At 67.3% G+C, this 57,207-nt stretch carries 47 protein-coding genes (2 of these 47 only partly in view); 17 read left to right on the top strand and 30 right to left on the bottom strand.

Annotated features, from left to right (window positions below):
• The 5 genes from CXY91_RS20620 to CXY91_RS20600 form a co-directional block, all read right to left on the bottom strand.
• On the bottom strand, nt 1–566 hold the beginning of the coding sequence (locus CXY91_RS20620; protein ID WP_100963061.1) for a porin. Its footprint begins 829 nt before the window's first position; the window shows 566 of its 1,395 coding nt (coding positions 1–566); it begins with the start codon at nt 564–566; the stop codon falls past the left edge of the window.
• Between the two features lie 550 nt (nt 567–1,116).
• The gene (locus CXY91_RS20615) at nt 1,117–5,439 is read right to left on the bottom strand and encodes a translocation/assembly module TamB domain-containing protein (protein WP_100963060.1); all 4,323 of its coding nucleotides are present in this window, start codon (nt 5,437–5,439) and stop codon (nt 1,117–1,119) included.
• A complete protein-coding gene (locus CXY91_RS20610; RefSeq protein WP_349236601.1) occupies nt 5,439–7,409 on the bottom strand; it encodes an autotransporter assembly complex protein TamA in 1,971 nt (656 codons plus the stop codon). The genes CXY91_RS20615 and CXY91_RS20610 overlap by 1 nt, the downstream gene beginning before the upstream one ends.
• A 211-nt stretch (nt 7,410–7,620) precedes the next feature.
• The gene (locus CXY91_RS20605; protein WP_091830193.1) at nt 7,621–8,388 is read right to left on the bottom strand and encodes a fumarylacetoacetate hydrolase family protein; all 768 of its coding nucleotides are present in this window, start codon (nt 8,386–8,388) and stop codon (nt 7,621–7,623) included.
• A 100-nt stretch (nt 8,389–8,488) separates the two neighbouring features.
• Nucleotides 8,489–9,373 (bottom strand): DMT family transporter, encoded by an 885-nt coding sequence (locus CXY91_RS20600; protein WP_100963058.1) that lies wholly within the window; start codon nt 9,371–9,373, stop codon nt 8,489–8,491.
• A gap of 164 nt (nt 9,374–9,537) precedes the next feature.
• Between CXY91_RS20600 and CXY91_RS20595 the strand changes: the two genes are divergently transcribed.
• On the top strand, nt 9,538–10,395 hold the full coding sequence (locus CXY91_RS20595) for a YihY/virulence factor BrkB family protein (protein WP_091830197.1): 858 nt from the start codon (nt 9,538–9,540) through the stop codon (nt 10,393–10,395).
• A 22-nt stretch (nt 10,396–10,417) separates the two neighbouring features.
• Here CXY91_RS20595 and CXY91_RS20590 read toward each other — a convergent pair whose 3' ends face one another.
• On the bottom strand, nt 10,418–11,311 hold the full coding sequence (locus CXY91_RS20590; protein ID WP_158673516.1) for a LytTR family DNA-binding domain-containing protein: 894 nt from the start codon (nt 11,309–11,311) through the stop codon (nt 10,418–10,420).
• A 58-nt stretch (nt 11,312–11,369) separates the two neighbouring features.
• On the opposite strand from CXY91_RS20590, the gene CXY91_RS20585 reads away from it, so the two are divergent.
• On the top strand, nt 11,370–12,605 hold the full coding sequence (locus tag CXY91_RS20585; protein WP_100963056.1) for an acyltransferase family protein: 1,236 nt from the start codon (nt 11,370–11,372) through the stop codon (nt 12,603–12,605).
• Here CXY91_RS20585 and ccrA read toward each other — a convergent pair.
• On the bottom strand, nt 12,572–13,846 hold the full coding sequence (ccrA, locus tag CXY91_RS20580) for a crotonyl-CoA carboxylase/reductase (protein WP_091830204.1): 1,275 nt from the start codon (nt 13,844–13,846) through the stop codon (nt 12,572–12,574). The genes CXY91_RS20585 and ccrA overlap by 34 nt on opposite strands.
• Before the next feature lie 175 nt (nt 13,847–14,021).
• Here ccrA and CXY91_RS20575 point away from each other — a divergent pair, with 175 nt between their 5' ends.
• The gene (locus tag CXY91_RS20575) at nt 14,022–14,384 is read left to right on the top strand and encodes a DUF4180 domain-containing protein (RefSeq protein WP_091830206.1); all 363 of its coding nucleotides are present in this window, start codon (nt 14,022–14,024) and stop codon (nt 14,382–14,384) included.
• Nucleotides 14,385–14,390: 6 nt separating this feature from the next.
• Here CXY91_RS20575 and ubiG read toward each other — a convergent pair whose 3' ends face one another.
• The gene (gene ubiG, locus CXY91_RS20570; RefSeq protein ID WP_100963055.1) at nt 14,391–15,143 is read right to left on the bottom strand and encodes a bifunctional 2-polyprenyl-6-hydroxyphenol methylase/3-demethylubiquinol 3-O-methyltransferase UbiG; all 753 of its coding nucleotides are present in this window, start codon (nt 15,141–15,143) and stop codon (nt 14,391–14,393) included.
• Between the two features lie 149 nt (nt 15,144–15,292).
• Here ubiG and CXY91_RS20565 point away from each other — a divergent pair, with 149 nt between their 5' ends.
• Nucleotides 15,293–16,531, top strand: a complete 1,239-nt coding sequence (locus CXY91_RS20565) for an aspartate kinase (RefSeq protein WP_100963054.1) — start codon at nt 15,293–15,295, stop codon at nt 16,529–16,531.
• A gap of 2 nt (nt 16,532–16,533) precedes the next feature.
• Here the strand turns inward: CXY91_RS20565 and CXY91_RS20560 are convergent, their stop codons facing one another.
• Nucleotides 16,534–17,004, bottom strand: a complete 471-nt coding sequence (locus tag CXY91_RS20560; RefSeq protein ID WP_158673515.1) for a hypothetical protein — start codon at nt 17,002–17,004, stop codon at nt 16,534–16,536.
• Between the two features lie 195 nt (nt 17,005–17,199).
• On the opposite strand from CXY91_RS20560, the gene CXY91_RS20555 reads away from it, so the two are divergent.
• The gene (locus tag CXY91_RS20555) at nt 17,200–17,574 is read left to right on the top strand and encodes a hypothetical protein (protein WP_100963052.1); all 375 of its coding nucleotides are present in this window, start codon (nt 17,200–17,202) and stop codon (nt 17,572–17,574) included.
• Nucleotides 17,575–17,627: 53 nt separating this feature from the next.
• On the opposite strand, the gene CXY91_RS20550 is transcribed toward CXY91_RS20555, so the two are convergent.
• The 3 genes from CXY91_RS20550 to CXY91_RS30305 form a co-directional block, all read right to left on the bottom strand.
• Complete coding sequence (locus tag CXY91_RS20550) at nt 17,628–19,217, bottom strand: CYTH and CHAD domain-containing protein (RefSeq protein WP_248307578.1); 1,590 nt, start codon at nt 19,215–19,217, stop codon at nt 17,628–17,630.
• Nucleotides 19,218–19,332: 115 nt separating this feature from the next.
• On the bottom strand, nt 19,333–20,127 hold the full coding sequence (locus CXY91_RS20545) for a phytanoyl-CoA dioxygenase family protein (protein ID WP_100963050.1): 795 nt from the start codon (nt 20,125–20,127) through the stop codon (nt 19,333–19,335).
• Between the two features lie 129 nt (nt 20,128–20,256).
• On the bottom strand, nt 20,257–20,436 hold the full coding sequence (locus CXY91_RS30305; protein WP_158673514.1) for a hypothetical protein: 180 nt from the start codon (nt 20,434–20,436) through the stop codon (nt 20,257–20,259).
• On the opposite strand from CXY91_RS30305, the gene CXY91_RS20540 reads away from it, so the two are divergent.
• The 5 genes from CXY91_RS20540 to CXY91_RS20520 all read left to right on the top strand — a co-directional run bounded on the left by CXY91_RS20540 (nt 20,423) and on the right by CXY91_RS20520 (nt 26,091).
• Nucleotides 20,423–21,163, top strand: a complete 741-nt coding sequence (locus CXY91_RS20540) for a metallophosphoesterase family protein (RefSeq protein WP_100963049.1) — start codon at nt 20,423–20,425, stop codon at nt 21,161–21,163. The genes CXY91_RS30305 and CXY91_RS20540 overlap by 14 nt on opposite strands.
• 9 nt (nt 21,164–21,172) lie before the next feature.
• A complete protein-coding gene (locus CXY91_RS20535; protein ID WP_100963048.1) occupies nt 21,173–22,591 on the top strand; it encodes a bifunctional serine/threonine-protein kinase/universal stress protein in 1,419 nt (472 codons plus the stop codon).
• 291 nt (nt 22,592–22,882) lie between these two features.
• Nucleotides 22,883–23,782, top strand: a complete 900-nt coding sequence (locus tag CXY91_RS20530; protein WP_100963047.1) for an AraC family transcriptional regulator — start codon at nt 22,883–22,885, stop codon at nt 23,780–23,782.
• Nucleotides 23,783–23,915: 133 nt separating this feature from the next.
• On the top strand, nt 23,916–25,199 hold the full coding sequence (locus CXY91_RS20525) for an MFS transporter (protein ID WP_248307572.1): 1,284 nt from the start codon (nt 23,916–23,918) through the stop codon (nt 25,197–25,199).
• Nucleotides 25,192–26,091, top strand: a complete 900-nt coding sequence (locus CXY91_RS20520; protein ID WP_100963046.1) for an amidohydrolase family protein — start codon at nt 25,192–25,194, stop codon at nt 26,089–26,091. The genes CXY91_RS20525 and CXY91_RS20520 overlap by 8 nt, the downstream gene beginning before the upstream one ends.
• Before the next feature lie 499 nt (nt 26,092–26,590).
• On the opposite strand, the gene CXY91_RS20515 is transcribed toward CXY91_RS20520, so the two are convergent.
• Entirely contained in the window at nt 26,591–27,421 is an 831-nt protein-coding gene (locus CXY91_RS20515) for a DUF3108 domain-containing protein (protein ID WP_158673513.1), read from the bottom strand.
• A 346-nt stretch (nt 27,422–27,767) separates the two neighbouring features.
• Nucleotides 27,768–28,868, bottom strand: coding sequence for an ATP-grasp domain-containing protein (locus CXY91_RS30300; protein ID WP_158673512.1), 1,101 nt, complete (start codon nt 28,866–28,868; stop codon nt 27,768–27,770).
• A 235-nt stretch (nt 28,869–29,103) separates the two neighbouring features.
• Between CXY91_RS30300 and CXY91_RS20505 the strand changes: the two genes are divergently transcribed.
• The 3 genes from CXY91_RS20505 (at nt 29,104) to CXY91_RS20495 (ending at nt 32,570) form a co-directional block, all read left to right on the top strand.
• Entirely contained in the window at nt 29,104–30,375 is a 1,272-nt protein-coding gene (locus tag CXY91_RS20505) for a GNAT family N-acetyltransferase (RefSeq protein WP_158673511.1), read from the top strand.
• 447 nt (nt 30,376–30,822) lie between these two features.
• Nucleotides 30,823–31,485, top strand: coding sequence for a hypothetical protein (locus tag CXY91_RS20500; RefSeq protein WP_100963042.1), 663 nt, complete (start codon nt 30,823–30,825; stop codon nt 31,483–31,485).
• Nucleotides 31,485–32,570 (top strand): helix-turn-helix domain-containing protein, encoded by a 1,086-nt coding sequence (locus CXY91_RS20495; RefSeq protein WP_100963041.1) that lies wholly within the window; start codon nt 31,485–31,487, stop codon nt 32,568–32,570. The genes CXY91_RS20500 and CXY91_RS20495 overlap by 1 nt, the downstream gene beginning before the upstream one ends.
• Nucleotides 32,571–32,676: 106 nt before the next feature.
• Here CXY91_RS20495 and CXY91_RS20490 read toward each other — a convergent pair whose 3' ends face one another.
• The 3 genes from CXY91_RS20490 to CXY91_RS20480 form a co-directional block, all read right to left on the bottom strand.
• A complete protein-coding gene (locus CXY91_RS20490; protein ID WP_100963040.1) occupies nt 32,677–35,859 on the bottom strand; it encodes an efflux RND transporter permease subunit in 3,183 nt (1,060 codons plus the stop codon).
• An 81-nt stretch (nt 35,860–35,940) separates the two neighbouring features.
• A complete protein-coding gene (locus tag CXY91_RS20485) occupies nt 35,941–37,158 on the bottom strand; it encodes an efflux RND transporter periplasmic adaptor subunit (protein ID WP_091830238.1) in 1,218 nt (405 codons plus the stop codon).
• Between the two features lie 50 nt (nt 37,159–37,208).
• Nucleotides 37,209–38,045 (bottom strand): alpha/beta hydrolase fold domain-containing protein, encoded by an 837-nt coding sequence (locus CXY91_RS20480; protein ID WP_100963039.1) that lies wholly within the window; start codon nt 38,043–38,045, stop codon nt 37,209–37,211.
• A gap of 128 nt (nt 38,046–38,173) precedes the next feature.
• Between CXY91_RS20480 and CXY91_RS20475 the strand changes: the two genes are divergently transcribed.
• Nucleotides 38,174–39,154 carry a LysR family transcriptional regulator gene (locus tag CXY91_RS20475; protein ID WP_100963038.1) on the top strand — a complete coding sequence of 327 codons (981 nt, stop codon included), beginning with the start codon at nt 38,174–38,176 and terminating at the stop codon, nt 39,152–39,154.
• A 106-nt stretch (nt 39,155–39,260) separates the two neighbouring features.
• Entirely contained in the window at nt 39,261–40,547 is a 1,287-nt protein-coding gene (locus CXY91_RS20470; protein ID WP_100963037.1) for an amidase, read from the top strand.
• Between the two features lie 9 nt (nt 40,548–40,556).
• On the opposite strand, the gene pyrC is transcribed toward CXY91_RS20470, so the two are convergent.
• Entirely contained in the window at nt 40,557–41,651 is a 1,095-nt protein-coding gene (pyrC, locus tag CXY91_RS20465; RefSeq protein WP_100963036.1) for a dihydroorotase, read from the bottom strand.
• Between the two features lie 402 nt (nt 41,652–42,053).
• Here pyrC and CXY91_RS20460 point away from each other — a divergent pair, with 402 nt between their 5' ends.
• Nucleotides 42,054–42,764 carry an orotate phosphoribosyltransferase gene (locus tag CXY91_RS20460; protein WP_091830248.1) on the top strand — a complete coding sequence of 237 codons (711 nt, stop codon included), beginning with the start codon at nt 42,054–42,056 and terminating at the stop codon, nt 42,762–42,764.
• A 31-nt stretch (nt 42,765–42,795) separates the two neighbouring features.
• Here CXY91_RS20460 and CXY91_RS20455 read toward each other — a convergent pair whose 3' ends face one another.
• The 10 genes from CXY91_RS20455 to CXY91_RS20410 all read right to left on the bottom strand — a co-directional run bounded on the left by CXY91_RS20455 (nt 42,796) and on the right by CXY91_RS20410 (nt 54,446).
• Entirely contained in the window at nt 42,796–43,869 is a 1,074-nt protein-coding gene (locus CXY91_RS20455) for an ABC transporter substrate-binding protein (RefSeq protein WP_100963035.1), read from the bottom strand.
• Between the two features lie 92 nt (nt 43,870–43,961).
• Entirely contained in the window at nt 43,962–44,750 is a 789-nt protein-coding gene (locus CXY91_RS20450) for an enoyl-CoA hydratase/isomerase family protein (RefSeq protein ID WP_100963034.1), read from the bottom strand.
• A 32-nt stretch (nt 44,751–44,782) separates the two neighbouring features.
• Nucleotides 44,783–46,015 (bottom strand): phenylacetate--CoA ligase family protein, encoded by a 1,233-nt coding sequence (locus CXY91_RS20445; RefSeq protein WP_100963033.1) that lies wholly within the window; start codon nt 46,013–46,015, stop codon nt 44,783–44,785.
• Between the two features lie 7 nt (nt 46,016–46,022).
• A complete protein-coding gene (locus CXY91_RS20440) occupies nt 46,023–46,814 on the bottom strand; it encodes an ABC transporter ATP-binding protein (protein ID WP_100963032.1) in 792 nt (263 codons plus the stop codon).
• A gap of 52 nt (nt 46,815–46,866) precedes the next feature.
• Nucleotides 46,867–48,129: an ABC transporter substrate-binding protein gene (locus tag CXY91_RS20435; RefSeq protein ID WP_158673510.1), complete on the bottom strand. Its 1,263-nt coding sequence runs from the start codon at nt 48,127–48,129 to the stop codon at nt 46,867–46,869.
• Between the two features lie 37 nt (nt 48,130–48,166).
• On the bottom strand, nt 48,167–49,240 hold the full coding sequence (locus CXY91_RS20430) for a branched-chain amino acid ABC transporter permease (RefSeq protein WP_100963031.1): 1,074 nt from the start codon (nt 49,238–49,240) through the stop codon (nt 48,167–48,169).
• Between the two features lie 4 nt (nt 49,241–49,244).
• Nucleotides 49,245–50,132, bottom strand: a complete 888-nt coding sequence (locus CXY91_RS20425; protein WP_100963030.1) for a branched-chain amino acid ABC transporter permease — start codon at nt 50,130–50,132, stop codon at nt 49,245–49,247.
• Between the two features lie 229 nt (nt 50,133–50,361).
• Entirely contained in the window at nt 50,362–52,314 is a 1,953-nt protein-coding gene (locus CXY91_RS20420; RefSeq protein ID WP_100963029.1) for an AMP-dependent synthetase/ligase, read from the bottom strand.
• A complete protein-coding gene (locus CXY91_RS20415) occupies nt 52,311–53,150 on the bottom strand; it encodes an ABC transporter ATP-binding protein (RefSeq protein WP_100963028.1) in 840 nt (279 codons plus the stop codon). The genes CXY91_RS20420 and CXY91_RS20415 overlap by 4 nt, the downstream gene beginning before the upstream one ends.
• 333 nt (nt 53,151–53,483) lie before the next feature.
• The gene (locus CXY91_RS20410) at nt 53,484–54,446 is read right to left on the bottom strand and encodes an NAD(P)H-dependent flavin oxidoreductase (protein WP_100963027.1); all 963 of its coding nucleotides are present in this window, start codon (nt 54,444–54,446) and stop codon (nt 53,484–53,486) included.
• Between the two features lie 325 nt (nt 54,447–54,771).
• Here CXY91_RS20410 and CXY91_RS20405 point away from each other — a divergent pair, with 325 nt between their 5' ends.
• A complete protein-coding gene (locus CXY91_RS20405; protein WP_100963026.1) occupies nt 54,772–55,506 on the top strand; it encodes a TetR/AcrR family transcriptional regulator in 735 nt (244 codons plus the stop codon).
• 9 nt (nt 55,507–55,515) lie between these two features.
• Here the strand turns inward: CXY91_RS20405 and CXY91_RS20400 are convergent, their stop codons facing one another.
• Entirely contained in the window at nt 55,516–56,394 is an 879-nt protein-coding gene (locus tag CXY91_RS20400) for an SDR family oxidoreductase (RefSeq protein ID WP_100963025.1), read from the bottom strand.
• On the bottom strand, nt 56,387–57,207 hold the 3' portion of the coding sequence (locus CXY91_RS20395) for an acyl-CoA dehydrogenase family protein (RefSeq protein WP_100963024.1). 433 nt of this gene lie beyond the right edge of the window; only the last 821 of its 1,254 coding nucleotides appear in the window; the start codon falls outside the window, past its right edge — the gene reads right to left on this strand; the stop codon is at nt 56,387–56,389. Before CXY91_RS20395 ends, CXY91_RS20400 begins: the two co-directional genes overlap by 8 nt.

Genomic DNA, 57,207 nt, shown 5'->3' with positions numbered 1-57,207 from the left:
GTGTAAGCCAACAGGTTGAGGCGCGAGTCAGCCGTACGGATCGTCGAGAAGCCGAAGTCGTTCGCATAGAAGTCGAAGAACGACTGAGCGCGACCAGCGGTGATCGGGCCGAACTGGACGAAGGCCAGATCGAGGTTCGAGGCAGTGCCCGGGCCGGCGGCGCCGTTACGAGCCTGACCGGGGGCGATGATGCCCTGGTTGCCACCGATGGTGCCGGCATAGAAGCCCGAGCTGACCGTCAGCTCGTAGCGGAAGAACGTACGCAGCGTGCCGTAGGCAGTCGCGGTGCGAGCGTCGACGTTCAGGCGACCGCGCGAGCGGGTGCCGTAAGCGTCCTGGGCGTCGCCGTAGCGGGTGCCGACCGTGTATTCAGCACGGACACGACCACCGACGCGCAGGCAGGTGTCGGTGCCCGGGATGTAGAAGAAGCCCGCGCCGTAGGCGGAGCAAACGCGAACGTATTCGACCGGAGCGGCCTTCCGCGAAGGAAGGTCGGCGGCCTGAGCCCCGGCAACCGCGGCGATGCCGGCGGCGGAACCGAGGAGGAGGCTCTTTACGAGCTTCATTTGATAACCTCCAAAAGAGTTTCGAGACCCTCGGGCGTCGGCGTGTTCCTATCCGGTGGCCCCAGGAGACCTGTCCGGCGAACCCGCCTATCCCGGTCTTTCGCCCGCGTCCCCGAACCGTTCGGAGGCGAAGACGAAAAACAGCGACCGGGAACGTCCCGCCGCACAGTCACCATTACGAATGCCCGGCCGCCAATCAACCACGATCACGCCACAGTCCCCGCCGAGGACCCGCTTTACCCCCCGGTGTTGCAGCCGGGCCACGCTTTGACCGGCAAACTTAAGAGGGCGTTAACCGAACCGGGCCGTTTGCGAGCTTCCTGGCCCGCCTGGCGGCGAATCTCATGGGTCATGGCCTGCGCCTGAGTCGCCCGACGGCGCCACGCAGCAGGCGAATCTCGCCGTCCTTCCAAAGCAGGCCAAAGGCGCGAGCTCGGGCCACGGCACCTTTTCATGCCACCATCGTGTTCATGGGTTCCGGGCTCAAGCGCTGCGCGCTGCCCCCGAATGACGGAGGAGGCCTCGGCGGGCGGCGGAGCGAATGCGGGGCTCAGTATTCCCACTCGGCCCCGACGCCGACAGCAGCGCTGCCGTCGGCATTGGTCTCGGCCTGGAGCTTCAGGCGCCGGGTCACGTCGATGCCGACCGAGACGCCGCTGTCCTCGGGCTTGGCGCCAGCCTTCACCCCGAGGGTGATGTTGTCGGAGATCGCGCGGGAGACGCCGACCGTCGGGCCGCCCGGCCCCACCTGCACATCGAGATTGTCGACGCCGAGCGAGCGACGGATGCGTTCGAAGACATCGTCGCCTCCGGCGCCGGAGAATTGCGCGGCAGTCTGCGCGAGCTGAAGCGCCTGGAAAGGCGAGAGCGAGCCGGAGGCGCGAGCGAAGAGCAGGCGCGACAACACCTCGTCAGGCGGCAGCTCGGGCGAGGAGGTGAAGGTGAACTCCGGCGCCGAAGCCTCGCCGGAGACAATGATCCGCGCGGTGACATCGGCGGCTCTGGTCTCGGCGACGAAGTCGAGCGTGGGCATGACGTCGCCGGAGAAGGTGACGCGGCCCTTGCTGAAGTCGAGGCGCTGGCTGGCGAGGTTGAGTCGTCCGCGCCGGAGATCGAAGCCGCCGATCAGGGCCGGCGCGCCGGAGGTGCCGCCGACGCGCAGGTCGCCGCCGAGCTCGGCATCGATGCCGCGGCCGCGGATGAAGACGCGCCCCGGAGCCGAGACGGTGATGTCGAGCACGGCGTCGAAGGCCGGCGCGCGCGCGCCCTTGCGATTCGCCACAGCGCGGGCCTTGCGCTCGGCGGCGAGGCGGGCCGCTGCCTGGCCCTTGGCATTGACATGGCGGATGCCGTCGATCGGCCGCGAGCTCGACGGCAGGCGATCGGGCACCGCGACCTCGATGGTGACGACATCGATGCGTCCGCCGATGCGTGGCCGCTGCGCCAGCGGGCCGGCAAGGTCGAGATTGAGATCGGCGACCGCCCGGACCAGCCCGCTGTCGACGAGCTGGGCGCGCCGGCCCTCGATGCGGATCGTGCCGGGGAAACCGGCCGCGGGATCGAGCTTGACGTTGCCGCGGGCCGAGAGCGTGCCGCCGCCGGGTGTCTGCGCCGCGAAACGCTCGATGACCAGATCGGGCCCGTTGGCCGCGACGCGCGCCTCGAGCCCGGTCAGCTTCACGCCCTGGAGCGCATCGCTGAAGCTGCCGCCGGAGAGTGTCGCGCCGCCGGACAAACGCGGTGCGGCGAGTGTGCCGCCGGCACGCAGGTCGAGCGCGAGCTGGCCGGTCAAGCGTCGGCCGTCGGCTGCGAGCTGGGCGTTGGCGAGCTGAGCGTCGGCTTTTCCCTGTATGGAGAGGTCGAGCGCGCCGTCACCGCCGAGCGGCGCCCTGCCCTTGGCGGTCAGGCTGACGAAGCGGCCGGCATTCAGGCTGGCGTCGAGGCTGGTGTGGCGGCCATCGAGCGCGCCCTGCCCCGAAATCTCGATCGGCGGCAAGCCGGCGGAGCGCGTCTGCGGCGCGACGAGGCGGGCGATGCGGACCCGCCAGGGGCCGGTCGGCGCCTCGGGCGTGCCCTTGATCGTCGCTTCCGCATCGAGCGTGCCGGAGAGATCGAGCGTCGGCGACGCCAGGCGCGCGGCCGAGAGCGGCACGTTCTGCGCGGCAAAGCGCAGGTCGAGCGCCTTGCCCACCTCGCCGTCGAGGGCGATCCGGCCGCCGTCGAGCGCGATGGAAAGATCGCGGATGGAAACACCGCCGTCGATCGCGGTGAAGCTCGCCGGCTTGGCCAGCGCGATCCTGCGGCCGTCGCGGGTCGCAGTGAAACTGGCGAGATCGAAGCGCAGGGGATCGGCGACCGAGAGCCGCCCCTTCGAGGCGAGCGAGAAGCCGCGTGCGGTGGCATCGAGGCTGATGTCGCTGGCATCGGCCCCGCCCTTGGAGACGAGGCGGATCGCGCTTACCGGCTCGCCGGCGATGACGGCGCGATCGATCTGGACGGCGCCGTTGATCAAGGGCTTACGCAGCGCGTCGACAATGGCGATGTCGGCGTCGAGCCGATCGAGCGAAACGCTAGGTGCAACAAGCTTCTGCGCGCTGGCCTTGAGATCCAGATTCTGGCCGCCGGTCGGGCGCGCCAGCTTCACATCGGCCTCGATCCGGCCGCCCAGCTTGGCGAGCGCCAGAGCCGAAAGATCGTCGAGATTGCGTGCCGCGAGCTTGAGGTTGCCCTCGGCCAGATTGGAGGCGTCAAGATCGAGCGCGCCGTTCAAGGTGACCGAGCCGATGGCGATATCGAGCTGCGGCACCGCCCACCCACCCGGATCGCGCTTGGCGAAGCGCAACACACCTGTCGCCGGCCTGCCATCGACTTCGCCGGAGAGCCTGGCATCTCCAGAGAGAGCGCCTTGCAGATCGCGCAGCGTGGCGTCGAGCGCCAGGCGCGGCACCGGCCGGCCGAGCGCGGTAGCGTTGCTGATACCGGCTTTCAGCGTTGCGTCGAGCTTGTCGAGCGGGCCGGTCAGCGTCGCATCGAACGCGCCCTGCCCCGACAGTTTAAGATCGGCGCGGCGCAGATCGGGAATGGCGATGTTGGCCTTCAGGCTCGAGCCTTGCGCGCCGAGTGCGCCGTCGGCCGTCGCCGCGACATGGGTGCCGGCGATGCGCAGTCCGTTGACGACGAGGCCGCTGCTGGCGGGCACCCGGATCTCGCCACCGAGGGTAAGCTTGCCGGCGAGCAGCCGGTCGAGCGCCTCCTGGCCGAGCGTCAGCGATTCGGCGCCGCCATCGAGCTTGACCGCATAGAGGCGCTTCTTCGGCTCGGCATCGACATCGGCGCTGACGGCGGCGGAGCCCTTGAGCGTGCGGCCAGCGAGCGTGCTGAGGCGCGACAGATCCGGCAGGCGCGCCTGCACCTTGCCGAGGATGCGGGCCGGATCGAGGCGGCCGGCATAGCCGAGCTCCGCCCCGCCGAAGGCAAGCTTCAGCGTCTCGAACTCGCCGCCACCGCCCTCAGAAGCCGTGCCGCGCAAGGTGAAGCGCAGGCGATCGCCAATGAAGCGCGCCAGGCCGGGATCGGTAAGGGCGACGCCGGAGGCTTCCCCGTCGGAGACGAGCACGGTGCGTGTCGCCGGATCATTCAGCGCGCCGGTCGGCGTCGCGGTGAAGGTGAAATCGAGCTTGCCGAGCTTGCCCATGGGAACGCTCGCGCCCTCCGCCTGTAGGCTGGCGTTGATGCGCGGCCCGGCGGCCGGCCCGCGGATCGTCGCATCGAAGGCGAGCTTGGCGATCTCGGCGCCGGAGGCGACGGTGCGCCCTTCGGCATTGGGACGGGCAGCGGCGGTGATCTTGAAGTCGAGGTTCTTGTCGGCGCCATAGAGGCCGTTCACGTCGAGCCGGGCCAGCGCCGAGACCAGAGCCATCTGGTCGACGGAGACGGCACCGCTATCGGCGAAGGCGAGCGTCCCGTCGAGCCGGGTCGAACCCTCGAAGACCGGCGCAACCGGCGGCGGCATCAGGCCGGCGATGCGCGAATCGAGCGCGAGCAGGAGCCGGCGTGCCGCACCCTGGCGGCTGAGATCAGCCGTGCCGCTGGCGCCGATGGTCGGGCCGGCAGCGAAGGCGAGCGTCGCGCGGAAGCGGTCGAGCGGGCCGTCGCCGGTGAGGTCGAGCTTGACCGGCGGGCGGTCCGGCAGGTCGGCGATGGTCGAGATCAGCCCGCCGGCCGGCTCGTCGAGCTTGACCGCGAGCTGGAGCTGCGTCGATTGCGGCACGAAGCGCAGATTGACATCCAGGCTGCCGCCCATGTCGAGCCGGCGCCCGGCGAGCCGGAAGTCGAGGCCTTCATTGGGCGGGCCGAGACGGGCCGCCCCGGTCGCCGACAATCTGGCGGGCGCGCCGATCACGGTCGGGCCGAGCGCGAGCTCGCCGAGCTGGAAGGCCTCGACGATCACCTTGAGCGGCAATTCCGGCAGGATCGGCGCGTTGTCGGCCGGCGGGGGGGCGCCCGGTTCCGGTACGGGCTTGCGCAGGATCTCAAGCTTGCCGATCTCCAGCCGGTTGACCTCTAGCCGGCGCAGCAGCAGCGCCGAGCGGGTCCAGATCAGCCGGGCACGATCGAGCCTGAGCCAGGGGCCGTCGCGGTCGGAGATGACGATGTCGCGGATGGTCGCGTCGGAGGAGAGCGCGCCGTCGACAGCGCCGATCGAGACCTGACTGCCATCGGTGGAAAGCGCCTTCGAGATCAGATCGGCGAGGACGCCGCGGTCGCCGGCGTTCTGGGCAAAGCCGCCGAGGCCGGTGAAGACGACCAGCGTCGCGGCGATGAGCAGGGCCCCCAGGCCAGCGAGCAGTCGCGAGATGCGGAGCTTGCCCATCAGAAGGCCTGCCCGATGCTGATATAGAGCGCGACCGGCTTGTCGCCCTTGCGCGGGTTGAGCGGCGCGGCGACATCGAGACGGATCGGCCCGATCGGCGTATAGTAGCGCAGGCCAAGTCCTGCCGCGTACTGCATCTTTTCCTTGAAACTCGGGAACTGCGACGCGAAGGCCATGCCCGCATCGAAGAAGGGCACGATGCCGATCGTGTTGGTGATCTTGATCCGGGCCTCGACCGAAGCTTCGAACAGGCTGCGCCCGCCGGTCAGGCGGTTGAGCGGGCCGAGCGGCGAAAGCGTGCGATAGGCGTAGCCGCGCACCGAGCCACCGCCGCCGGCATAGAAGCGCCGCGTCGCCGGCACTTCATCGAGGTCGGCGCCGGCGATCGAGCCGAGCCCGATCCGGCCGGCGAGGACATAGCGGGCGTCTTCGTCGAGCGCGTAATAGCCGGAGATCGAGGCCTTGCTCTGGATGAACGGCGCAGCGTTGTCGCCGAAGGCGGCATAGGGCGTGACCGAGGCAGCGACCCTGATGCCGCGGGTCGGATCGAGCTGGCTGTCGGTCGAATCGTAGCGCAGGGAGAGCGGCACGCCGACCAGCATGTAGTCGACCTGCCCGAGCACGTCGCTGGTCTGGCCGCGCTCGGCCTCGATGCCGGCCTGGATCGAGAAGACGTCGCTGAAACGATGGCGAATCGCGGCGGTGACGTTGGCGTAGCGCGCGGTGTAGCCGCCATAGCGGTTGGTGCCGACGCGCTCGCGCACGCCTGTCGCGTCGATCAGCAGATCGTTGCGGCTGCCGCCGAGCGCCGGCTTCAGAAAGCTGGCGGAAAAGCGGGCGCCGAGATCGCTCGGCTCGAAATCGCCGAAGCGCTGGATCTTGGTGCCGTCGATGCGTGGCGCGAAGAAGACGGAGGCTTCGAGCCGCAGGCGCTCGGCGCCGCCGAACAGATTGCGGTGCTCCCAGTAGGTCTTCACCGCCGGGCCGTCGATCGTCGAATAGCGGGCGGAGAAGCCGAGCAGGCGCTTGGGCCGCTCGTTGACCTCGACGAAGATCGGCAGGTTGCCGGCCTGGTCCAGCCCCTTGTCCTCGCGGATGCGGACCGAGCCGACGGCGGGGATCGTCGCGATCGACTTGCGCGTGTCGGCGAGCGCCTTGGGCGAATAGGGTTCACCCGGCTCGAGATAGATGAAAGAGCGGATCACCTCGGGCGGGATGTCGCCGGTCTCGGTGATCGAAACGTCGCCGAAACCGGCGACCGGGCCGGGATCGACGAGGACCGAGACGTCCATGATCTTCGCGGCGTGGTCGACGACCGGGCGAACCTCGACGACGCGCGCGAGCGGGCGGGATTTGCCGCGCCAGTAATCGACCAGCGCCGCCTGTGCCGCCCGGATCGAGGACGACGTCGCCGGGGCACCGGGCACGAGGCCGGACACCTTGCCGGGATCGGGAATCACCGCCTCGGGATCGCGGCGCCCGCTGGGCACGATATCGACATTGCGCAGCGAGAATTGCGGGCCGGGGTCGACTGTGACCACGATCGGCGCCGGGGCGCGGTTGCGGTAGCGCTCGGCGGTGGGTGCGAGCCCCGGCGGCGGTTCGCCAGCCTGCGTCACCGCGACGCCGTCGACCGCAATCGCGACCTGCGCGTTGAAATAGCCCTGCGCCCAGAGCGCATCGATCAGCGGATTGATGTCGGCGGCGGCGCGGCGGGCCAGGGTCTCGCCGTCCGGAGGCGCATCCTCGCGCAGGCGATAGAGCAGCGAGGCGTCCTGCAGGCTGCGCTTCAGCGTGCTGGCATCGGGCACGTCGCCGAGCTCGAACTTCAGTTCATAGGGAAGCGTCGTTTCGCTGACCGGCGGCGGCTTGTCCTTGCTGCCGAAGAGGTTGAAGACGTCGAGCGACGACAGGTCGAAGGCGCGGGCCGGCGAAACCTCACCGGCAAGCATCGCCGCGAAAGCAACCAAGCCTCCGCCGGCAATACCGATCGTGCCCCTTCGCCATGACCGCATCAAACCTCCAACTCAACCCAACTCAAACGCAGCGAATGCGTTGATTTTGTGATCGCGCCTCCGATTGATCACAATTCGACGCTCGGGATCAGGCTACCGTCAACCGAAAACCTGAACGAATCGTTGGCCATCCGGACATTGTCGAATGGCCGGAATCGCGGCCCTTTCAGTCGCCCTGCTCGGCCAGCGCAAAGGAGATCGCGGTGACCGGGTCGAGCCGGGCGACGACCGGGCCGACCGTCGGCGCGAGCACGCCGCCGCACAGGCTGCCGGTGGTGATGATCTGGCCGGCCTTGAGCGGGCCGAGCGGGCCCTCGACCGACCGGTTCGCCCAGGCGAGCGCGGTGACCAGCGGATCGCCATTGGCATGCAGGGCCTGGCGGTCATAGAGCACGTCGCCGTCGAGCTCGACCGTGCAGGTCAGCGCCGGGACGTCGTCGAAGATGCTGAAGGGAACCTCGGGGCCGAGCAGATAGCCGCCATGGCCCATCGCGTCGGCCAGCCAGAGCGGGAACGGCACATTGGTCCAGTCGGCGATGCGGCTCTCGACGATCTCGATGCCGACGAGCGCGGCGTCGCAATGATCGATCAGCTCCTCGCGGGTATAGGGCTGTCCGGGGCGCAGCGGCATGTCGCGGCCGAGACGGATGGCGAGCTCGATCTCGACGCGCAATTCGGCGCCGTGCACGCCGCGATAGGTGTCGCCGGACTTGAGATAAGGGCCCTGCATCAGTCCGGCCATCGGCCGGCCGCCCTCGCCGAGCGAGACTTTCCAGCCGGCGAGCGGATAGCCCATGCCCTTGTTGACCTCGGCCTGAGCGGCGAAGCCGGCATCGACATCGGCGGGGACCGGCAAGGTCGCGATGTCGACCAGCTTGTGGCCGCGACGGGCGGCAATGAAGGCGCCAGCAAGATTATCGGTCGTCACAGCCATGGTCGTCTCGTCCCTGTCGCCAGCAAGCAGGTTCCTGCCGGCTCATGCTCTCTGGCTACAGCATCGACCGGCTTGCGGGAACCCGGAGATCGCTCAACAGCTATTTGCGGCTGGCGAGCACGACGCCGAGCACGGCGACCGCCATGCCGACGAGCTGGACCAGGCTCAGCGTCTCGCCGAAGAGGATCCAGGCCTCCACCGCCACCGCGGGCGGCACGAGGTAGAGGAAGGTCGCGATGCGCGAGACCTGGCCACGGCGGATCATCACGAGATAGAGCCCGATCCCGCCGAGCGAGAGCGCCAGCACCGACCAGGCCAGCACCAGCCCCATGGTCAGGTTCCACTCGATCCGCATCGGCTCGAGCAGGAAGGCGAAGGGCAGCGTGAACAGGAAGGCGGAGATGTACTGCACCGCCGTCACCGTGCGCAGGTCGCCCTCGACGATGCGGGCCTTCTGCCAGAACGAGCCGAAGGTGACGGCGAACATGCCGACGATGTTGACGATCACCGGCAGCGCAATGGCTGAAAGCGCCTCCGGCGCGACGCCGACGAGCTTCGGCTCCAGCACCAGCGCGACGCCGACGAAGCCGAAGACGATGCCGAGCCAACGGATCGGCGAGATGCTCTCGCGCATGATCAAGGGCGCGAACAATGCGGTCAGGACCGGTTGCAAGCCGGCGATCAGGCCGGAGACGCCGGCCGGCAAGCCATGGCGCACTGCCCACCAGACGCCGCCCAGATAAACGGCGTGCAGCAGGATGCCGGCGACGATGCAATCGAAAAGGGCGCGCCGCGTCCTCGGCCAGGGTGCACCGAGGGCGACGGCGAACACGGCGAGCGCCAGGCCGGCACAGCCGAAGCGGACCGAGAGGAAGGTCAGCGCATCGGAATAGCGGGCCGAATAGCCCGCGACGATCCAGCCGCTCGACCAGAGGAAGACGAACAGAGCCGGCGACAGGCGCAGGAAGAGCGGGGAATCGAACATGGCAGCAGCCTTCTAGGCGCCTGATAGGCCCGATAACGGCAGTTGTCGCCTTATGCGGACGCGGTGAGGCCATGTCTCTCGCGCTCTTCGTCTTGCGCATCCTCCCGTCTTGCCAGCAGCCCCGAACCGGCGACAATCACCGCCCTGCCCCGCCCGAGACCTTCATGTCGCTGCGCTCAGTCCCCGCCCTCGCCTTCGAGCGCTTCATCGCCCATGACGGCTGGGCGATCGCCAGCCACATCGCGCTCTCGGTGCTGATGTCGCTGTTTCCGTTCCTGATCCTCGTCACCGCGCTCGGCGGCTTCTTCGGCTCGCAGGCGGCCGCCGACGAAGCCGCGCAATTGCTGCTGGAAGCCTGGCCGCGCGAGGTGGCAGAGCCGATCACGCGCGAGGTCCGCTCCGTGCTGACAGCGGTGCGCAAGGATGCGCTGACGCTCGGCGCGATCCTGGCGCTCTACTTCTCCTCGTCCGGGGTCGAGGCGGTCAGGATCGGGCTCAACCGCGCCTACGAGGCCTATGAATGGCGCAGCTGGTGGCGCACCCGGCTGGAATCGATCGTCTATGTCGTCGGCGGCGCGGTCTTCATGCTCGCCTTCTCGCTGCTGGTCGTGCTCGGCCCGCTGATCTGGCGCGGCATCGTCGGCTTCGCGCCGGCGCTTGCCCCGCTCGGCTTCCTGCTCGCCTTCCTGCGAATCGCCGGGGCGACAGTGCTCGTCGTGCTAGCGCTCAGCGTCGCTCACAAGCTGCTGCCGGCCCGCGCTCCGCATATCCGGGCGATGTGGCCGGGCATATTGATGACGCTGGTGGTCTGGCTGATCGGCGGTGTCGGCTTCGGCTGGTATCTCGACTCGTTCGCCGGCGCTTACGTCACAACCTATGCCGGCCTCGCCACCGCGATGATCGCGCTGGTCTTCCTCTATTGGCTGGCGGCGATCTTCCTTTATGGCGCCGAGCTCAACGCCGCGATTGCGCTGCGCCGGGCGCCGGAGAAGTCGAGCGGAGACGTCTTGAGCGGGCTATGAGAGCCTCCCACCCGCGGAAGGATCAAGACGTCAGCGCGACCAGGCCTTCACGGTAACGGCGGCTGCCGGAGAAGCTCTCTCCTGTATCCATCTCGACGTCGAAATCGCCAGAGGGCTTACCGGCGATGCGCCGAATGCGGGCTGTATTCACCAGCCTTGTTCGGTGGATGCGGGAAAAACCGAACGGACGCAGCCGCTCGTCCTCACCCTGCAGGGTCGCGCGGATCAAGTGGCGCTTGCCGCTCGCCAGGCAGTACTCGACGTAATTTCCGGCGGAGACCACGGCGATGATCTCCGCCGGTTCGAGCCGCAGATCGACCGTGCCGTCGCGCAGCCAGAACCCAGAGGGGGCGCCGGCCAATACGGTCGCGGCTTGCGGCTGCGGGCGCCGCCCCCAGAGCTCGCTCAGCCAGAAGAGGGACGCGAGCAAGAGGTAGACGAGGATATCCTTGCGCAGCTCGTAGAACAGGTTGCCGCCGGAGAAGCCGAAATTGTAGTCGCCGGTGCCGGCGGCCCAATAGCCGAGCTTGCGCAGCAGAACCATCCCGCAGACATGCGCGGCCGAGAACGCGAGGATCGCAGTAGCGTGCAGCGGCCCGAGGAGCCATGGCCGATGCGGCCACGTAAGCGAGACCAGCACCAGCCAATGGACGAGCGGCGCCAGCGCGACGACCAGGATGCCACTCGAAATTTCCCAGAGCAGGGGTTGCCACAGCGGAACGGCGCGGCCGAGGCGGCTGAGATCGTGCGCGGTCGAGAACGCGTTGACCAGACAGGTCAGGGCGGTGCCCAACGCGATCGCCAGATAGGGCGGCCAGCCCCGGAGACGACCCGAGCCGCCATTCGTCACGACCGCGTCGCCGCTCGTCCCAGCGCGCTGGCTTTCATCCCGCAGCATCGACTGCTCGTCCCGCACCGTCTCGACCTGCGCGCTGGCATGCCGGCCTGCTCGGGGCGAGCAAGGAACAGCCGCCATGCGGACACAAACCGATCATTCGCCACCACAGGGCGCCGGGCGCCGACTCGATCTCGACTGGATCAGGATCGGCGCCTTCGGCCTGCTGATCCTCTACCATACCGGCATGCTCTATGTGTCATGGGACTTCCATGTGAAGAGCGCCGATCGTCTGCGCGAGCTCGAGCCGCTGATGCTGCTGCTCAACCCGTGGCGGATGGCGCTGCTCTTCCTGGTCTCGGGCGCCGCGACGCGGTTCATGCTGGCCAAATACGACGTCGGAGCCTTTGCGCGGCGCCGCTCGGCGCGGCTGCTGATCCCCCTCGCCTTCGGAATGCTGGTGGTGGTGCCCCCGCAATCCTGGGCGGAGATCGTCGAAAAGCTCGGCTTTTCCGGCGGCTATCTCGACTTCTGGTTCGGACACTATCTCGCCTTCGACCAGAGCTTCTGCCGGATCGAGAACGGCCGGCAGGTCTGCATCATCCTGCCGACCTGGAACCACCTCTGGTTTGTCGCCTATCTCTGGCTTTACACGATGGTGCTCGCCGGCCTGCTTGCGCTGGCCCCAACTCTCGCTGCACGCGCCGAGCCGCTTCTGGAGCGCGCCTTGCCCGGCCTGCTCCTGCTGACAGCGCCGGCGCTGCTACTCGGGATCAACCGCTTCCTGGTCTTCCCGGCCGCGCCACCCACCTACATCGTCGTCGGCGACTGGTACCAGCACGCCCTGTACGGCTTCTGCTTCCTGTTCGGCTTCGTCGCCGCGCGCTCGCAAGCGCTGGCCGAGCGGACCGAGCGGCTGCGCTGGCTGGCGCTCGCCCTCGCCGCCATGGCCTTCCTCGCCACGCTCTGGCTGCGCGCGCAGCCGCAGGGCGAGTTCCAACGCCTGGTCAGGCCGTTCGTCTATGGGCTCGATCAATGGTGCTGGATCGTCGCAATCCTCGGCTTCGCGCGCCGACACCTCTCGCGGCGCGACGGGCCGGTGCGGCGCTACCTCGTCGAGGCCGTGTTCTGCTGGTACATCGTCCACCAGACCGCGATCATCCTCGCCGCGCACTGGCTCAAGCCGCTCGCGCTGCCGGCCGGGCAGGAAGCGGCACTGGTCATCGCCATCACGGCGCTGAGTTGCGCCGCGACCTACGAGATTGCGCGGCGCGTCGGCTGGTTGCGGCCGCTGTTCGGGATCCCAGCGGACAAGCGCGGGCGCCTGCCCGCTTCTAGCCTTCAGCCCTCCAGTGCCTCGGCGACATCCTCATAGGTGCGCAGGCCCGTGCGCGGCGCATAGACCAGCACGGCCATGTTGCCGGGCGCATGCTCGTTCTTCCACATCTTGTGGTGGGCCAGCGGGATCTTGTCCCAGGGGAAGACCTCGGACATGCAGGGGTCGACGCGGCGGTCGATGACGAACTGGTTCGCGGCGGAAGCCTGCTTCAGATGGGCGAAATGCGAGCCCTGCACGCGCTTCTGCCGCATCCAGACATAGCGGGCGTCGAAGGTGATGTTGAAGCCGGAGGTGCCGGCGCAGAACACCACCATGCCGCCGCGCTTGGCGACGAGGCAGGAGACCGGGAAGGTCGCCTCGCCCGGATGCTCGAAGACGATGTCGACGTCCTTCTTGCCGGTGATGTCCCAGATCGCCTTGCCGAACTTGCGGGCCTCCTTCACCCAGGCGTCGTATTCGGGCGAGTTGACCGTAGGCATCTGGCCCCAGCAGTTGAAGTCCTTGCGGTTGATCACGCCCTTGGCGCCGAGGCCCAGCACATAATCGCGCTTGGTCTCGTCGGAGATGACGCCGATCGCATTGGCGCCGGACGCAGCGCAGAGCTGCACGCCGAAGACGCCGAGCCCGCCCGAGGCGCCCCAGATCAGGACGTTGTCGCCTGGCTTGATCGTGTGCGGGGCGTGGCCGAAGAGCATGCGGTAGGCGGTCGCGAGCGTCAGCGTGTAGCAGGCCGCTTCCTCCCAGGAGAGGTGCTTCGGCTTCAGCATCAGCTGGCGCGACTGCACCCGGCAGAACTGGGCGAAGGAGCCGTCCGGCGTCTCGTAGCCCCAGATGCGCTGGGACGACGAGAACATCGGGTCGCCGCCATTGCACTCCTCGTCGTCGCCGTCGTCCTGGTTGCAGTGGACGATGACCTCGTCGCCGACCTTCCAGCGCTTCACCTTGGAGCCGACGGCCCAGACGATGCCCGACGCATCCGAACCGGCGATGTGCAGCTGGCCCTTGTGGACGTCGAAGGGCGAGATCGGCTGGCCGAGGCCGGCCCAGATACCGTTATAGTTGACGCCGCCGGCCATCACGAGGAGCAGCACCTCCTCCTCGCCGATCGACCAGGTCGGCACGACCTCGACCTTGAAGCTGTCCTGCGGCGGACCATGGCGCTCGCGGCGGATCGTCCAGGCGTACATGTTGGCCGGGACATGGCCGAGCGGCGGCAATTCGCCAAGCTCGTAGAGATCCTTCAACGCGGGCTTCGCAACGGGTTGCAGCTGTGCCATCTCACCTCTCCCTTGTCGCCACGCCGCTGATCCGGTGGCGTTGCCGGCATCATGCAGGTCAATGCTGCACTGCGCCATACGCCTATCGAATTATGCCGCAGCGCAAAAAACAAGAGAAAATGCGGAAAGTTCCCCGCCGCTTGCCTCCTGGCGAGGCCACGGCGATACCACCTGCATGGACATGATTCGAGAGCTTCACGGCACGACCGTGCTCATCTGCGCCGAAAACGGCTCGCCGCTCGCCGCCGAGCGCGACATCAACGACTTCCTCGGCGCCGCCTGGGCGGCTGACGCGGCGATGGTGGCGATCCCGGTCGCGCGGCTCGATCCCGCTTTCTTCCAGCTCGCGACGCGGCTCGCCGGCGAGGTCGCGCAGAAATTCGTCAACTACCGGATGCGCCTGGCGATCGTCGGCGACATCAGCGCTCAGTGCTCACAAAGCAAGGCGCTGCGCGACCTCGTCTACGAGAGCAATCAGGGCCAGGCGCTCTGGTTCGTCGAGGACCTCGCAGCGCTCGACGCCAGGCTGGCAGCCTGAAGGCGATCAGGCCTGGCGGCTCGCCGCCAGCATGTAGTTGACGTCGAGATCGCGCGAGCGCGACCAGCGATCGGCGAGCGGGTTGTAGGCGACGCCCTCGCGGGCGAAGACCGAAAGCCCCCCGGTCTCGATCGCCGCCTCCAGCTCGTCCGGCGTCACGAACTTCTCCCAGTCATGGGTGCCGCGCGGCAGCCAGCGCAGGATGTACTCGGCGCCGACGATGGCGAGCGCATAGGATTTCAGCGTGCGGTTGAGCGTCGCCATGACGAGCAGTCCGCCCGGCTTCACCGCCGCGCAGCAGGAGGCGACGAAGGCCTCGACATCGGCGACGTGCTCGACGACCTCCATGGCGAGCACGATATCGAAGCGCGCGCCGGAGGCGACGATCGCCTCGATCGTCTCCTCGCGATAATCGACGCCGACGCCGGCCTTCTGCGCATGCGCCCGCGCCACGGCGATGTTGGTCGTGGCCGGATCAAGCCCGGTCACCTTGGCACCGAGCCGCGCCATCGGCTCGGACAGCACGCCGCCGCCGCAGCCGATATCGACGACGCTCAGCCCTTCAAGCGCGCGCAGCGACTTGGGATCGCGATCGAAGCGCTCGCTGGCGAGGTCGCGGATGAAGGCGAGCCTGACGGGATTGAATTTGTGCAGGACCGCCATCGGCCCCTTCGGATCCCACCAGCTCTTCGCCAGCGCGTCGAAGCGCGCGACCTCGGCCGGGTCGATGGTGGAGCCTTCGCGTGCCGCTGCCGTCATCGCCTTTGATATCCTGTTTATGCGCGTGCAGGCCATGGCTGCATTGACACTTTCCGCGCTGCCCGTCATCTACACCCGCCCTTCGCTAGGTGCGAGGGGACGTTTCGTCCCGGCCCGGCCGGGCGCAGATTAGAGAGCCTTTAGACGTCATGGCCCGTCTGGTGATGAAGTTCGGCGGCACATCGGTCGCCACTGTCGAGCGCATCAAGAACGCGGCCCGCCACGTCAAACGCGAATTCGACGCCGGCAACCAGGTTGCGGTCGTGGTCTCGGCCATGTCGGGCAAGACCAATGAGCTCGTCGCCTGGTGCAAGGAAGCGTCCTCCGTCTACGACCAGGCCGAATACGACACCGTCGTCGCCTCCGGCGAGCAGGTCACCTCCGGACTGATGGCGATCGTGCTGCAGGAGATGGGCCTGCCCGCCCGCTCCTGGCAGGGCTGGCAGATCCCGCTCTACGGCTCGGACGCGCATGGCTCGGCCAGGATCGAGGGCGTCGACGGCGCCGGCATCCTCGCCGGCTTCGACCGCAACCGCGAAATCGCCGTCTGCTCCGGCTTCCAGGGCATCAACCCGCGCAGCCACCGCATCGTGACGCTCGGACGCGGCGGCTCGGACACCAGCGCCGTCGCGCTCGCCGCGGGCCTGAAGGCCGATCGCTGCGACATCTACACCGATGTCGACGGCGTCTATACCACCGATCCGCGCATCGTCCCGAAGGCGAGACGGATGGACAAGGTCTCGTTCGAAGAGATGCTGGAGATGGCCTCTCTCGGCTCGAAGGTGCTGCAAGTGCGCTCGGTCGAGATCGCCATGGTGCAGCGCGTGCCGACCTATGTGCGCTCCTCCTTCGACGACCCCGACAATCCCAATCCAGGCACCCTCATCTGCGACGAGGACGACATCGTGGAACAGCAGATCGTCACCGGCATCGCGTTCTCGCGCGACGAAGCCCAGATCACGCTCCGGCGCGTGGCCGACAAGCCCGGCGTCGCCGCGGCGATCTTCGGGCCGCTGGCCGACGCCAACATCAATGTCGACATGATCATACAGGTCGTCTCCGACGACCAGGCGACCACCGACATCACCTTCACCGTACCGACCGCCGATTACGAGCGCGCCCGCAAGCTGCTCGAAGATCGGCATAACGACATCGCCTATCAGGCGCTGCAGGGCGCGACCGACGTGGTGAAGATCTCGGCCATCGGCGTCGGCATGCGCAGCCATGCCGGCGTTGCGGCCCGTGCCTTCCGGGCGCTGGCCGAGAAGGGCATCAACATCCGCGCGATCACCACCTCCGAGATCAAGTTCTCGGTGCTGATCGACGCCGCCTATACCGAGCTGGCGGTACGCACGCTGCACTCGCTCTACGGGCTGGACGCGGCCTGAGATCAGCGGCCGCGGCCGGCGAAGACGTTGCCGCGTATCACGCGGCACGACTCGGACAGGACCTCGACCGGCGGCACCGGCCCATCGCGCCCGACGCGCATCCGGCAGCCGAAGCCGCCGGCTTGCGGAAACACCTCGATCGTCTGCGTGACCTGCACGCCGATGCCGTTGACCCAACTTCGCGTCAGGGCCGAGCCGTTCCAGGCCAGTTGGCTCGTGCCGCCCTGCCCGTCCCCGACGGACTCGCGTCCCCCGCCACGACCAGGCACGGTCGAGCGCACATCCGCCCGGTGGAAGATCCGGGACGCTTCCGAGATATAGACCCTGTCGTTCCAGAAGAATCCGATCGGCCCCATCCGGCCGATCAGGCGCTCGCGATACGAAATCACGATGGAATGGCCACGCAGGCTGTCGATGTCCAGCGCCTGCGCGCCGCCTCCGAGAGCCACCGCCAGAGTGCACAGGATCACCACACGCGCACTCATCGCCGATCTCGCCCTGACGTTGCGGTAACCGCAGGATGCCAAGGCCAGCACGTGTGGGCAAGCCGCGCCGCGAATGCCCCTTCAGCGCCGCGATATGATCACGAAATGGCCCGATCGCTTCCAGCCTCTGATCCCATTGCTGGTGTCAGATCGTGCTTTCCGAGACCGATGGAAGGACATGCCATGCGTATGATCACGATCGCTGCCGCGAGCGCCGCCACGATCCTGGCCGGCGCCGCCTATGCCCAGGCGCCGTCGACGGAGCGCCCCTCGGCCAAACCGCCCGCCTCCTCGCAGGAAGCTCCTGCGGGCGCCCCGACGATCACCTCGGTCAAGGTCGTCGAGATCGACGAGCTTCCCGAAGCGAGCAAGGCACAGGTCAACCAGCTGGTGGCGACCCGCACCGCGGCCGAGCTCGAGACGCTGCGTCAGGCCGTCGAGAAGGCGCCGGTCGCCAAATCGGCCGTCGAAGCCAAGGGCTTCTCGACCCGCGACGTCGTGCTGGCCCAGGTGAGCAACGAGGGCGAGCTGACCATCGTCACCAGGAAGACCAGCTGATCGGGCCGAAGCCGATCGGCTGGATTCGAACGGTGTAGCGAGCCCGGGACGGACTATATCCAGAACGGGTTCGCCGCCTCGAATCTCCGCCAGCGCTTCTTGAGCTTGCGGCCGGATTCGATGGTATGGCGGGATTGCCAGCCATGGATGGCGCCGGCGGCGAAATGCAGCTCTGGCCCCGGCGTCTTGCCATCGCGCAGTTCGGCCAGGAGGTGCTGCGTCGTCGCCGCATCGTTGGCGAGGCCCAGCGCCTCCTGCAAGCGCGACAACCGAGCCAGGTATCGTCGCGCCGCCGGGCCGTCATGCAGCGGCAGGAAGAATTCGGCGGTGTAGCGGAGCTTCTTCAAGGCCAGCCGCAATTCGTGACGCCCCTCGGGCCGGAGGCTGCCGAAGCCGCGGCCACGCTTCAGCGCCTGGCGATGCGTGCGCGCCAGCACCCGCCCGGCGAAATCATCGGCCGGCTCGGCCAGCACCGCCATGGCCTCGCTGGGAAGGCCGCTGCGCCAGCCGCGGCGCTCGATCAGGGCGCCGAAGGACAGCAGGAACCGGCTGGTCTGCGGGTTCTCCAGCCGCTTCGCGATATCGGCATAGCTTTTCGTCTGGAATGGCTCCGCAGCCTTGCGCAGCGCCGACAACCCGGCATCGTCGAGCCCGTCGGCCTCGATATCCGGCACGGTCTGGGTGATGAAGACATCCCAGTTGCGGGCCGGCCCCAGCACATGGCCAAGGCGCTTCGCTTCCCGCCCGACCGGCTCGAATGCAGGCGAAGCGACCTCGCGCTTCAGCACCGACAGCGCCGAGCGCAGGCGGCGCAGCGACACCCGCATCTGGTGGACGCCCTCAGGCCCCGAGCGCGTCGCCACCGCCGCAAGATTGCCGAGAAGCTGCCTGTAGGTATTGGCGAGGATCGCGGCGATCGCCGCATCGGCATTGTCGTGCGCGCCGATCTCGACCGGCCTGGCCTTCACCGCCTGCGGCAGGCGCGCGAATGCGAGCCCGTAACCGCGCGCCGACTTGCTTTGCGTCGCGAGCTGCAACGGGGCGACGTCCAGCATGGCGAGCCCGAGGTCGTAGAGCGCCGCCGCCTCGCCTTCCTTCAGTTCGAGTTCGACCTCGCTGACCTGCAGGGTCTTCTCGCCGGCCTCGATCGTGCCGTCGTCGAAGGCGATCTCGATCAGCGCGCCGGCATAGTCGAGGCGGCGCAAGCGCCGCCTGACGCGCGTGGCGAAGACCGGCGCGAGCTGCCCGGCCGACAGGCTGGCGAGCGGCTCGCCGACCTCGGCGAGCGGCAGCAGAGCAAGATCGAGCGTACCGTCGGGCAGCGCGACCTCCCATTCGTCGCGCGCCAGCGGGCCGCCCGAGCCCGAGCGCTTCAGCGTCTGGACATGGCGCTTGCCGCTGCGGCGCACCCGCAGCGCCAGGCCGTTGCGGTCGAGCAGACGGTCTGGCGTGTCGTAATAGACCGCGTCGAGCCGGCGGGTGACGCCCTGATTTCGGGCATGGCGCGCAATCAGATCGGCGCCGCGCAGCGCCTCCAGCGCCTCGGGCGACGCGGCCAGCTTCAGCTCGATCTCGCGCGGCGGCTGCGTCTGCGGCTCGGAGGCTGCGACACCCTCGGGCTGGGCGGCATCGTCTCTCGGCACGGCGTCCAAGGCTTCTCTCCACCGGGCAGTGCGTGAGCCGCGACACTAGCTGCGCAGGCGGCAGCTTGTCACCACTTCGCCCGAGGACCGAGCCCCGGGCGAAGTGGCGCAGGCGTCAGAGTGCCTGCCGGATCGCGGCCTCGACGGGCGAAGAGGCGCCGTCTTCCCGATCCAAGCGGAGCGGCTTACGCGGCAACAGCGGCGGCTGCGCCATGAAGCGCGGCGTCTCGCCGCGATGCGGCTGAGCGGAATGCACCAGGAAAGGATGGCAGAGATAGACCGTGCCGGCCTGCCCCATCGCCAGCAGCTCCTCGCACCCGGCGCTGCCGGCGAAGCCGTCGGCGGCCAGTTCGCGCAACGACAGGCCGGCATCGCCCGCCGGCGCGAGCTGGCGGGCGATGTGATGATGCGAGCCCGCCCTGATACGCGTCGGCGCATCCTGCTCGCCGACATCGGAGAACAGGAAGAGCATCAACAGCGCCCTGCCCTTCGAGGCGAGATTGACGCGCCAGTTCATGAAATCGGGATCGTCGAAGCCGAAGCTGACATCGACATGCCAGCCAGCATCGCCCGGGTCCTCCGCTGAGGGAAAGCGCACCGGAAAGGTACCCATGGCGCGACAAGGCAGCCAGCGCCCGGCACCCACGAGCTGGTCGAAGGCGCCATGCAGCAGCGGCGTGTTCGCCGCCGCGACGAAGGGCGCAGCGCTGTACATGCCGAGCCGGATCACCGGCTCGGTCCAGCTCGACGGATCATGCGGATCGCAGGCGAGATCGCGCCAGAGGATGGCGCGAGCCTCATCGGCAAGCGCAGGCGGGAAGGCATGATCGAGCCGGATGAAGCCGCGCTCGACGAAATGGGCGATCTGCGCGGCGTCGAGGACGCGGGCGCCGGTTTCAGGATGAACCATTGACGGACGTCTTTCGATATCGGCCAGCCGAAACGCCCGCCGCACGGGGAGGCTGGCAAAGGACCTTCGGATGCGGAGCATCCGTTTGCGGTGCCCGGGCGCGATACGCGCTTCAGGTCCGCAGGAAGGTCAGACGAGATCGAAGACGGCAAACATCATCATGATGCGTTCAGTATCGCAGCGGCCGCCGGGGCGATCAACCCTGCGGGCCTCGATCTGAGCCGAAAGGCGCTCTGGCCAAGCCGGCAGCTGCCCTGCCACGATATGCATCCCCGGATTCGGGCCCGGATACTGAATGCGGATCGCCATCCTCTCCGACATCCACGCCAACCGCGAGGCTTTCGAGGCGGTGCTGCAGGCGGTGCGCCGGCTCGCGCCGGACACGCTGGTGCTGCTCGGCGATATCGTCGGATACGGCCCCGATCCGGGGTTCTGTGTCGATATCGCACGCGAACTCGTCACCGCCGGCGCGATCTGCATCCGTGGCAATCATGACGAAGCCGCGGTGCACGGCCCCGCCGGCATGACGCCGAATGCGCATGAAGCGGCGCTGTGGACCAGGGCGCAACTCTCAGCAGGGCAAAGCGCCTTTCTCGACAGCCTGCCGCTGACGGCAAAGCTCGACGGCGTGCTCTTCGTCCATGCCAGCGCCCGCGACCCCGACGCCTGGCACTATGTCCGCGACCTCCGCAGCGCCGAAGCGTGCCTGGCGGCGACAGACGCGGCAACAGTGGTCTGCGGCCACACCCATCTGCCGACGATCTTCTATGCGAGGGCCGGGCGCGAGCCGGTGGCGTTCATCCCCCTGCGCGACGTCCCGGCGCCGCTTTCGGCCGTACACCGGCATGTCGTCGTGGTCGGCGCCGTCGGCCAGCCGCGCGACGGCGACCCGACCGCATGCTTTGCCCTGCTCGATACGCAGGCGCGCGAGGTCACCATGGTCCGCGTGCCCTACGACACGCAGGATACCGTGCAAAAGATCCGGGCGGCAGGCCTGCCGGACTGGCTCGGCCTGCGCCTGCAGATCGGCAGATAGGAGAACGGGATGAAGCGGCCTCGGACCGGCTCGGTCATCGACGGCTTCACGCTAGGCGAGCGCCTGAAGGCCGGCGGGATGGCAAGCCTCTGGCACGCCAGCCATCCGGATCATCCCGGACCGCTGGTTGTGAAGATTCCGGTGCTCGACCCCGGCGCCGACGTCTCTGCCATCGTCGGCTACGAGACCGAGGTGCTGATCCACAAGCGCCTGTCGGGCCCGCATGTGCCGCGCTTCGTCGCGTCGGGCGATCTTTCCCGCATCCCCTTCATCGCCATGGGCTTCGTTGCCGGGACAAGCCTGGCGGAACCGATCAAGCAGGCGCCCCTGACCTTCGCCGAGGTCCAGCGCATCGGCATCGCGATCGCGACGGCGCTGGCCGACCTGCACCGGCAGAACGTGGTCCATCTCGATCTCAAGCCCGAGAACGTGATCCTGACCGACAAGGGCGCGGTGCTGCTCGATTTCGGCCTCGCCCGCCATGCCGAATTGCCCGACCTGCTCGGCGAGGAGAGCACCGAACCGATGGGGACATCAGCCTATATCGCGGCGGAGCAGGTGCTGGGCGAGCGCTCCGACCCTGCGAGCGATCTCTTTGCGCTCGGCGCCATCCTCTATCAGATGGCATCGGGCGAAGAGCCGTTCGGCCGGCCCAAGACCGTGCCCGGCATGAAGCGGCGGCTCTATCATGCGCCCAAATCCTTGCGCGCGGTCAATCCGCAGGCGCCGGCCTGGCTCGAGGCGATCATCGCACGCTGTCTCGAGGTCGATCGCGGCCGGCGCTATGCCGATGCGACCAGGCTCGCCTTCGACCTGCGCCACCCCGAGCAGGTCACCGTCTCGCGCAGGCGCCCGACCGCGGCGGAACGGAGCCTCGGCAAACGGCTGATCGATCTCTTCCAGAAGCGCGACGAAGCCGAGGTCACCGGCACGCCGACGGTGGCGCGACGCAAGGCCGGCCCCTCGATCGTGCTGACCGCCGTCGATCTCTCGGAGGGGCTGGATGCGCTGGCCGCCGCGATCCTCGCCGAGACGAGCCGGCTCTTGGCCGCCCGGCCAGACTCCGCCCTCGCCTGCCTGACGGTGCTCAAGACCGAGATCATCGGGGAGACCAAGACCGTCGATGCGGAAGGTCGCTCGCTCTACATTGGCCGGCTGGTAGCGCTGAAGGACTGGGCCCGGCCGCTGCACCTGCCGGAGGACCGTGTCAGCTATCACGTGATCGAGGCGGTCAGCGTCGCCGACGCGATCCTGCGCTATGCCGGGCACAACGACATCGACCATATCGTTCTCGGCGCCCGCTCCTCCTCGGCCGTGCGCCGCCATCTCGGCAGCGTCTCGACCAAGGTGGTGGCGGAAGCGCTGTGCTCGGTCTCGGTGGTGCGGGTGAAAGGCGGGGCGAGCGAGAAAGATCCCGAGAAGGATTAAATCGTACGAGGATCAGAACCGATCGGAGGTCTCATGAGCAGGACCCGATCACTCAGCATCACTCTGCCGCATGAGATGGCGCGGATAGAGCGTCGACGACTATCTCGAGCCCCGCGATGGAGAGCGGATCGCACGCGATCATGTCGCCCGCCTCTACCTCCGCCGTAGATCGGAGCGAAGAATCGGCACCTTGGCCCCGTCCAACGCGGCTTTGGACTGAAATCCCGCAGCCGGTGGCGACGTCCTATGATCGGTGCTAGGACTTTTGGTTATCCAGCCTGACCTACGTTCATGCAGCTGAATCCGCTTCGTCACGCCGAACTCGTCACGGGCCGCAGACAGTCGGCTCTCATCGACCTCTGGGCGACGACGGGCTTTGCCGCGGCCGTCAGCGAGGTCACCGGTCCGCATCTCTACGAATTCGGGCAACTGCCGGTCCCGACGGTCGCGATCACGCTGTATGATGTACGGCGTCACGTGCTGATCGAGAACGGCAGGGTTCGGCGCGACGCGCCGGTGCGCGCTGGCCGATTTCGGATCGGCCAGCCGGAATGCAGCGTGGTTGTGGATGCCGTGCCCGATGTCGGCTCGGGCAAGCTGCTGCTGCTCTATCTCGGCGAAACCGTGCTCCGGGACGTGGCCGCCGCGCGCGGATCGACGGAGCCGATCGCCCTGATGGACAGGGCCTGGGACACCGAAGATCCGATGCTGGAGTTTTCCGCGAAGCGCCTGGTCGAGGCGAGCGCAAGCGGTCATCGCCCCAATCCGCTGCTGGCCGAACAGGTCGCCTACACGCTCGCGCTGCACCTGTCGGATCGCTACGCGATATCCGGCCCACCGAAATCCGAGCCTATGCCGCCCCTGGACGGAACGATGCGCCGGCGCATCGCCGAGTTCGTGCGCGCCGATATCGGCGCTCCCGTCACCTTGGCGGCCATGGCGAAGGTCGCCGGCATGAGTCCCTCCAGCTTTATCCGGAGTTTCAAGCGCTCGACGGGTCTCACGCCCCATCGTTTCGTGATCGAGGAGCGCGTCGGCGCGGCGAAACAATTACTGGCGACCTCCGACCTGCCGATCGTCGACATCGCCCTGGCGGTCGGCTTCTCGTCACAATCGCATTTCGGTGTCGCCTTTCGGGCGGTGACCGGCGCGAGCCCGGCGCTCTATCGGCGCCAGATAGGCGGGCGTTGAGCATTTTTCGACAAAATTCCGGCATTCGAGCCGGCGCCGGAGAATTTTCCGGCAGACCGACCCGAAGGTTTTGAGAGACCTCTCCTGACGAACCTATCGCCCATCGAAGGCGAAGCGTGGGAGGTAACGACCAGTGACATCCTCAAGCACAGTCACGCCGATCGAAGACACGAGTCTGACCGGCTTCTACAGGGACATGACCGTCCCCGAAAAGCGCACCTTCTGGGCCTGCGCGACGGGGTGGGCGCTCGACGGCATGGATTTCATGATCTACCCGCTGGTGATCGGGACGATCATCACGCTGTGGAAGGTCGATGCGGGGACCGCCGGTCTCGCAGGCACCGTGACATTGCTCGCCTCGGCGGTCGGTGGATGGGGCGCCGGCTATCTCGCCGACCGGATCGGCCGCGTGCGCACGCTGCAACTCACCATCGTCTGGTTTTCCTTCTTCTCGCTGCTGTGCGCCTTCGCCCAGAACTTCGACCAGCTGCTCGTCTTCCGTGCCCTGCTAGGGCTCGGCTTCGGTGGCGAATGGGCCGCCGGCGCCGTGCTGATGGGCGAAACGATCCGGGCGCAGTACCGGGGACGTGCGGTCGGCTCGGTCCAGTCCGGCTGGGCAGTCGGCTGGGGGCTCGCCGTGCTGGCGCAGGCGGCACTGTTCTCGCTGCTGCCGGCAGAGCAGGCCTGGCGCTGGATGTTCGCGATCGGCGCACTGCCGGCGCTGCTGGTCCTGTATCTGCGCGCCTATGTGAAGGAGCCGGAGGTCTCGGTCGAGACGCGCGCCAAGGGGGCAGCCTCCGGCGACAGGCCTTCGATCCTCGAGATCTTCAAGGGCCCGATTCTCAAGACGACCATCCTCGCCTCGCTGGTCGCGACCGGCTGCCAGGGCGGATATTACGCGATCACCTTCTGGGTCCCGCGCTTCCTGACGACCGAGCGCAAGCTCTCGATCGTGAGCTCCACCGGCTATCTCGCGGCGCTGATCATCGGTTCGTTCGTGGGCTACCTGGTCGGCGCCTGGTTCGCCGACAAATACGGCCGCCGCAACCTGTTCCTGACCTTTTCGCTCGGAGCGATGGTGGTGGTCCTGGCCTATACGCAGCTTCAGCTGTCGAACGAGCTGCTCTGGGTTCTCGGTTTCCCGCTCGGCTTCTTCGCCTCTGGCTATTTCTCGGGCATGGGCGCCTTCCTGACGGAGCTCTATCCGACCAGGCTGCGAGGCTCCGGCCAAGGCTTCTGCTATAATTTCGGCCGAGGCGTCGGGGCTCTCTTTCCCTTCCTGGTGGGCTATCTCTCGCAGATGACCTCGCTCGCCAACGCCATCTGCCTGTTCGCGCTCATCGCCTACGTCCTGTTCTTCCTGGCCGCCTATGCGCTGCCGGAGACGCGCGGCAAGGTGTTGCAAGCCGATGCGTGAACAGCCTCCCTCGACGGATCGGGCCCCGGCTTGCCCTGGGCCCGATCCTCATCCGCACCGGCCGACGCGCTTCGTCGTGCCGCAAGGCGCGGTCGATACCCACGCGCACGTCATCGGGGCGCCGCCGGCCCATCCCTTGGTGAGTGGACGCAGCTACACCCCTCCCCCGGCGACTCCGGAGAGCTATCTGGCGATGCTGGACGCGACCGGCATGAGCCATGGCGTCCTGGTTCAGGTCAGCGTGCACGGCACGGACAACAGCCTGATGGTCGAGACCCTGACGGCGAACCGCGATCGGCTGCGCGGCATAGCCGTCATCCCTCTCGGCCTGCCCGACAGGGAGCTCGCTGCGCTCAAGGCGGCCGGCGTCGTCGGCTTGCGCCTGAACGTCCTTTATGGCGGCGGCGTCGGCTTCGATCAGCTGGATCAGTACGCGGCGCTCGCCCGGGAGATGGGCTGGCACCTGCAATTCCTCGTCGACGCCAAGGACCTTCCGGACCTGAGCCCGAGATTGGGCAAGCTGCCCGTGCCCTTCGTCGTCGATCATTGGGGGCATTTCCCGACCTCCCGCGGGATCGCCGACCCCGGCTTTCAGGCGCTCGTCTCGCTCGTTCGCGATGGTGCCTGGGTCAAGCTCTCGGGCGCCTATCGCAACTCGGTCGAGGGCCCGCCCTATGCCGACACCGTGCCCTTCGCCCGCCTGCTTCACGAGGCGGCGCCGGAGCGCTGCGTCTGGGGCTCCGACTGGCCGCATGTCGCGCATTGGCAGCACATGATGAATGTCGGCGACCTGCTCGATCTGCTCGCCGACTGGGTGCCCGATCCGGTAGCTCGCGCTCGGGTGCTCACTGACAATGCGCACCGCCTCTACGGCTTTGGGCCGCGGGCCTGACGACGGCATCTTCGTCCCCTGCGGCGGCGGAACCGGGACGGCAGCCGTCATGACCGGCGATTCGCGCGGCGCCGACGAGGTGCAGACGGCCCTGCATCGGCTTCTGGGCGATGCCGGGCTCGTCTCGAGATCAGGCCAGGGCGTCCTATTGTGTCGATCGGCGTAGCGAGTTCGGCGCCCCCGCGCTCGCCGTGGCGCGCCCGCAAGGCGGCGACACCAGTCTGGCGGGCGGTGCCGTGCCGATCGCCGAGCGGGCGCAGATCGTGCTCAATCTGTCGCGGACGGACACGATCCGTTCCGTCGATCCCATCGGCGCGACCATGACGTACAGGCAGGCCGCAAACGATCAAGCAAGCGCCGGACCCGCACGCCATCCTCAACCCGGGCAAGATCCTGGGCTAGAGCAATTCCGCAATTCCTCGACTCGTGGAATTTCTCTAAGTTGTTGTTTTATCGAATTTTCTTCACGCGAACCGGTGCCACTTCGCTCAAAAATGCTCTAGAATTCGACAGGAGGCGCGGCAAGCTGGACCGCGACCGTGCCGAACCAGCGCGTCTCGACCTCGAAGCGCACCGGCACGGGGAATTCGCCGCCCTCGCGCAGCGCGAGCAGGACCGAGCCCTTCAGAGGCCGCATCGCCGCCTCGCGATCATCGTCATGCCGGAAGCCGGCGATGGTCCGGACGGTGAAGCCGCAGCTCAGCCCGCGGCCGTCCAGCGGCCCCTGGTCGCTCACCTGCACCCTGGCCGAGGAGGTCATGACCGCGACCGAGCGGCGGCGGCCGTCATAGATCGCCGTCGAGCCGTCGCAGCTTTTGCTCTCCGCCACCTTCTTCAGCATCCCGGCGAGGCCGGAGAGCGAGTCGATCGTGCCGCGGATCAGCTCGGGCGGGATGGCCTCGCGGTCCTCGTTCGACGGCTCCTGCCGCCGGATCGTCGGCACGCCGCGCGGATAGTGCATCTCGCTGACATAGGCCCGGCCGCGCCATGAGCCATTCGCCTGGTAGAGCCGCGGCTCGGGGCCGCTGCGGCCCCAGCGGCCTTCGACCTTGCCGGATTGCTCGGCCGCCCCGACGAGCTGGGCTGCCCGGTAGGGGCGCGTGCGGATCTCGATACGATAGCCGGCGCGGTCGAGCAGCGAGGTGACCTCGATCTCGCCCAGCGTGACCCCGCCCAGCACCATGACATCGTAGCGAAGGCGCAGGTCGCGCGCCGAGGCGGCCGAGGGCACGGCGCAGGCGAGCGCCCCGGCGATCAGGGCCCCTGCCGCGAGGGCCCTGGCCTGTCTCGATGCGACGCCGCCTGCCCTCCCGCCGCGCTCGGACTTCATCGCCCTCGCCAAGGAGGCTGAGCAGCCTCGCAGCCGCTGCGCGTCGTCGCTGTCGAATTCGCGCCCGAGCATCCGCATCATCCCGCACGAGACCGGTAGGTCCCCTTCCCTCCGCGTGGCCGCCCAGCATGACAGAGCCGAGGCGATGTGCCGTTGTAGCGTGAAGGACGAGAGCCCAGCCATGCACGAAGGCGCGACCGCTTACGATTTCGGATCAGGCGATGCAGGGCCTCCGGGCCGGCGGATTCTGCAGGGATGCGCGCTGGGCTTCATCGACATCCCGGTGCGGCCAATTCAACCCCTTCCAGGGCTAAGTCGTGAGCACCGTTCCAGCTGCGGCTTCCGGTCAGTAGGGCGTGACGTTCGCCGGGATCGTGACGATGGTCTGATCCCGCGGCAAAGGCGGGCCGGCGGGTTTTGTTCTGCCCAGCATTTCGAGAAGCGGCAGCACCGGATCGCGCGCAAGTTCACGGATAACGCGCCGCTCCAGCCAGTTCAGCCGCCAGGGCAGCACGGCCGCCTTGAAGAGGCGGCCGCGATTTCTCAGCTCCAGCCCGTCCGGCGGCCCCTTTCCCAGGGCTTCCTTCGTCAAGGCCGCCCGGATGAAATCCAGGCCCGCGAGCGTCATGACGTCCATTCGGAACCAGAAGCGCGGATTGCTCTCGATGAAGAAGACCTGACCATCGGCTCGTTCACGCAGGTCGAACCCGATCACCCCATCGAGCTTGAGATGGGCGGCGACGACCCGGCTGAAAGCATCGACATTGGGGCGTCGAACGAAACGGATGCCATGGCGCGCAAAGGTGTAGGCGACCTGACCCGTGATCTCGCCGCGCTCGCACAGATAGAAGACGCAGAGATCACGGCCGGGAATGAAATCCTGTGCGAGGATCGGACTGTAGTCGATCCGCCCGAGCAGATCCTCCGGGCCGTTGATCCGGCGCACCCCCCATCCGCCATCGAGGTTCGTCGGCTTGACGATGAAGGGGTAGATCAGTGCGCCAGTCGCGGCAGCGGCGCGCAGCTCGGACCAGGTCTCGAAGATTCTCGTGCCGGGCACGGGCAGGTCGAGATCACGGCAGAGCTGATGAAAGGTGAGCTTGTTGTTCAGCAGATCGAACGCCTGCCCAGCAGGAACAGGGAAGCAAGGCGTCTCGAAGCTGTCCGGATAGGCTGCCAGAAAGCGGGTCGTGTGCCCACAGGTCGGAAGGATGCAGGAAATCTGATGATCTTTCGCGTAGCTGTCTATCGTAGACGCCTCACCAGGACCAGCAAGCGCGAACGGTTTTCCTAGATCATGGAAGGCCCGACAGTGACGAGAATGCCTGAGCCAGGCCCCATCTCCAGTCCCGATGATATGAATATCGTCGAAATACGAGGATACTGCTTTCAGTATCCTGTATTCCATCCGAAATCTGTCTGCCAGAAGGATTGCGCGACCGCTCATTGCTCGACTTCCCGCTGCGGGCGCCAAATGAGGATGAGGCACATCTGAAAATTCTTTTTTCGATTATCGGATTTCCTCATATTCGCCTGCCTGCTCCCCTCCCGCAACCGATCTGCCCACGAACCAATGGTGTTAAGCCGATTGATCTCTGGAAGGCGCGAGAGCTTCGTAGATCATGAGCCAGCGCATTCGGTCCTTGGGGTCGCGGGTGGACGAGGCCGATCCTATCAACGCAATGAACAGGCAGTCGGGCACGGCGTGGCGCGGCGACCTGCCCTCTCGCCGGCCGCACTCCTCCGGGGCCGTCCGAGCGTATCCCGCGCAGCCACTCGGCCAGGCCGAGAGGCTTGAATCGGAGATCGTCACTGCATCGGATTTCGCGCGCTATCAGGATGACTGGGACGATCTCGTCCGTCGCGCCCTGATCCCGAACGTCTACATGCACCCGGCGGTTGCGCTCGCCGCCGAACGGCATGCTGGACGGCCTGTCGTCGTCGCGCTTGTCTGGCGCGTATCCGGGCTCGGTCGGTTTCTCGTCGGCGCCTGGCTTCTGGGCGAGTTCACAGAGCGGCGCGGCTTCTTCAGGGTTCTCGATACGGCGTTGAACCGGCTCGTCTTCTCGGGCACGCCGGTCGTCGACGCCGGCTTGGTGCCGGATGTTCTCGACAAGCTGCTGGACGCCATCGCCGACCAGCCGAACCTTCCCGGGATCATCGTCGCATCCGATCTGAATGCGGACGAGCGCTTGCTGCCGTGCCTGCGCGGCGTTCTCGCCCGGCGCCGGTCCCGCGCCGTGGTCGTGGGGCGGCGACGGCGAGCCGTCCTGACGCGCGGAACCGAGGCGGAGTTCCCAAGGCATCCGGAGGCCTCCGCGAAGCAGAAGCAGAGCTTCCGCCGGAGAAGCCGGCGACTGACAGAGGCCGGCATCGAGCCTTTCACCTTGGCGCGCGGCTCACAGGTCGCGGACGCGTTCCGGGCTTTCCTGGAGATCGAGGCCAGCGGCTGGAAGGGCAAGCAGGAGTACAAGGGCTGGGCGATCCGGCTCGATCCGGCGCTGGAGCCGTTCGCGGCCGAGATGATCGAGGGCCTGGTGCGCGCCGGATGTGCGAGCATCGAAGGCTTGCGGCAAGATGAGCGCTGGATCGCCTTCTCGATCTGGCTTCGCTCCGGCTCGCGCGCCTTCGGCTGGAAGATGGCCTATGACGAGGCCTTCGCCAGCTTCGGCCCCGGGCGCCAGCTCTCGGAACGGGTGACGGCGACGTTCACGTCCGATCCCGCACTGGCCGATTTCGACAGCTGCAACGGCTCGGAGACGTCCTTTCACGCCACGATCTGGCCAGAGCGGCTCGACCTGGTCGACATCGTCATCGACGCCCGCCGCGGCGGCTCGGTGCCGGGCACGCTCTTCATGATCGTCGAACTGGCGTATCGCCGCGGGCGAGAATGGCTGAAGGCCGCGCGCGACGCCGTGCGCGCATCTTGGCGTGGCTTGCGCTCAGGACGCTGAACACGCCGAGGCTGAGGCGATTTCACGACCTGGCGACAGCGCGGCCTTCGGGTGAATACGGCCCTGTCTCGATGCGATGCCGGCTGCCCCCTCCCCGCGCAAGGTCGCCGTCGCCGGAGCAACTGCACAGCCTCGCAGCCGCTGAGCGTCGTCGCTGTCGAAGTCGCGCCCGAGCATCCGCATCATCCCGCACAGGATCGGCTGGCCCCTTCCCTCCGCGTCACCGCCCGGTGTTGCAGGGCCGAGGCGATGTGACGTTGTAGCGCGGACGACGGGAGCCCCGCCATGCACGAAGGCGCGACGGGTTGTGGTCGCTGACCGGACGATGCCCGGGCCTCAGTGTCGCCCGGACTTAAACAATACGCCGCGGCCACATCGCGTTTCCCTCTTGTGCGTTTAAGATTCTTCCCCTCTAATGTGGGATCGATTCTTAAACGGGAAACGCTTATGCCGCCTTTCCGAACCGCCGTCATCGACAAGCCGATGGATGTTAGCCGCAGGTTGGCTGATTTCGGACTGACGATCGATCAGATGCTCGCCGTCCGGGACTCTGCGCGGGCAGCATCCGACGATGCTAGCCCCTTGATGCCGCAGAATGCGCCAGGCACGCTCGCCTACATTCACGGAGTTGGTGCTCTTCGCAGCAAACTTCTGGACGGCGAATGGGTGATTGATCGGACGCTTGGCGTTGAGGCAGTCATCAACCATCGACTGGGTATTCGCATCGGCTACCAGAATGTAGACCGTTCGTGTGATCCCCATTTTCCTCCTATGCCGCGCTCGGAAAAGGGAAGCGGTTCAGCCCGCCTGTGCCGGCTACCGCTGTTCGATTTCTATGGTTTCGTCCTTGAGACAGACGTGGACCGGTTGCCAAGCGACGACACCCAGGATCCGCACAGCGATCAGATTATCACCTACTTTGTCATGGTTGGTGAAGACGGTAGCGTAGAGCTTTCCTGCCCTGTTATTGCGAACAAGCGATATTCCGACTTCGTAGAGCGGATCTTCATCGATCAACCTAACGACGATTGGAGTGCGCGTCTCGACCCAGAGAACGACCCTGTCGAAGATTTCGACGTTTCAGTGACCTTTAAAGATCGTACGGCGTGATGTTCTGCGCAGATAGACTAAAGGTAGCTCGCCATCGAAGGAAACTAACAGGAAAAGAGCTGGCAGCAGCGGCAGGCGTTACGGATGTAACCGTTTCAAAAGTTGAGAACGGTCATCAGCCCGATGATGTAACCGTGGACAAATTTGCCAAAGCACTGGGCTACCCAAGGGCCTTTTTCTTAATGGACAGGCCCGAGGTGCTTGAACCGAAAGCTGTGTCATTCCGCAGCCTGAAGAAGATGAAGGCGGCCGAACGCAATGCGTCGCTGGCGGCAGGATCAAACGGAATCGCTCTCTACCAGTGGATAGATGCACAGTTCAATCTGCCAGCGCCAGATTTGATTGACTTGAGTAGGGAACAGGGACGGCCAGAAGTAGCAGCCCGACTGCTGCGTCAGCATTGGGGACTGGGAGATCGGCCCATCGGTAATATATTGCGCTTATTCGAGTCGAAGGGCATTCGCGTGTTGTCTCTCACAGAGAACACCGACAACGTCGATGCCTACTCATTTTGGCATGCGGACCATCCTTATGTTTTCCTAAACCAGAGGAAGACGGCTGAGCGCTCCAATTTCGATGCAGCCCACGAATTGGGGCACCTTGTTCTGCACTTCCACGCCCAAGCAGAATCGATGCCGGAAGATGACGCTGAACGGCAAGCAAATCAATTTGCCTCAGCATTTTTGATGCCTGACGCAGACTTAAAGAGCCTTCTTGCTCATATCTACAGCTCGTCTCAGATCATCAAGGCAAAGATACGATGGAAGGTTTCAGCGATGGCCTTGGCCACACGCCTGCATCAGATTGGTATGCTTTCAGACTGGAGCTACCGGTCGATTATTATAGACCTCGGACAGAGGGGTTACAGGACAGGCGAACCATTGGGTGTAGAGAGGGAAACATCTACGTTGCTACCCAAAGTTTTTGCAGCACTTTGGTCAAAAGGCATCACCAAGAGTGACATAGCCAGCGATTTGAATTTGCCATGGGACGAAGTTGAGACTCTTGTCTTTGGCCTCACTGGGCCGGTGTCCGCCCGCCCGCAACGGCCGAGCCTATCTCTTGTAGAAACCAAGGTGGAGTAGCCCCCGAAATATCAAAGGCTCTGCCGTGCACTCGAGCATGGCAGAGCCCTCAATTGAGGCGACTACTAGCAGAACCGCGATCACTCGCCGCCCTACCGGCCACCCACTACGCCGCCTCGGCCATCTCCCCCTTCTCCTCCCCCCCATGCTGACGCAGCGGCTTGTTGCCCGAGAGCTTGCGCATCAGCACGTAGAAGACCGGCGTCAGGAAGATGCCGAAGGCGGTGACGCCGATCATGCCGGCGAAGACCGCGATGCCCATGGCCTGGCGCATCTCGGCGCCCGCCCCGGTCGAGAGCACCAGCGGCACCACGCCCATGACGAAGGCGAGCGAGGTCATCAGGATCGGCCGCAGGCGCAGGCGGCTGGCCTCGATCGCGGCCTCGACCGGCGTCCTGCCCTCGAATTCGAGCTCGCGCGCGAATTCGACGATCAGGATGGCGTTCTTGGCCGATAGTCCGACCAGGACGACGAGGCCGATCTGGGTGAAGACGTTGTTGTCGCCGCCGCTCCACCAGACGCCGGCCATCGCCGCGAGCAGGCCCATCGGGATGATCAGCAGGATCGCGACCGGCAGGGTCAGGCTCTCGTATTGCGCCGCCAGCACCAGGAAGACGAGCAGGATCGCGACCGGGAAGACCAGGATGGCGGAATTGCCGGCCAGGATCTCCTGATAGGTCAGCTCGGTCCATTCGAAGGCGAAGCCCTTGGGCAGGGTCTCGGCGGCGATGCGGGTGACGGCGTCCTGCGCCTGGCCCGAGGAGAATCCGGGAGCCGGGCCGGCATTGATGTCGGCGCTGAGGAAGCCGTTATAGCGCATGGCGCGTTCGGGGCCGGCATCGGTGCGCACGTTGAGCACGGCCGAGAGCGGCACCATCTCGCCCGAATTCGAGCGGACCTTGAGCTTGCCGATGTCCTCCTGATAGGCGCGGTAGGGCGCATCGGCCTGGACGCGCACCGTGTAGGTGCGGCCGAACTTGTTGAAATCGTTCACATAGGACGAGCCAAGATAGATCTGCAGCGTCTCGAAGACATCGGTGACGGGAACGCCGAGCTGGCGCGCCTTGGTGCGGTCGATGTCGGCATAGAGCTGCGGCACGTTGACCTGGAAGCTCGAGAACATGCCGGCGAGCTCGGGCGCCGTCGCGGCCTTGGCCATGAAGGCCTTGGTCGCCTCGTCGAGCGCCTTGTAGCCGAGGCCGGCGCGGTCCTCGATCTGCAGCTTGAAGCCGCCGATGGTGCCGAGGCCCTGGACGGGCGGCGGCGGGAACATCGCGATGAACGCCTCCTTGATGCCGGCGAACTCCTTGTTGAGCTGCATGGCGACGGCGTTGCCCGAGAGCGAAGGGTCCTTGCGCTGGTCGAAGGGCTTCAGGCCGACGAAGACGATGCCGGCGTTCGAGGAGTTGGTGAAGCCGTTGATCGACAGGCCGGGGAAGGAGATCGCGTTCTCGACGCCGGGATGCTTCAGCGCGATCGCGTCCATCCTGCGGATGACGTCCTCGGTGCGGTCGAGCGTCGCCGCGTCGGGCAGCTGGGCGAAGCCGACGAGGTACTGCTTGTCCTGGCCCGGCACGAAGCCCGACGGCACCTTCTGGAAGAGCATGACGGTCAGGCCGACGAGGCCGGCATAGACCACGAGCATCACGGTCTTGCGGCCGAGGATGCGGGTGACGCCGCCGCCATAGGCTTCGGAGCTGCGGTTGAAGAAGCGGTTGAAGCCGCGGAAGAACCAGCCGAACAGGAAGTCCATGCCGCGGGTCAGCGCATCCTTGGGGGCGTCGTGGCCGCGCAGCAGCAGCGCCGCGAGCGCCGGCGACAGGGTCAGCGAGTTGATCGCCGAGATCACCGTCGAGATCGCGATGGTGAGCGCGAACTGGCGGTAGAACTGGCCGGTCAGGCCGCTGATGAAGGCGAGCGGGACGAAGACCGCGACGAGGACGAGCGCGATCGCAATGATCGGGCCGGAGACCTCGCGCATCGCCTTATAGGTGGCTTCGCGCGGCGACAGGCCGTTCTCGATGTTGCGCTCGACGTTCTCGACCACGACGATGGCGTCGTCGACGACGATGCCGATCGCCAGCACGAGGCCGAACAGCGAGAGCGCGTTGATCGAGAAGCCGAAGAGATACATCACCGCGAAGGTGCCGACGACCGAGATCGGCACGGCGACGAGCGGGATGATCGAGGCGCGCCAGGTCTGCAGGAAGACGATGACGACGAGCACGACCAGCGCGATCGCCTCGAGCAGCGTCGAGATCACCGCCTTGATCGAGGCGCGGACGAACTGGGTGGTGTCGTAGACGATCGAGTAGTCCACGCCCTCGGGCATGTTCTGCTTGATCTCGCGCATCGTCTCCTGGACGCGGTCGGCGATGGCGATGGCGTTCGAATTGGGCGCCTGGAAGACCGGCACGGCGACGGCCGACTTGCCGTTGAGCAGCGAGCGCAGCGCGTATTCAGCGGCGCCCAGTTCGATGCGGGAGACGTCCTTCAGGCGCACCACCGCGCCGCTCGCGGCAGTCTTGACGATGATCTCGCCGAACTCCTCCTCGCTGGCGAGGCGGCCCTGCGCATTGACCGAGAGCTGCAGATCGAGCCCCGGCCCGCTCGGCGAAGCGCCGATGACGCCGGCGGCGGCCTGGACGTTCTGGGCCCGGATTTCGCGGACGATGTCGGAGGGCGAGAGGCCGTGCTCGGCAACTTTTTGCGGGTCGAGCCAGACGCGCATCGAATAGTCGCCCGAGCCGAAGAGCTGGACCTGGCCGACGCCGTCGATGCGCGCCAGCCGGTCCTTGACGTTGAGGACGGCGTAATTGCGCAGATAGGTCATGTCGTAGCGGCCGTTCGGCGAGGTGATGTGCACCACCATCGTCAGGTCCGGCGAGCTCTTGATGGTGGTGACGCCGAGGCGGCGCACCTCCTCCGGCAGGCGCGGCTCAGCCTGCGAGACCCGGTTCTGGACCAGCTGCTGGGCCTTGTCCGGGTCGGTGCCGAGCTTGAAGGTGACGTTCAGCGTCATCACGCCGTCGGTCGTCGCCTGGCTCGACATGTAGAGCATGCCCTCGACCCCGTTGATCTGCTCCTCGATCGGCGTCGCCACGGTCTCGGCGATGACGCGCGGATTGGCGCCGGGATATTGCGCGCGCACCACCACGGTGGGCGGCACGACCTCGGGATATTCCGAGATCGGCAGGGCCCGCAGCGCCAGCAGGCCGGCGAGGAAGATCAGGACGGAGAGCACACCGGCGAAGATCGGCCGGTCGATGAAGAACTTCGAGAGGTTCATGGGGGTGCCCCTTCAAGGCGGCGGCCCCGCCGGTCCCGAAGCGGCCGGCGGGGCGATAGAACTGGGATGGGATCGCGCGCCTTAGCGCTGCGCGAGCTCGGTCGTGGGCTTCTTCAGTTCGGAGCGCTCGGCCATCGGCACCTGCTCGGGGGCGACGGAGGCGCCAGGGCGGATGCGCTGCAGGCCGTTGACGACGATCTGCTCGCCCGCTTCCAGCCCGCTGGTGACGATGCGCAGGCCCTCGGCAGCGGTGCCGAGCGTGACCTCGCGCCACTGGGCCTTGTGGTCCTTGCCGACGACGAAGACGAACTTCTTGTTCTGGTCGGTACCGACGGCGCGCTCGTTGATGACGAGGGCGGGCTCCGATTTCGCCTGGCCCATGCGCAGGCGCACGAACTGGCCGGGCATCAGCGCGCCGTCCTTGTTGTCGAAGATCGCCCGGACGCGGACCGTACCGGTCGCGGCGTCGATGCCGTTGTCGACGAAGTTGAGATGGCCGGAGACCGGCGCAGCCTCGTTCGCCGCGGTCGTCATCTGCACCGGGATGCGCTTGAGGTCGCGCGGCTTGCCGGGCTCGGCCGGCAGGGTCGCCAGCGCCTTCAGCAGCGAGCCTTCGTCAGCGTTGAAGCCGGCATAGACCGGATCGACCGAGACCAAAGTCGTCAGCAGCGGCGCATTGGCGCCGGCGGCGACGAGGTTGCCGACGGTGACTTCCAGTCGGCCGATGCGGCCGCCGATGGGGGCGCGAATCTGAGTGTAGTCGAGGTTGAGCCTGGCCGACTGCAGGGCGGCGCGGGCGGCGCGCTCGTTGGCCTGCGCCTCGCGCAGCGCATTCAGCCTGGTGTCGAGGTCGCGCTGCGAGACGTTCTGCGTCGACATCAGCTTCTGACCGCGCTCATGCTCGCCCGCGGCAAGCGCGACGCGGGCCTCGGCCGCAAGCAACTGGGCCTGGGCCCGCTCGAATTCGGCCTGGTAGGGCGCCTGGTCGATGCTGACCAGCAGATCGCCCTGCTTGACCAGCGCACCTTGCGAGAAGTGCACCTGCTCGACGACGCCGGAGACGCGCGAGCGAATCTCGACGCGCTCGATCGCTTCGAGCCGGCCGGAGAACTCGGCCCAGCTGACCAGCGCGCGCTGCTCGACGACCGCGACCGAAACCGGCGTCGCCGGCGGTGCGGCGGGCGCGGTGTCGCCTTGCGCGGTGTTCGAGCCATGGACGGCGGCAGTGAGCGCCGCAAGCGAGACGCCGGCGGTGATGGCAACGCCCAACAGGGCATGACGGACCGTTCCCAGAATCATGGGTTCATTCCTTCGTGGAGAGAGGTTGAAAGAGCGGACGACCGGCGGTGCTAGGACGGCGCTGTCGCGGTGAAGAACTCGCTGACGTGATGACAGGCCGCGCACAGACAGGAGCCGTCGCGGGGCCCTTCGGCGAATGCATCCGGCCAGCGGCTCGGGCCGCCGACGATGCGGATGGTGGTGTCGACGCCGGCCGCCTTCAGCCGGTGGCCATAGTTGATGCTCTCGTCGCGCAAGAGGTCGTCTTGGGCGGTGACGATCAGGGCCGGGGCGAGCCCGGTCAGCCTGACAGCATTGACCGGGGCTGCGTAAGGATGCGCCGCCTTCTCGGGCGAACCGAGATAGGCGTGCCAGCCATCGGCCCAGCGGCAGCCGACCGGCCCGGCCTCGGCATTGCGGAACGAATAGGTGCCGAGGCAGGAATCGAGCATCGGCGAGAACAGGATCTGGCCGGCGAGCGGCGGGCCGTGCCGGTCGCGCGCCATCATGGCGAGGGCTGCGGCCAGGTTGCCGCCGGCCTCCTCGCCCGCCACATAGAGCGGCGCGGTCTTCCCGACCCAGCGCGCCTTGTCGCGGGCGATCTTCTCAAGCGCCGCATAGGAGGCCTCGAGCGCCTGCGGGAAGGGATTGGCGGGTGCGAGCGGATAAGGCAGCGAGATCACGATCGCGCCCGCCTCGGCCAGCGTGGTCGCGACAGCTTCGCCGGACGCAAGCGTGCCGCTGTCGAAGGTACCGCCATGCAGATGGACGACAAGGCCAGCCTCGTCCGGCACGGCAGCCGGCGCATAGAGCCGGCCGGCGAGCTTGTCGCGCCCGACCGCAACGCTCTGCTCGCGCCAGAAGACGGCGCGGCGATAGCGGCTTTCCAGGACGGACGGGACGAGCATGGCGACGGCGCCTGACGAATGTTGCGGTGCATCACGATTTAGGTGATGCTCTCAGCTTAATAAACCGCCGTTCTGCTCCTACATTATTTCCATATGGAAACAATCGGCGGACTATCCGGAGTCTCGATATGGACCAGCTCAACGCCATGCGCGCCTTCGTGCGCGTCGTCGAAGTCGGCACCTTCACCCGCGCCGCCGAGCTGCTCGACTTGCCCAAACCGACCGTGACCAAGCTGATCCAGCAGCTCGAAGGGCATCTGCACGCGCAACTGCTCAACCGCACGACGCGGCGCGTCACCGTGACGATGGACGGCGCCGCCTATTACGAACGGGCGCTGCGCGTGCTCGGCGAGATCGACGAGCTCGACCAGAGCATGGCCTCCTCGCAGGCCCGGCCGAGCGGGCGCCTGCGCATCGATGTCAGCGCGTCGTTCGCTACCGACATTATCCTGCCGGCCCTGCCCGGTTTCCTGGCCCGCTATCCCGAAATCCAGGTCGACATGGGCCTGTCCGACCGGCCAGCCGACCTGATCGGCGAGAATCTCGACCTCGCCATCCGTGCCGGCGCGATCGAGGATCAGAGCCTGATCGCCCGCCGCATCGGCGAGATGATGCTGATCACTTGTGCGACGCCGGGCTATCTCGCCAAGCATGGCACGCCGCAGCACCCGCGCGATCTGGAGGACGGCCATCTCGCGATCGGCTATCGCCGGGCCGGCACCAGCCGCATCATGCCCTTCACCTTTGCCAGCCCGAAGGAGACGATCGAGATCCAGGGCGAGTATGTCGTCTCCCTGAACGACGGGACCGGCTATGTCGCCGCCGGGCTGGCGGGGCTCGGCGTCATGCAGGTGCCGACCTTCATGGCGATGGCGCACATCGCCTCTGGCCGGCTCGTCCCGATCCTGACCGACTGGTGCACGAAGCCGAAGCCGCTGCACATCATCTATCCGCCGAACCGCCACCTCTCGAACAAGGTCCGCGTCTTCGTCGACTGGCTGGCCGAGTTGTTCGCCCGGAACGCGTTGCTTCAGGGCAAGCCGCTCCTGCCCTGCCCTGGCGGCGTCGCCGCGGAGGCGCTCGCCCATCAGTCCGAGCAGGCCGCCTAGCTGCGCAGGGCCGGGATGACGGGCCGGCGGTTCCATCGCATCGCGAACTGGCCTAACCAGAGGCGCCGGCTTTCCGCCGCGTTCCTCAAGCAGCCAGGTCCGCCCGATGTCCCGCAGCGTCCGCGACAAGCTCGAAGCCAATCTCGCCCGCATCGGCGACGGCGCCCCGGTCTTCACAAAGCTTTTGCTCGACACCGCGCGCGCCGAGGCCGACGCCGCCGATCGCCGTCGCGAAGCCGGGCTGCAGCTGAGCGCGATCGACGGCACGATCGTCTCGGTCAAGGACCTGCTCGACGTGAAGGGCGTGACGACCTGGGCCGGCTCCAGCGTGCTGAAGGGCGCAACCCCAGCGGCTCAGGATGCGCCCTCGGTGGCGCGGCTGCGCCGGGCCGGCGCGGTGATCATCGGCAAGACCAACATGACCGAGTTCGCCTTCTCCGGCATCGGCCTCAACACCACCTTCGGCACGCCTGGCAGTGCCGTCGACAAGGCGCGCATCCCGGGCGGCTCCTCGTCCGGCGCGGCGGTCTCGGTGGCGGAAGGCTCGTCGGAGCTGACCGTCGGCACCGATACCGGCGGCTCCTGCCGCATCCCCGCCGCCTTCAACGGCATCACCGGGATGAAGCCGACGCACAAGACGGTTCCCGATGAGGGCTGCTTCCCGCTTGCGCCGAGCCTCGATTCGATCGGCCCGCTGGCCAAGGACGTCGCCGGCTGCGCGCGCCTGCTCTCGGTGCTGGCGGATCGACCCTTCGATCTCGCGGAAGGCCTGTCGCCGGCCCGCATCCGCCTCGGCGTGGCGCGCGGCGGCTTCCTGGCCGAAGCCGCCCCGTCCGTCGCCAAGGCCTATGAGGCGGCGATCGAACGCGTGACGCGGCTCGGGATCGCGGTCGAGCCGGTCGACCTCGACGGGCTTTGGCAGGAGATGCTGGCAATCTGCCCGGTGCCGCTGGTCACGGTCGAGGCTGCGGCGGTGCATCGCAACCTCCTGGAGAGCAAGGCCGAGACTTACGACCGGCGCGTCGCCGCCCGCATCGCCATCGGTGTACCCTGCAAGGCGACCGACTACATCATCGCCATGGAGAGGCGCCGTGCGCTGATCGCAAGGCTCAAAGCTCAGCTCGACGGGCTCGACGGCTTCCTGGCGCCGACCGTACCGATCGAAGCGCCGATGATCGCCGCGATGGAGGCGGATGACGAGGCCTTCTTCGCGGCCAATCGCCTGATCCTGCGCAACCCGGCCTTCGGCAACCTGTTCGATCTGTGCTCGATCTCGCTGCCGATGCCGCTCGGCGACAAGCTCTCGGGCGGGCTGATGCTGAGCGCCGTCGCAGGCCGGGACCAGCAGCTGCTCAACATCGCCAAGCTGATCGAGCCGGCCGCAGCGGGCTGAGCGGGCGGATCAGCCGCTTACCTCGCCCAGCGACCAGGGCAGCTCCTCGCCGCCTCGGAAGATGACGACGTCCTCTTCGCCGACCGCCACCGTCGGCGAGACCCGGCAGGGCCGCTTCTCCAGCGTGATCGTGCCCTCGTTCAACGGCAGGCCGTAGAAGCGCGGGCCGTTCTCGGAGGCGAAGGCCTCGAAATGATCGAGCGCGCCCTCCTCGTCGAAGACCTGGACATAGGTCTGCAAGGCGGTGGCCCCGCCGAAGACGCCGGCCGAGCAGCACTCCGCCTGCTTGGCGCTGCGCAGATGCGGGGCCGTGTCGGTGCCGATGAAGAAATTGCCGTCGCCGGCGGTGACCGCCTTGCGCAGAGCGAGACGGTGGCGCTCGCGCTTGGCGACCGGCAGGCAATAGAGATGGGGCCTGAGGCCGCCCTGGAAGATCGAGGTGCGGTTGATGATCAGGTGATGCGGCGTCACCGTCGCCGCGGCCCGGCCGGCATAGGCGCGCACCAGTTCGACGGTCTCGGCAGTGGTGACATGCTCGACCACGACCTTCAGGCCCTGATGCCGCTTCAGCAGCGGCAGCATCTCTGTCTCCATGAACACCGCCTCGCGGTCGAAGATGTCGACGGCCGGGTCGGTCGCCTCGCCATGGACGAGGACCGGCATGCCGATCTTTTCCATTCGCTCCAGCACCGGGGCGAGCTTGGGAATGCTGGTGACCCCGTGATGGGAGTTGGTCGTCGCCCCTGACGGGTAGAGCTTGGCCGCGGCCCAGACGCCGTCACGGAAGCCGCGTTCGATCTCATCCGGATGGGTCGAGTCGGTCAGATAGCAGGTCATAAGGGGCGTGAAATCGTTGCCGTCCGGGCGCGCCGCCAGGATGCGCTCGCGATAGGCCGATGCCGCGTCGACCGAGGTGACCGGCGGGACCAGGTTCGGCATGATGATGCCGCGTTTGAACTGCGCGGCCGTGAAGGGCAGCACTGCCTTCAGCATGGCGCCGTCGCGCAGGTGGACATGCCAGTCGTCCGGGCGGCGGATGGTCAGTGTCTGCGCCGGGGTGGCGGCCTTGGGCTCGCTGCTGCCGAAGAGTTCCGTGACGCTCATGCCCTGCCCCTGTGCTGACCTGCCCCCAAACGAATCTGCCGGCAGGCCTTACTCTCGTTAAGGACTGCCATAGCCGACGCCATGCCAACTGCGAAGCGCGGGAATCTTCCCGCACCAAAACGCGGGTCGTCCCGGGCGACCGAAGGGAGACCCGGGACCCATTCCGGAGCCTTTCCGATAGAGGTTCCGGAATGGATCCCGGATCTCCGCTTCGCTCCGTCCGGGATGACTCGCGAAGGTGGGATAAGGTCAAGCCCAACGATCTTCCGGGGACAGCGCACGGCAGGGATTGACCTTCACCGGCAACCTGTCGAGAAGAGGCCGTTTGCGAATTCGACACGAGCCGCGCCAACGCCTGCAAACGGCGAAGGCTGGCGCGCGCTGGCCCTGGAGACCAAGACCATGCCCAATCTCTACATGCCGGTCGACCGGGATACCATCGCGCTCGAAGCGGCCAAGATGCTGCTGGAGATCAAGGCAGTCCACTTCTACCAGGACAAGCCCTTCATCTTCACCTCCGGCTGGGCGAGCCCGGTCTATATCGATTGCCGCAAGATCATTTCCTTCCCGCGGCTGCGCTCCTCGCTGATCGACTTCGCCGCGACGACGATCGTGCGCGACATCGGTTATGAATCGATCGACATCGTCGCCGGTGGCGAGACCGCCGGCATTCCCTTCGCCGCGTGGATCTCCGACCGGCTCTCGCTGCCGATGCAGTATGTCCGCAAGAAGCCCAAGGGTTTCGGCCGCAACGCCCAGATCGAAGGCGAGGTCGTCGAGGGCGCGCGCACGCTGCTGGTCGAGGATCTCGCCACCGACGGCGGCAGCAAGGTCAATTTCTGCAAGGCGCTGCGCGACGCCGGCGCCAAGGTCGACCACTGCTTCGTGCTGTTCTACTACGACATCTTCCCGCAAGGGCGCGAGATGATGAAGGAGATCGGCGTCGGCCTGCACTATCTCACCACCTGGTGGGACGTGCTCAAGGTCGCCAAGGCGAGCGGGCATTTCGAGCCCAAGGTGCTGGCCGAGGTCGAGAGCTTCCTGAACGAGCCGGCCAAGTGGTCGGCCGCGCATGGCGGCATCTCGGACTTCAACCAGGCCAAAACCGGCTGATGCACGGCAATTGAGCTGCCTGTACGCGCCCTCAGCCGGCGCGCAGGACGCGAAAACGATCGGGCGCCGCCGGGTCCCGATCGACGACCTGGATCGGCGGCCAGGCCCATTGCCAGACGCCGATGCCCGGCACGCGCGAGAAGCCGATTTGCCCGCGCGTGCCCTCGACCGATACCTCCGACCAGGCCTGCGCCAGACGTCTCGGCTCAGTGCCGTGGGACCGCATCATCGCGGCAAGAACGGCAACCGTGTCGTAGCCCTCGAAGGCGACGAAGGACGGCGCCTGCGCCAGCCGCTGGCGCAGGGCCGCTTGGACTCGCACACCGAGCGGTGGAAGCTGCTCCGGCAGATAGCGCAGGAACGGGATCGCGGCTCCGTCCGTGCCGAGCATGGTCAGCCATTCGGGCAACTCCGGCGGCCCGGCCGGCGCACCGATCAGGACGTTGCCGAGGCGCGGATCACTGCGGATCGCTTTGACGAGCGACACCGCCGGCTCCGGATGGCCGACCAGCAGCAGCAGGCACGTGGCGCCCTGGCCGGCTAGGTGGTCGCAAAGCGCGGCAGGCGTGAGCGAGCTCATCTCGAGCTCGATGACGCTCCCCCCGCGTGGCGTGACGTAGTCCTGCAGGATACGTGTTCCGGAGGCCCAGTAGACGCTCGGCACGGTTGCGACGGCGACGTGCCGGTGGCCGGCATCAAGCAGAAAATCGGCATAGAGCCGCCAGCCGCGCGACTGCGCCGGGGCGATCCGGGCAACCCAGTCCGTCGGCTGCTCGGTGAGCGCATCGAGGACCGCCGACGAGCAAATGAACGGCAGGCGCAGCGCATCGGCCCGGGCGGCAGCGGCGCGGGCGACGACGCTGTGGTACTCCCCGACAAGGGCAGAAATCCCCAGGCCAGCCAGTTCATCGACGACGGCCACCGCCTTCTGCGGATCGGCCGCGGTGTCGCCTACGATCAGCTCGAAGGGCCTTCCGTTGATGCCCCCGGCACCGTTGACCTCGGCGACGGCGAGCTCGAGCCCGGCGAGCAGATGCCGGCCGGCCTCGACCCAGCCGGGCGGCGACAGCGGCGCCAGGGCACCGATCCGGATAGGCATGGTCATGCGGCGGTGTCTCCGGCCAAGGTTTCGGCCGCACTATGCCGGGATCGCGCCCGTGGGCGTCAGTAGCGCAAACGCAGCCCTGTCGCCTGATTTCAGAATTTCGCCGGCCGACGCTCGAAGAAGGCGGCGATGCCCTCGCGGAAATCCGCCGTCCCGGCATTGGCGACGAAATTCTGTTTCTCCAGGTCGAGCTGGGCATCGAAGGAGCCATGCGTCGCGGCCTGGACCAGCGCCTTGCTCGCGCCTTGCGCGCCGACGCTGCCGCGGGCGAGCTTATCAGCCACCACTTGCGCGGTCTCCATCAGCTCGCCATGCGGCACGATACGGTTGACGAGGCCGAGCTGGAGCGCGGTTTGCGCATTGATCGCCTCGTTGAGCAGCACGAATTCCAGCGCCTGACGCGGGCCGAGCAATTGCGTCAGCGTCCAGGTGGTGCCGCCATCGGGGCTGGTGCCGAGCTTGGTGTAGGCCGAGAGGAAGCTGGCATCCTCTGCCGCCACCACGAGGTCGCAGGCGAGCGCCAGGCCGACACCACCGCCCGCGACCGGCCCCTGTACCGCGGCGATCACCGGCTGCGGCATCGCCTTGATCAGGCGCATCAGGGTGTGGAAGCGGTCGATCAGCTTCGTTGCTGTCTGCGGCGCGCCAGGCAGATCGGCCTGGAAGCGGGCGAGATCACCGCCTGCCATGAAGGAGCGCCCTGCCCCGGCCAGGATGACGGCGCGGATCGTTTGATCTGCGGCGAGCCCGGAGAAGGCCGCGACCAGCGCATCGGCCATCGCCTCATCGAGGACGTTGAGCACCTTGGGACGGTTCATGGTCACGGTCAGGATCGGGCCCTGCCGCTGCGTGATCACCACTTCGCCTGCCGGATCGCTCATCGTCTCATCCTCATCCCTCTGCGCCACCAGCCTCAGCCCGGCGCCCTCGTATCGTCGATGACCTTGCCGTCATTGGGCAATGTCCCTCGTGCCACCAACTCGACCGTGCCGCTCAGCTTGAACACGTCACGGACGGAGGCCTTCACCGCCTCGGCCAAACCGCCACTCGGCGCGGCAGCCTCGGCCCTGAAGCTCATCGCATCCGTCTCGCCGGCGCGCGACACCACCAGCCGGCAGCGGTCGAGCTCGGGATGCCGCGCCGCGACAGCCGCGACCTGCTCGGGCCGGACGAACATGCCCTTGACCTTGGCCGACTGGTCGGCCCGGCCGAGCCAGCCGCGGATGCGCTGGTTGGTGCGCCCGCAGGGCGATGGTCCCGGCAGCGCCGCAGTGAGATCGCCGACGGCGAAGCGGATCAGCGGCTTCTTCGGATCGAGGATGGTGACGGCGATCTCGCCGACTTCGCCTTCCGCCACCGGCTGCCCGGTGCCGGGCCGCAGGATCTCGACGATGATGTCCTCGTTGAGGACGAGTCCGTCACGAGCCGGCGTCTCATAGGCGATGATGCCGCATTCGGCAGTGGCATAGCACTGGTAGGCATCGATGCCGCGCGCGCGGAACTCGGCCTGCAGCGAGGGCGGGAAGGCCGCACCGGACACCACCGCCCGTTTCAGGCTGGAAAGGTCGCGCCCGCGCGCCGCGCCGAGATCGAGCAGGATTTTCAGGAAGTCCGGCACGCCGGCATAGAGCGTCGGCCGATAGGCCTCGATCAGGTCGAGCTGCGCGTCGCCGTTGCCCGGCCCGGCCGGGATCACGGCGCAGCCGAGCGCGCGCGCGCCGGCATCGAAGCACCAGGCGCCGGGCGTCATATGATAGGAGAAGGTGTTGAGCACGATGTCGCGCCAGCCGGCACCGGTCGCGGCGAGAGCGCGGGCGACCCGCCAGGGATCGTCGTCGTGGCTCTCGGGCTCGAAGATCGGCCCCGGCGACATCATCAACCGGCGATAATCGCTCGGGCGGCCGGGCAGAAAACCGCCGAAGGGCGGCTTTGCGCGCTGGGCTGTCGGCAGGTCCGACTTGCGCAGCACCGGCAGGCGGGAGAGCGCCGCCCGATCGGTGACGGCCTTGGGATCAATGCCGCGAAGATGCTTGCGCCAGGCGGGGAGCCGCTGGGCAGCCGCGATCACCTGCGGCAGCCGCCCGAACAGATCGGCCTCGCGGCGCGCGGGCGGACGGGTCTCCAGGCGATCGTAATGCCTGCCCATGACGGTCTCAGGCGAGCCAGCGCTTGCGGCGCCGGTAGTGCTTGACTGCGTGGTAGTCGACCTTCTGGTGGCCGCCGAGATAGGCGTCGGCGACGTCTGGATTGGCGCTCAGCACGGCAGCCTCGCCGCTCATCAGGATGCGGCCGTTCTCGATCAGATAGCCGTATTGGGCGATCTCCAGCGCCGCCGTGGCGTTCTGCTCGACCAGCAGCACGGCGACGCCGTCGCGCGCGTTGACGTTGCGGACGATGTCGAAGATCTCGTCGACGAGGAAGGGTGCGAGACCAAGGCTCGGTTCGTCGAGCATCAGCAGGCGCGGCTCGGTCATCAGGGCGCGGGCGATCGCCAGCATCTGCTGTTCACCACCGGAGAGGTAGCCGGCCTCGGCCTTGGCCCGCTGGGCAAGGCGCGGGAAGGTCTCGAACATCCGGTCGATCAGCGCCGTGACATGGCCGCGCTCGCGATGCATGGTCGCGGCCGCGATCAGGTTCTCCTTCGGCGTCAGATGGCCGAAGACGCGTCGCCCCTCCAGCACATGGACGATGCCGAGGCGCACGCGATCGGGCGGGTCGACAGACAGGATCGAGCGCCCGTCGAAACTGATCTCGCCGCGCGTGACCGCGCCGCGCTCGGGCTTGAGCAGGCCGGAGATCGACTTCAGCACCGTGCTCTTGCCGGCGCCGTTGGCGCCGAGCACGGCGACGAGCCCCTTCTCGGGCACCTCGATCGAGACGCCGCGCACCGCGAGGAAGACCTGATCGTAGACGATCTCGATATTGTTCAGCGCCAGCAGCGTCATCGGCCCGATCCGAAAAGGGGCGACGCGGAGCGCCCGCGCCGCCCGGACCCCATCATTTCCCGGACTTCTTGAACTCGTCCGAGTTCTTGCGGATCTCCTCCCAGACCACGTCCTGGTTGGCAGAGTACCAGTCGGTGATCGGCACGAACTTGGCACCGTCCCAGCGCGCGATCCGGCCCATGCCGCCGCCCTGGTGGTCGTCCCTGGTGATCGTGGTCGGCGGCAGCAGGCCGTCGGCGGTGAAGTTGGTGATCGAGCGCAGCCCCTCGTTGAGCCAGGGGCCGGTGACCGGCCCGTTCGGCGCCTTCTCGGCCGCCTTGCGCACGCCCTCGACCATCAGCGTCGCCATCTGGACGCCGTAGTTGTAGTAGGCCGTGCCGACCTTGTTCTCGGGGCCGGCGCCTTTGCCCTTGCCGACGACGTCCGCGAGGATATCCTTGATCACCTTGGGCTCGCGGCCGCCGACGCAGGGCTCGACCTTCATCACGCCCTTGGCCGCCTCGCGCCCGACCACGTCCATGTCGGATTCGGACAGCCAGACGCTGCCGGAGACCCGGTCCATCGGCAGGCCGTTGCGGATAGCCTCGGTCAGCGCCACGGTCTGGCCGACGCCGGCGCCCCAGAAGATCACGAAATCGGGCCTGGCCCGGCGCACCTGCGGCCAGATCGCCGACTGGTCGTTGCCCGGCGGCGTATAGGGGAAGGCCGCGAGCTCATAGCCTTCCTTCTTGGCGAGCACGTTGAGGATCGGCAGCGGCTCCTTGCCGAAGGGCGTATCGATGTGGACGAAGACGATCTTCTTGCCCTTGAGGCTGCCCTTCTCGGTCTTCTTGAACTGCTCGATGATCAGGCCGGCCTGGGTCCAATAGTTGATCGAGAGCGGCAGCACATAGGGGAAGGCACTGCCGTCGGCCGCGTCGCTGCGGCCGGAATAGGCGGTGATCATGTTGATCTTGTCCTCGAGCGCGCGCGGCACCAGCGCGCGCGCCACCGGGGTCGAGAGCGGGTCGATCAGCACGGCGCCCTCGCGCTTGCCGCGCTCATAGGCCTCGATGGCGCGCGGCAGGTCGTTGGCATGGTCGGTGATGTCAGCGACGATCTTGTAGCCACTGACGCCGCCGCGATCATTGACCAGGGTGAAGTAGTCGCGCTGGCCCTGGTTATATTCCGAGGTCACGAAGGTGTAGATGCGGGTGAAGTCCTGCGGCAGCGAGAAGCGAACGATCTTCTCCTGGGCGAAGACCTGCACCGGCAGGGCGAGCGGCGCGGCCAGCGCGGCCGAGCCGGCGATGAACGAACGGCGATCGAGCGACATCCTGTTTCCTCCAGCCCTGTCGTTGATTGAGGCACCGTCACCGCTGGGCATGGCGGAACGGCCAGACGAGCAAGTAGTTGCGGAAATTGGCGTAGATCTTGGCGAGCCCGAGCGGCTCGTAGAGCAGGAAGCCGATCACCAGCGCGCCATAGGCCATCAGCGGCAGATGGGCGCGCAGGTCGATCGGCAAGGACCAGCCGAAGGTGCCGGCGGCGGCGCCGAGCAGGTTGTTGAGCAGGATCGGCGCGAACAGGATCAGCGCCGTGCCGAAGAACGGGCCAAGCACGCTGCCGAGCCCGCCGACGATGATCATCGCCAGGATCTGGATCGAGAGTTCGATATGGAACTGATCGGGCGAGATCGCGCGCAGATAGGTCACCGCCAGCACCGAGCCGACGACGCCGCCGATGAAGGACGAGACCCAGAAGGCGAGCAGCTTGTAGCGGAAGGTCGAGATGCCGAGGATCTGGGCTGCGTAATCCTTCTCGCGCAGCGCCGCCAGCGCCCGGCCGAAGCTGGTGCGCCGGACATTCAGCATGAACAGCGTGATGACGAAGCAGACGCCGAAAGCGAGGTAATAGGTCGGCAGGTCGCCCTGCAGGGGTATGCCGAGGAAGCTGACCGGCGGCACCTGCAAGGTCGCGAGCGAGCCGCCACTGATCACAGAGGAATGCGAGATGACGAAGTCGACGACGTACTGCATGGCGAGCGTCGCCATGGCCAGGTAGATGCCCTTCATGCGCAGGGCCGCGCCGCCGAACATCGTGCCGATCGTGGCGCTGAGCAGGCCGCCGGCGATCATCGCGATCTCGAGCGGCACGCCGAGACGCACCAGGTGAACCGAGCCATAGGCGCCGATGCCCATCACCGCGCCATAGCCGAGATGGATCTGGCCGGACCAGCCCATCAGCAGGTTGAGGCCGAGCGCGGCCGAGGTCCAGATCAGCCAGGGCAGCAGGTAGCCGGAGACATAGAGCCGGTCGAAGATGAACGGCGCGGCCAGGAGGATGGCGATGACAGCGATGATCAGCCCACGGTCGAAGCCGAGCGGGAACAGCTGGCGCTCGTCCTGATAGCGCGTATGGCGGATACCGGCGCGACGATAGAACACGGCGTCAGACCCTCTCGATATGGTGACGGCCGAACAGGCCGTGCGGCTTGAGCAGCAGCGTCACGAGAATGATCACGGCCGCGACCACGTCGCGCGAGCCGCCGCCGACGAGCGGATCGAGCACGCCGGTGGCGAGGCTCTCGGCGACGCCGACGATGACGCCGGCGACGAGCACACCCGGGATCGAGTCGAGCCCGCCGAGGATGGCGATGGCGAGCGCCTTGATCAGCAGCAGAGAGAGCGACCAGTCGATGCCCTGGGTGCTGCCCCAGAGTACGCCGGCGGCGGTCGCGGATACCGCGGCGAGCCCCCAGGCAACGGCGATCGCCCGTTCGACCCTGATGCCCACCGACCAGGACGCGGTCTGGTCATCGGCGACGGCGCGCATCACCACGCCGAAGCGCGAGTTGAAGAAGAAGAGCGAGAGCAGGATCAGCAGCAGCGAGATCGAGCCGCCGATCATCGTCGAGCGATTGAGCAGGAGCTCGCCGACGAAGAGCGGCTGCTGCGGCAGGCCGATGTCGAGACGTTTCACAGCCGCGCCGAAGATGCCCGGCAGCAGGCCACGCAGCATGATCTCGACGCCGAGCGTCAGCATGATCGTCATGATCACCGGCTGGCCGATCATCCGGCGCAGCGCGACGCGCTCCATCAAGAGGCCGAAGCCGAACATGCCGATAAGCGCGGCCGGGATCGCCAGCCACATCGGCAGGCCGACCAGCGTCGCGAGCGCCCAGGTGACGTAGCCGCCGGTCATGGCGATCGCGCCCTGGGCCAGATTGGCGGTGCCGGAGGTCTTGTAGATCAGTACTATGCCGAGCGAGACCAGCGCGTACATCAGGCCGACGAAAACGCCGTTGGTCGAGAGTTCCGCGAGCAGGATCCAGTCCATCAGGGATTCCTCCACGCAAGACGCGCGGCCGCGGGATCCCCTCCCCCCTGTGGGGAGGGGAAGGGGTGGGGGTCGCAAAGCTGGAGCGATCGGAGGAGCCAGATGGTGTTGTCCCCGCTGCCAGCCTTTTTTGCCAAGAGAGCACCAAGTGGCACCACCCCCATCCCCAGCCCTTCCCCACAAGGGGGAAGGGAGGAGTTCGGGCGATCAGCGTTGCGCAGACGAACCATCAGGCGAGGACCTCACTGATCTTGAGCGTCCGTCGGATCACGCCGCGCTCCCCGTTCTCATAGGCGATGGCGGCGTCGAACACGGTCTCGGTTACCCCGCTATAGAGCGCCTCGATCAGCGAGGCGTAGGTGGTCTCGATCGTGTTGCGGCGGAGCTTGCGGGTGCGGGTGATCTCTCCGTCGTCGGCGTCAAAATCCTTGTGCAGATTGGAGAAGCGCCGCACACGCAGGCCATCCGGCTGCGTGCCGTTGACGTGCCGGACCACATCGCCGATCAGCGCCTGCACCTCGGGCTTCTGCGAGAGCTCGGCATAGGAGGTGTAGGAGATGCCGCGCTCCTCGGCCCAGTGGCCGACCGCGTCGAAATCGATGCAGACGATGGCGGTGAGCTGGTCGCGCCCGGCGCCGATCACCGCGACATTGCGAATATAGGGGCTGAACTTCAGCCGGTTCTCGATGAAGTTCGGGATGTAGCGCTCGCCCGAGGCGGTGCGCACGACTTCGCTGACGCGGCCGAGCACGACGAGCTGGCCATCCTCGTCGATGCGCCCGGCATCGCCGGTGTGCAGCCAGCCGTCGGCCAGCGCCTTGGCGCTGCTTTCCGGGTCGTCATAGTAGCCGTCGACCACCGACGAGGAGCGCACCAGGATCTCGCCGCTCTCGTCGATCCTGATCTCGCTGCCCTGCATCGGCCTGCCGACCGTGTGGAGCTTGACCTGCCCTTCCGTCTGCGCCGCCGTCAGCGCGCAGGTCTCGGTCTGGCCGTAGAACTGCTTGAGCTTGATGCCCAGCGCCCGGAAGAACAGGAAGGTGTCCTCGCCCAGCGCCTCGCCGCCGGTGAAGGCCCGCTCGGCGCGTCCTAATCCGAGATGATCGCGCAGCGGCGCATAGACCAATAGGTTGCCGACCGCATCGAGCAGCTTTTCCGACGGCGTCAGCGAACCGCCGGACAGGCGCTTGCGCTCGTAGGCGACGGCGCGCTCCATTGCCGTTTCGAACAGCCAGCGCTTGAACGGCGTCGAGTTCTTCATGCCGACCTGGACGCGGGTCAGCATCTGGTCCCAGGCGCGCGGCGCGGCGAGATAGAAGGTCGGCGAGACCTCGCGCAGGTCGCGCATCACCGTCTCCTGCCGCTCGGGGATATTGATCGTCGCCGCCATCATCATGCCGGCGCCAAGCGTGAAGACGAAATCGCCGACCCAGGCCGTCGGAAGGTAAGCGTAGAGTTCCTCGTGCTTGTGGAAATAGCCGCTGGCGCCGGCATTGAGCAGGCCGCCGGTGACGTTGCGGTGGCGCAGCGGGATGCCCTTGGGCAGGCCGGTCGTGCCGGAGGAATGCAGCAGCACCGAGATGTCGTCGGCCTGCGGCCCGTCGACGAAGCGCCGGAGGAGGTCCGGCTCGCGTGCCAGCCGCTCTCGACCCTTTTTCACGAGCTCATCGAGCGACATCAGCCCGGGTTGATCGTAGCCGTCAAGGCCGCGCTCGTCGTCGTAGAGAATGGTGGCGACGCGCCCGGTCGCATCGCGAAGCTGCAGCAGCTTGTCGACCTGCTCCTGATCCTCGGCGATACCGACCGGCGGCGCGCCATGCCGGGTCGCGACGATCAGTTCCTCGAGCGGCACGTCGGGAAACACCGGCGACGGAAAGGCGCGCAGCATGTTGGCGGCAAGCATGGCGTAGTAGAGCCGCGGGCGGTTGTCGCCGATCACGGTCATCGCGGCACCGGCGACCAGCCCAGCCTCTTCGAGCCCGGCCGCCATGGCGGCGATCTCGTCGAAGACCGCGCGCCAGTCCTGTTCCTGCCAGATGCCATAACGCCGCTCGCGGAAGGCGACCCGGTCGCCGAACTCAGCAGCGTTACGGGCGAGCGCCGCGATCAGCGTCGCCGGCTCGCCATTCGCGGCGACCGGCCAGTGGGCCACCTCCCCGATCCTGCCCGATACCGCCGTCATGCCGTGCTCCCGGCCTGGTGGCGCTTGGCGGCGCGCTCGCCGAGATAGGCGCTGACCACGCTCGGATGCGAGATCGCCGCCTGCGGCTCGTCCTCCGAGATCACCTCGCCATAGCTCAGGACGACGACCCGGTCGCAGATCGAGGTCACCACGTCCATGTGGTGCTCGATGATCAGGGTGGTGACGCCGCGGGCCTCGCTCGCATCGAGAATGAAGCGGGCGATGTATTCCTTCTCCTCCTGGTTCATGCCGGCCATCGGCTCGTCCAGGATCAGGAGGCGCGGTTCGGCGACGAGGGCGCGCGCCAGTTCGACACGCTTCTGCAGGCCGAGCGGGATGACCTCGACCGGCTCGTCGCGGATGTCCTGGAGCTGCATGAACTCGATCATCTCTTCGACGACGCGCCGGTGCGCCAGCTCTTCGCGCTCGGCCCACCACCAGTAGAACAGCGCCCCGAGCGCGCTTGGCTTCATGTGGGTGTGGCGGCCAATCAGGATGTTGTCGAGGACGCTCACGCCCTTGAACAGGGCCAGATTCTGGAAGGTGCGGGCGACGCCACGGGCGGCGACGCGGTGCGGCTTCAGCGCTGTGATGTCCTCGCCGAACAGGCTGACCTTGCCGGCATTCGGCGGGTAGAAACCGGTGATCACGTTGACCATGGTGGTCTTGCCCGAGCCGTTCGGACCGACGAGCCCGAGAATCTCGCCCTGGCGAACGTCGAGCGAGACACCCTTCAGCGCCCGAAGGCCGCCGAAGACGCGCTCGATCCCGGTGCAGGAGAGCGCGACGGGCGCGCCTGCGGCGCTCGCGGCGTGGCGGTACTGAACCTCATTCATCCGAGGCGCCCGGACCGGCCGGCCGGAAGGCCGCGCGCGACGACCCCAAGCGCGACATCTGCGGGCACCCGGCGCACACAAGGCGCCGCCGCGCGAACGGCGTTGACTCCCACGGCATCCTCCCCGGCTGCGCTGGCTTGTTGGCTCGATATGCGTCAGCTCGATACAGCTAATGAATAGAATTCATCTTGTGCTGTCAACTCTTTCGCCGACCGGTGTCCGCCCTGTCGGCAGCTGCGAATTTTCGCACAAGTCCGCCCGAAGTACCCCTTTCGCGCCGACCGACCACACCATTCGACACCTGTCCCCGATCCGCAGCTCAATGAACCCGGCTCAGCCCGCCGGCCGTTCGACCGCCCGGCACGACAGGCGAGCAGCGCCGTCCAGCGCCTCCTCGTATTCATCCGCCAGTCGCCGACAGAGGTCGGCCGCAGCAGGCACATCGCGGATCGTCCCGACACCCTGGCCCGCCGCCCAGATGTCGCGCCAGGCCTTGGCTTCCGTCGTGCCGAAATCATAGCTCGCGGGCTTGCTCAGATCGTCGGGATCGCGCCCGGCCGCCATGATGCTGGGGCGCAGGAAATTGCCGTGCACGCCGCTGATCGCCGGAGTGTAGACGATGTCGGCCGCGGACGCGTCGAGCAGCATGGACCGCAGCGCTGGCGGCGCCATGCTTTCCTGCGTCGCCATGAAGCGCGTGCCGAGATAGGCCATGTCCGCCCCCGCCATCCGGGCCGCCGCGACCTGGGTGCCCGTGCTCAGCGCGCCGCCCAGCACCAGCGTGCCGTCAAAGATGCGGCGGATATCGGCCAGCGCCGCGAAGGGATTGAGCGGCCCTGCATGCCCGCCGGCCCCGGCCGAGACGGCGATCAGCCCGTCGACGCCGGCATCAGCCGCCTTGGCGGCAAAGGCGAGGTTGATCACGTCATGGAAGACCAGTCCGCCATAGCCATGCACTGCCTTGATCAGGTCGCGGTTGAGACCGAGCGAGGTGATGACCAGCGGCACCTTGCGCTCGATGACGACGGCAAGATCCGCTTCCAGCCGCGGATTGCTGCGATGGACCACCAGGTTGACGCCGAAAGGTGCGGCATCATCTATGCCGTCGAGCCGGCGCGCAATCTCGTCGAGCCAGTCGGCGAAACCGGCCGTCGTCCGCTGGTTGAGTGCCGGAAAGCTGCCGATGACGCCGTTGCGGCAGCACGAGACGACAAGATCCGGCCCCGAGATCAGGAACATCGGCGCGGCGATGACGGGAACGCGCAGGCGTCCGGCGAAAGCTGCAGGCAACGGCAAGGCCCCCTCCCCTAACAAGGCGACCCTTCCCGGCCCGCGCCCGGTCGCCAATGCAATGAACGCGACTTAGCAGCCCTTCCGCGGGCGTCATCAGCGGCGAAGCCCGGCATGACCATCCAGTCCGGACAGGCAGCAACTGCGCCTCGGCCGACCTTCCGGCTTACCTCACGTTCCTGCTTGCGGCGCGATAGTGATGAATGGTATTTATTAGGACAGTATCGGGACGCGACTGAAGCGCCGCGACGAACCGGCGTTGCGCTAACCCCTCGACCGGCTCTACGAGGCCCGCCAGCGCGCTGCCACTTCGCCTCAGCAAGGATCATCGATGCCGCCCCGCAATGCCCTGAAGCGCCAGGTCAACCGGCTCCCGCCCGAGCGGCGCATCTCCGACATCATGGCCGCGGCCAAGGAGGTCTTCGTCGAGAAAGGCTATAACGACGCGCTGATCACCGACATCGCGCTGCGCGCCGGCGTGGTCGAGGGCAGCATCTACCGCTTCTTCGCCAACAAGCGCGAATTGCTGGTCAAGGTCGTCGAGCACTGGTTCGAGGAGATGCTGCGCGACGATGCCGAGCAGTTCGCTGCGGTGCGCGGCAGCTGGAACCAGATCCGTTTCATCGTCTACACCCACCTCACCTCGATTCACCGCGACCCCGCGCTGTCGCGCCTGATGTTCCAGGAGATCCGGCCGGCACCCGACTATCGCGGCTCGCATCTGTTCGAGCTGAACCGCGCCTACACCAATCGCCTGGTCGACGTGGTCAAGGTCGGCATCGCCGCCGGCGATCTGCGGCCCGAGACCTCGCCGAGCCTGGTGCGCGACCTCGTCTTCGGCTGCATCGAGCATCGCACCTGGGCCTTCCTGCGTGGCGAAGGCGATTTCGACCCGGCCGAGCTTGCTGACGCCATCACCAATCTGGTCCATCACGGCCTCGCGCTCGACGACGAGCCGGCCTCGCCGATGGAGAGCGTGGTCGCCCGGCTGGAGACTGCAACGGCGCGGCTCGAGGCTGCCGCCGGCATCGCTCCGACGAAGCCCTCCTCCGCCCGGGCGCGCTGAGCTCATCGCCTATCCGCCACTGCTACCCGGACCGTCGAAGAAGGCCGGGCGCGGGATCGTCCAGGTCTCGCCCCAGAGCTGCGCGCCGCCGGCGACGTTGAGCACCTCGCCGGTGACATAGGCCGCCGCCGGGCCGCAGAGATACGCACAGGCCTCCGCCACCTCCCAGGTCGTCGCGGTGCGCATCATCGGGTTGGAACGCGGATAGGCCGCGACCTGCGCGGGATCGTAGACGCGCCAGCCCGGCGTCTCGACCGCGCCCGGCGCGATGCAGTTCACCCGGATAGCGAGCGGCGCCCATTCCACCGCCAGCGCCTGGGTCAGGCCGACCACGCCAGCGCGGGCCGCAATGGTATGGGCAACGCCATGCAGACCCTGGCGCGTTACCACCACGATCGAGACGATGCTGCCCGGCCGCTTGGCATCGCGCCAGCGCCGCGCCGCCTCCTGCATCATGTACCAGGTGCCGTTGAGATTGGTGTCGACGACGGCGTTCCAGCCCTTGGTCGAGAAGTCGATCGCCGCCTGTGGGAACTGGCCGCCGGCGCTGTTGACGAGGATGTCGATGCCCCCGAACTCGGCCGCGATCCAGTCGTGGAGCGCGGTGATCGTGGCGGGATCGCGGACATTCACCGTCCTGCCTGCCGCTTTCAGCCCGGCGGCGCGCATCGCCTGCACCGCCGCCTCCAGCCTGCCCTCGTCACGCCCGGCGATGATCACCTGCGCACCGAGCCGGCCGAGCAGCCAGGCCGTGGCGCGGCCGATGCCGCCGGCGCCGCCGGAGATGAGGACGGTTTTGCCGGCGAAAGCGTCGGGTCCGTAGACCGTCGGCAGCACGGCGAGGTCGGCGTCGTCCAGCCCGAGTTCGCGGGGCTCGGCCTCAGCCATGACGGTCCATCCCCTTCAGCAATTCGCCGGCGATGATCATCTTGCGGACTTCGGTGGTGCCGGCGCCGATCTCCAGCAGCTTGGTGCTGCGGAAGAGACGGTTGATCTCCGATTCCCAGATATAGCCGGCCCCGCCATGGACCTGCACCGCCTTGTCGAGGACATCGTGGCAGGCCTGCGCCGCATACATCACCGAGGCCGCGGTCAGGCGATGGATGTCGCCGCGCCCGCCGCCGCCGACTTCGAGCGGCGCCGCCTCGGCCAAGGTGCGATAGGTGAAGCTGCGCATGGTCTCGACCAGCACATACATCTCGGCCAGCATGGACTGGACCATCTGGAAGGCGCCGATCGGCTTGCCGAACTGCTTGCGCGTCCTGGCGTAGTCGATCGAGAGGTCCAGCGCCCGCTCGGCGACGCCGAGGCAGAGCGGCGAGATCATCGCCCGTTCGAGATCGAGCCCGCTCATCACGATCGCGACGCCCTGGTTCTCGGCGCCGACGAGGTTGGCGGCCGGCACACGGCAATCCTCGAACAGCAGTTCCGCCGTCTGACTGCCGCGATAGCCCATCTTCACCAGCTTCTGCGCCACCTTGAAGCCGGGAAAACCCTTCTCGACGATGAAGGCGGAGATGCCGTGGGCGCCGCGCTCCTTGTCGGTCTTGGCATAGACCAGCAGCACGTCGGCGACCGGGCCGTTGGTGATGTAGATCTTGCTGCCGTTGAGGACGTAATGGTCGCCGTCGCGGCGCGCCGTGGTGCGCATCGAGCCGAGCGCGTCCGACCCTGCCCCCGGCTCGGTCAGGCCGAGCGCAC

This window comes from Allobosea sp. FBZP-16, from assembly GCF_002831785.1.
In the GTDB taxonomy this organism is placed as follows: Bacteria; Pseudomonadota; Alphaproteobacteria; order Rhizobiales; family Beijerinckiaceae; genus Allobosea; species Allobosea lupini.
Note: the sequence above shows the minus strand (reverse complement) of the source record. Positions and strands in the feature narration are given on the sequence as shown.

What these genes read in the sequence shown, in the direction of transcription:
- CXY91_RS20615 (WP_100963060.1), bottom strand. Translation starts at nt 5,439, where the DNA reads ATGGGCAAGCTCCGCATCTCGCGACTGCTCGCTGGCCTGGGGGCCCTG.
- CXY91_RS20605 (WP_091830193.1), bottom strand. Translation starts at nt 8,388, where the DNA reads ATGGCTGTGACGACCGATAATCTTGCTGGCGCCTTCATTGCCGCCCGT.
- CXY91_RS20600 (WP_100963058.1), bottom strand. Translation starts at nt 9,373, where the DNA reads ATGTTCGATTCCCCGCTCTTCCTGCGCCTGTCGCCGGCTCTGTTCGTC.
- CXY91_RS20595 (WP_091830197.1), top strand. Translation starts at nt 9,538, where the DNA reads ATGTCGCTGCGCTCAGTCCCCGCCCTCGCCTTCGAGCGCTTCATCGCC.
- CXY91_RS20585 (WP_100963056.1), top strand. Translation starts at nt 11,370, where the DNA reads ATGCGGACACAAACCGATCATTCGCCACCACAGGGCGCCGGGCGCCGA.
- ccrA (WP_091830204.1), bottom strand. Translation starts at nt 13,846, where the DNA reads ATGGCACAGCTGCAACCCGTTGCGAAGCCCGCGTTGAAGGATCTCTAC.
- CXY91_RS20575 (WP_091830206.1), top strand. Translation starts at nt 14,022, where the DNA reads ATGGACATGATTCGAGAGCTTCACGGCACGACCGTGCTCATCTGCGCC.
- ubiG (WP_100963055.1), bottom strand. Translation starts at nt 15,143, where the DNA reads ATGACGGCAGCGGCACGCGAAGGCTCCACCATCGACCCGGCCGAGGTC.
- CXY91_RS20565 (WP_100963054.1), top strand. Translation starts at nt 15,293, where the DNA reads ATGGCCCGTCTGGTGATGAAGTTCGGCGGCACATCGGTCGCCACTGTC.
- CXY91_RS20555 (WP_100963052.1), top strand. Translation starts at nt 17,200, where the DNA reads ATGCGTATGATCACGATCGCTGCCGCGAGCGCCGCCACGATCCTGGCC.
- CXY91_RS20545 (WP_100963050.1), bottom strand. Translation starts at nt 20,127, where the DNA reads ATGGTTCATCCTGAAACCGGCGCCCGCGTCCTCGACGCCGCGCAGATC.
- CXY91_RS20540 (WP_100963049.1), top strand. Translation starts at nt 20,423, where the DNA reads ATGCGGATCGCCATCCTCTCCGACATCCACGCCAACCGCGAGGCTTTC.
- CXY91_RS30305 (WP_158673514.1), bottom strand. Translation starts at nt 20,436, where the DNA reads ATGGCGATCCGCATTCAGTATCCGGGCCCGAATCCGGGGATGCATATC.
- CXY91_RS20535 (WP_100963048.1), top strand. Translation starts at nt 21,173, where the DNA reads ATGAAGCGGCCTCGGACCGGCTCGGTCATCGACGGCTTCACGCTAGGC.
- CXY91_RS20530 (WP_100963047.1), top strand. Translation starts at nt 22,883, where the DNA reads ATGCAGCTGAATCCGCTTCGTCACGCCGAACTCGTCACGGGCCGCAGA.
- CXY91_RS20520 (WP_100963046.1), top strand. Translation starts at nt 25,192, where the DNA reads ATGCGTGAACAGCCTCCCTCGACGGATCGGGCCCCGGCTTGCCCTGGG.
- CXY91_RS20515 (WP_158673513.1), bottom strand. Translation starts at nt 27,421, where the DNA reads ATGAAGTCCGAGCGCGGCGGGAGGGCAGGCGGCGTCGCATCGAGACAG.
- CXY91_RS30300 (WP_158673512.1), bottom strand. Translation starts at nt 28,868, where the DNA reads ATGAGCGGTCGCGCAATCCTTCTGGCAGACAGATTTCGGATGGAATAC.
- CXY91_RS20505 (WP_158673511.1), top strand. Translation starts at nt 29,104, where the DNA reads ATGAACAGGCAGTCGGGCACGGCGTGGCGCGGCGACCTGCCCTCTCGC.
- CXY91_RS20500 (WP_100963042.1), top strand. Translation starts at nt 30,823, where the DNA reads ATGCCGCCTTTCCGAACCGCCGTCATCGACAAGCCGATGGATGTTAGC.
- CXY91_RS20495 (WP_100963041.1), top strand. Translation starts at nt 31,485, where the DNA reads ATGTTCTGCGCAGATAGACTAAAGGTAGCTCGCCATCGAAGGAAACTA.
- CXY91_RS20490 (WP_100963040.1), bottom strand. Translation starts at nt 35,859, where the DNA reads ATGAACCTCTCGAAGTTCTTCATCGACCGGCCGATCTTCGCCGGTGTG.
- CXY91_RS20485 (WP_091830238.1), bottom strand. Translation starts at nt 37,158, where the DNA reads ATGATTCTGGGAACGGTCCGTCATGCCCTGTTGGGCGTTGCCATCACC.
- CXY91_RS20480 (WP_100963039.1), bottom strand. Translation starts at nt 38,045, where the DNA reads ATGCTCGTCCCGTCCGTCCTGGAAAGCCGCTATCGCCGCGCCGTCTTC.
- CXY91_RS20475 (WP_100963038.1), top strand. Translation starts at nt 38,174, where the DNA reads ATGGACCAGCTCAACGCCATGCGCGCCTTCGTGCGCGTCGTCGAAGTC.
- CXY91_RS20470 (WP_100963037.1), top strand. Translation starts at nt 39,261, where the DNA reads ATGTCCCGCAGCGTCCGCGACAAGCTCGAAGCCAATCTCGCCCGCATC.
- pyrC (WP_100963036.1), bottom strand. Translation starts at nt 41,651, where the DNA reads ATGAGCGTCACGGAACTCTTCGGCAGCAGCGAGCCCAAGGCCGCCACC.
- CXY91_RS20460 (WP_091830248.1), top strand. Translation starts at nt 42,054, where the DNA reads ATGCCCAATCTCTACATGCCGGTCGACCGGGATACCATCGCGCTCGAA.
- CXY91_RS20455 (WP_100963035.1), bottom strand. Translation starts at nt 43,869, where the DNA reads ATGACCATGCCTATCCGGATCGGTGCCCTGGCGCCGCTGTCGCCGCCC.
- CXY91_RS20450 (WP_100963034.1), bottom strand. Translation starts at nt 44,750, where the DNA reads ATGAGCGATCCGGCAGGCGAAGTGGTGATCACGCAGCGGCAGGGCCCG.
- CXY91_RS20445 (WP_100963033.1), bottom strand. Translation starts at nt 46,015, where the DNA reads ATGGGCAGGCATTACGATCGCCTGGAGACCCGTCCGCCCGCGCGCCGC.
- CXY91_RS20440 (WP_100963032.1), bottom strand. Translation starts at nt 46,814, where the DNA reads ATGACGCTGCTGGCGCTGAACAATATCGAGATCGTCTACGATCAGGTC.
- CXY91_RS20435 (WP_158673510.1), bottom strand. Translation starts at nt 48,129, where the DNA reads ATGTCGCTCGATCGCCGTTCGTTCATCGCCGGCTCGGCCGCGCTGGCC.
- CXY91_RS20425 (WP_100963030.1), bottom strand. Translation starts at nt 50,132, where the DNA reads ATGGACTGGATCCTGCTCGCGGAACTCTCGACCAACGGCGTTTTCGTC.
- CXY91_RS20420 (WP_100963029.1), bottom strand. Translation starts at nt 52,314, where the DNA reads ATGACGGCGGTATCGGGCAGGATCGGGGAGGTGGCCCACTGGCCGGTC.
- CXY91_RS20415 (WP_100963028.1), bottom strand. Translation starts at nt 53,150, where the DNA reads ATGAATGAGGTTCAGTACCGCCACGCCGCGAGCGCCGCAGGCGCGCCC.
- CXY91_RS20405 (WP_100963026.1), top strand. Translation starts at nt 54,772, where the DNA reads ATGCCGCCCCGCAATGCCCTGAAGCGCCAGGTCAACCGGCTCCCGCCC.
- CXY91_RS20400 (WP_100963025.1), bottom strand. Translation starts at nt 56,394, where the DNA reads ATGGCTGAGGCCGAGCCCCGCGAACTCGGGCTGGACGACGCCGACCTC.